At 46.0% G+C, this 51,437-nt stretch carries 46 protein-coding genes, 1 pseudogene and 1 CRISPR repeat array (1 of these 48 cut by a window edge); of the genes and pseudogenes, 12 read left to right on the forward strand and 35 right to left on the reverse strand.

Annotation, left to right across the window (positions count from 1 at the left end):
- The 10 genes from QZ176_RS01890 to recA all read right to left on the reverse strand — a co-directional run.
- Positions 1 to 285, reverse strand: the start of a protein-coding gene (locus tag QZ176_RS01890; protein ID WP_295150816.1) for an LPS-assembly protein LptD. It extends 1,974 nt beyond the left edge of the window; the window shows 285 of its 2,259 coding nt (coding positions 1-285); it begins with the start codon at positions 283 to 285; its stop codon lies off the left edge, out of view.
- Positions 272 to 709, reverse strand: a complete 438-nt coding sequence (locus tag QZ176_RS01895; RefSeq protein WP_295150818.1) for an RDD family protein — start codon at positions 707 to 709, stop codon at positions 272 to 274. Before QZ176_RS01895 ends, QZ176_RS01890 begins: the two co-directional genes overlap by 14 nt.
- Positions 706 to 1,962: a phosphoribosylamine--glycine ligase gene (gene purD, locus QZ176_RS01900; protein WP_295150820.1), complete on the reverse strand. Its 1,257-nt coding sequence runs from the start codon at positions 1,960 to 1,962 to the stop codon at positions 706 to 708. Before purD ends, QZ176_RS01895 begins: the two co-directional genes overlap by 4 nt.
- Positions 1,963 to 2,205: 243 nt before the next feature.
- Entirely contained in the window at positions 2,206 to 2,838 is a 633-nt protein-coding gene (locus QZ176_RS01905; protein WP_295150822.1) for a uroporphyrinogen-III synthase, read from the reverse strand.
- Positions 2,839 to 3,608: 770 nt separating this feature from the next.
- Positions 3,609 to 4,982 carry an argininosuccinate lyase gene (argH, locus tag QZ176_RS01910; RefSeq protein ID WP_295150902.1) on the reverse strand — a complete coding sequence of 458 codons (1,374 nt, stop codon included), beginning with the start codon at positions 4,980 to 4,982 and terminating at the stop codon, positions 3,609 to 3,611.
- Between the two features lie 192 nt (positions 4,983 to 5,174).
- Positions 5,175 to 5,804, reverse strand: a complete 630-nt coding sequence (locus QZ176_RS01915) for an NAD(P)H-dependent oxidoreductase (protein WP_295150824.1) — start codon at positions 5,802 to 5,804, stop codon at positions 5,175 to 5,177.
- Between the two features lie 9 nt (positions 5,805 to 5,813).
- Positions 5,814 to 7,004, reverse strand: coding sequence for a hypothetical protein (locus QZ176_RS01920; RefSeq protein WP_295150826.1), 1,191 nt, complete (start codon positions 7,002 to 7,004; stop codon positions 5,814 to 5,816).
- Entirely contained in the window at positions 7,001 to 7,825 is an 825-nt protein-coding gene (locus QZ176_RS01925; protein ID WP_295150828.1) for a hypothetical protein, read from the reverse strand. Before QZ176_RS01925 ends, QZ176_RS01920 begins: the two co-directional genes overlap by 4 nt.
- Before the next feature lies 1 nt (position 7,826).
- Positions 7,827 to 9,077, reverse strand: a complete 1,251-nt coding sequence (gene eno / locus QZ176_RS01930) for a phosphopyruvate hydratase (RefSeq protein ID WP_295150830.1) — start codon at positions 9,075 to 9,077, stop codon at positions 7,827 to 7,829.
- The gene (recA, locus tag QZ176_RS01935) at positions 9,077 to 10,120 is read right to left on the reverse strand and encodes a recombinase RecA (RefSeq protein ID WP_295150832.1); all 1,044 of its coding nucleotides are present in this window, start codon (positions 10,118 to 10,120) and stop codon (positions 9,077 to 9,079) included. Before recA ends, eno begins: the two co-directional genes overlap by 1 nt.
- 290 nt (positions 10,121 to 10,410) lie before the next feature.
- Between recA and QZ176_RS01940 the strand changes: the two genes are divergently transcribed.
- The 3 genes from QZ176_RS01940 (at position 10,411) to QZ176_RS01950 (ending at position 13,750) form a co-directional block, all read left to right on the forward strand.
- Positions 10,411 to 11,307, forward strand: coding sequence for a menaquinone biosynthesis family protein (locus QZ176_RS01940; RefSeq protein WP_295150833.1), 897 nt, complete (start codon positions 10,411 to 10,413; stop codon positions 11,305 to 11,307).
- A gap of 596 nt (positions 11,308 to 11,903) precedes the next feature.
- Positions 11,904 to 12,695, forward strand: a complete 792-nt coding sequence (locus QZ176_RS01945; RefSeq protein WP_295150834.1) for a UDP-N-acetylmuramate dehydrogenase — start codon at positions 11,904 to 11,906, stop codon at positions 12,693 to 12,695.
- Between the two features lie 341 nt (positions 12,696 to 13,036).
- On the forward strand, positions 13,037 to 13,750 hold the full coding sequence (locus QZ176_RS01950; protein ID WP_295150836.1) for a rhodanese-like domain-containing protein: 714 nt from the start codon (positions 13,037 to 13,039) through the stop codon (positions 13,748 to 13,750).
- A 606-nt stretch (positions 13,751 to 14,356) separates the two neighbouring features.
- On the opposite strand, the gene QZ176_RS01955 is transcribed toward QZ176_RS01950, so the two are convergent.
- From QZ176_RS01955 to folE, 4 genes are all read right to left on the reverse strand, one after another.
- Positions 14,357 to 15,145 carry a transporter substrate-binding domain-containing protein gene (locus QZ176_RS01955; protein WP_295150838.1) on the reverse strand — a complete coding sequence of 263 codons (789 nt, stop codon included), beginning with the start codon at positions 15,143 to 15,145 and terminating at the stop codon, positions 14,357 to 14,359.
- Positions 15,146 to 15,555: 410 nt separating this feature from the next.
- The gene (locus tag QZ176_RS01960) at positions 15,556 to 16,557 is read right to left on the reverse strand and encodes an iron-sulfur cluster assembly scaffold protein (RefSeq protein WP_295150839.1); all 1,002 of its coding nucleotides are present in this window, start codon (positions 16,555 to 16,557) and stop codon (positions 15,556 to 15,558) included.
- Positions 16,558 to 16,560: 3 nt separating this feature from the next.
- Positions 16,561 to 17,760, reverse strand: coding sequence for a NifS family cysteine desulfurase (locus tag QZ176_RS01965; RefSeq protein WP_295150841.1), 1,200 nt, complete (start codon positions 17,758 to 17,760; stop codon positions 16,561 to 16,563).
- A gap of 112 nt (positions 17,761 to 17,872) precedes the next feature.
- The gene (gene folE, locus QZ176_RS01970) at positions 17,873 to 18,457 is read right to left on the reverse strand and encodes a GTP cyclohydrolase I FolE (protein ID WP_295150843.1); all 585 of its coding nucleotides are present in this window, start codon (positions 18,455 to 18,457) and stop codon (positions 17,873 to 17,875) included.
- A gap of 187 nt (positions 18,458 to 18,644) precedes the next feature.
- On the opposite strand from folE, the gene QZ176_RS01975 reads away from it, so the two are divergent.
- The 8 genes from QZ176_RS01975 to QZ176_RS02010 all read left to right on the forward strand — a co-directional run bounded on the left by QZ176_RS01975 (position 18,645) and on the right by QZ176_RS02010 (position 28,268).
- Positions 18,645 to 20,795: a TonB-dependent siderophore receptor gene (locus tag QZ176_RS01975; protein ID WP_295150845.1), complete on the forward strand. Its 2,151-nt coding sequence runs from the start codon at positions 18,645 to 18,647 to the stop codon at positions 20,793 to 20,795.
- A gap of 156 nt (positions 20,796 to 20,951) precedes the next feature.
- Positions 20,952 to 22,271, forward strand: a complete 1,320-nt coding sequence (gene tig, locus QZ176_RS01980; protein ID WP_295150847.1) for a trigger factor — start codon at positions 20,952 to 20,954, stop codon at positions 22,269 to 22,271.
- On the forward strand, positions 22,271 to 22,855 hold the full coding sequence (gene clpP / locus QZ176_RS01985) for an ATP-dependent Clp endopeptidase proteolytic subunit ClpP (RefSeq protein ID WP_295150849.1): 585 nt from the start codon (positions 22,271 to 22,273) through the stop codon (positions 22,853 to 22,855). The genes tig and clpP overlap by 1 nt, the downstream gene beginning before the upstream one ends.
- Positions 22,856 to 23,374: a peptide deformylase gene (def, locus tag QZ176_RS01990; RefSeq protein WP_295150851.1), complete on the forward strand. Its 519-nt coding sequence runs from the start codon at positions 22,856 to 22,858 to the stop codon at positions 23,372 to 23,374.
- Entirely contained in the window at positions 23,371 to 24,888 is a 1,518-nt protein-coding gene (locus tag QZ176_RS01995; RefSeq protein ID WP_295150853.1) for a YifB family Mg chelatase-like AAA ATPase, read from the forward strand. Before def ends, QZ176_RS01995 begins: the two co-directional genes overlap by 4 nt.
- Positions 24,885 to 26,525 (forward strand): NAD(P)H-hydrate dehydratase, encoded by a 1,641-nt coding sequence (locus tag QZ176_RS02000; RefSeq protein WP_295150855.1) that lies wholly within the window; start codon positions 24,885 to 24,887, stop codon positions 26,523 to 26,525. Before QZ176_RS01995 ends, QZ176_RS02000 begins: the two co-directional genes overlap by 4 nt.
- Positions 26,516 to 27,088 carry a phosphoribosylglycinamide formyltransferase gene (gene purN, locus QZ176_RS02005; RefSeq protein WP_295150856.1) on the forward strand — a complete coding sequence of 191 codons (573 nt, stop codon included), beginning with the start codon at positions 26,516 to 26,518 and terminating at the stop codon, positions 27,086 to 27,088. Before QZ176_RS02000 ends, purN begins: the two co-directional genes overlap by 10 nt.
- A 286-nt stretch (positions 27,089 to 27,374) precedes the next feature.
- Positions 27,375 to 28,268 carry a DUF3137 domain-containing protein gene (locus QZ176_RS02010; protein WP_295150858.1) on the forward strand — a complete coding sequence of 298 codons (894 nt, stop codon included), beginning with the start codon at positions 27,375 to 27,377 and terminating at the stop codon, positions 28,266 to 28,268.
- Positions 28,269 to 28,499: 231 nt separating this feature from the next.
- Here the strand turns inward: QZ176_RS02010 and QZ176_RS02015 are convergent, their stop codons facing one another.
- From QZ176_RS02015 to cas6, 15 genes are all read right to left on the reverse strand, one after another.
- A complete protein-coding gene (locus QZ176_RS02015) occupies positions 28,500 to 28,649 on the reverse strand; it encodes a hypothetical protein (protein ID WP_295150860.1) in 150 nt (49 codons plus the stop codon).
- Positions 28,650 to 28,945: 296 nt separating this feature from the next.
- Positions 28,946 to 29,953 (reverse strand): WYL domain-containing protein, encoded by a 1,008-nt coding sequence (locus tag QZ176_RS02020; RefSeq protein ID WP_295150861.1) that lies wholly within the window; start codon positions 29,951 to 29,953, stop codon positions 28,946 to 28,948.
- Entirely contained in the window at positions 29,953 to 30,333 is a 381-nt protein-coding gene (csx20, locus tag QZ176_RS02025) for a CRISPR-associated protein Csx20 (protein WP_295150863.1), read from the reverse strand. Before csx20 ends, QZ176_RS02020 begins: the two co-directional genes overlap by 1 nt.
- A complete protein-coding gene (locus QZ176_RS02030; RefSeq protein WP_295150865.1) occupies positions 30,330 to 31,574 on the reverse strand; it encodes a TM1812 family CRISPR-associated protein in 1,245 nt (414 codons plus the stop codon). Before QZ176_RS02030 ends, csx20 begins: the two co-directional genes overlap by 4 nt.
- Before the next feature lie 187 nt (positions 31,575 to 31,761).
- Positions 31,762 to 32,373 carry a hypothetical protein gene (locus QZ176_RS02035; protein ID WP_295150867.1) on the reverse strand — a complete coding sequence of 204 codons (612 nt, stop codon included), beginning with the start codon at positions 32,371 to 32,373 and terminating at the stop codon, positions 31,762 to 31,764.
- A 2-nt stretch (positions 32,374 to 32,375) separates the two neighbouring features.
- Positions 32,376 to 34,535 carry a TIGR03986 family CRISPR-associated RAMP protein gene (locus tag QZ176_RS02040; protein WP_295150869.1) on the reverse strand — a complete coding sequence of 720 codons (2,160 nt, stop codon included), beginning with the start codon at positions 34,533 to 34,535 and terminating at the stop codon, positions 32,376 to 32,378.
- The gene (locus tag QZ176_RS02045; RefSeq protein WP_295150870.1) at positions 34,532 to 35,017 is read right to left on the reverse strand and encodes a TIGR04423 family type III CRISPR-associated protein; all 486 of its coding nucleotides are present in this window, start codon (positions 35,015 to 35,017) and stop codon (positions 34,532 to 34,534) included. The genes QZ176_RS02040 and QZ176_RS02045 overlap by 4 nt, the downstream gene beginning before the upstream one ends.
- The gene (locus QZ176_RS02050) at positions 35,004 to 36,398 is read right to left on the reverse strand and encodes an RAMP superfamily CRISPR-associated protein (protein ID WP_295150872.1); all 1,395 of its coding nucleotides are present in this window, start codon (positions 36,396 to 36,398) and stop codon (positions 35,004 to 35,006) included. Before QZ176_RS02050 ends, QZ176_RS02045 begins: the two co-directional genes overlap by 14 nt.
- Complete coding sequence (locus QZ176_RS02055; protein ID WP_295150874.1) at positions 36,395 to 37,777, reverse strand: hypothetical protein; 1,383 nt, start codon at positions 37,775 to 37,777, stop codon at positions 36,395 to 36,397. The genes QZ176_RS02050 and QZ176_RS02055 overlap by 4 nt, the downstream gene beginning before the upstream one ends.
- Positions 37,774 to 38,346, reverse strand: coding sequence for an RAMP superfamily CRISPR-associated protein (locus QZ176_RS02060; protein WP_295150875.1), 573 nt, complete (start codon positions 38,344 to 38,346; stop codon positions 37,774 to 37,776). Before QZ176_RS02060 ends, QZ176_RS02055 begins: the two co-directional genes overlap by 4 nt.
- Positions 38,324 to 39,907, reverse strand: a complete 1,584-nt coding sequence (locus QZ176_RS02065) for a hypothetical protein (protein ID WP_295150877.1) — start codon at positions 39,905 to 39,907, stop codon at positions 38,324 to 38,326. Before QZ176_RS02065 ends, QZ176_RS02060 begins: the two co-directional genes overlap by 23 nt.
- A gap of 46 nt (positions 39,908 to 39,953) precedes the next feature.
- A complete protein-coding gene (locus QZ176_RS02070) occupies positions 39,954 to 40,205 on the reverse strand; it encodes a hypothetical protein (RefSeq protein ID WP_295150879.1) in 252 nt (83 codons plus the stop codon).
- A 164-nt stretch (positions 40,206 to 40,369) separates the two neighbouring features.
- Positions 40,370 to 40,854: a CRISPR direct-repeat array (repeat unit 37 nt; unit sequence GTTTCAATCCCCTAGATCAGGGAAATTCTAATCAAAT).
- Positions 40,855 to 41,284: 430 nt separating this feature from the next.
- A complete protein-coding gene (cas2, locus tag QZ176_RS02075) occupies positions 41,285 to 41,557 on the reverse strand; it encodes a CRISPR-associated endonuclease Cas2 (protein ID WP_295150881.1) in 273 nt (90 codons plus the stop codon).
- Positions 41,554 to 43,749 carry a CRISPR-associated endonuclease Cas1 gene (gene cas1 / locus QZ176_RS02080; RefSeq protein WP_295150883.1) on the reverse strand — a complete coding sequence of 732 codons (2,196 nt, stop codon included), beginning with the start codon at positions 43,747 to 43,749 and terminating at the stop codon, positions 41,554 to 41,556. The genes cas2 and cas1 overlap by 4 nt, the downstream gene beginning before the upstream one ends.
- Before the next feature lie 132 nt (positions 43,750 to 43,881).
- Positions 43,882 to 44,694: a CRISPR system precrRNA processing endoribonuclease RAMP protein Cas6 gene (cas6, locus tag QZ176_RS02085; RefSeq protein ID WP_295150884.1), complete on the reverse strand. Its 813-nt coding sequence runs from the start codon at positions 44,692 to 44,694 to the stop codon at positions 43,882 to 43,884.
- Between the two features lie 303 nt (positions 44,695 to 44,997).
- On the opposite strand from cas6, the pseudogene QZ176_RS02090 reads away from it, so the two are divergent.
- A pseudogene (locus tag QZ176_RS02090) lies at positions 44,998 to 45,074 on the forward strand (IS1595 family transposase); the annotation flags it as partial.
- A gap of 177 nt (positions 45,075 to 45,251) precedes the next feature.
- On the opposite strand, the gene nrfD reads toward QZ176_RS02090, so the two are convergent.
- Genes nrfD through QZ176_RS02120 form a run of 6 tightly spaced genes read right to left on the reverse strand, consistent with a single transcriptional unit; the run spans position 45,252 to position 51,288 of the window.
- On the reverse strand, positions 45,252 to 46,139 hold the full coding sequence (gene nrfD / locus QZ176_RS02095; RefSeq protein ID WP_295150885.1) for an NrfD/PsrC family molybdoenzyme membrane anchor subunit: 888 nt from the start codon (positions 46,137 to 46,139) through the stop codon (positions 45,252 to 45,254).
- 2 nt (positions 46,140 to 46,141) lie between these two features.
- Complete coding sequence (locus QZ176_RS02100) at positions 46,142 to 46,789, reverse strand: molecular chaperone TorD family protein (RefSeq protein ID WP_295150887.1); 648 nt, start codon at positions 46,787 to 46,789, stop codon at positions 46,142 to 46,144.
- Between the two features lie 10 nt (positions 46,790 to 46,799).
- Positions 46,800 to 47,351 carry a 4Fe-4S dicluster domain-containing protein gene (locus tag QZ176_RS02105; RefSeq protein ID WP_295150889.1) on the reverse strand — a complete coding sequence of 184 codons (552 nt, stop codon included), beginning with the start codon at positions 47,349 to 47,351 and terminating at the stop codon, positions 46,800 to 46,802.
- Between the two features lies 1 nt (position 47,352).
- Positions 47,353 to 49,644, reverse strand: a complete 2,292-nt coding sequence (locus QZ176_RS02110) for a molybdopterin-dependent oxidoreductase (RefSeq protein WP_295150890.1) — start codon at positions 49,642 to 49,644, stop codon at positions 47,353 to 47,355.
- A gap of 22 nt (positions 49,645 to 49,666) precedes the next feature.
- Positions 49,667 to 50,563: a hypothetical protein gene (locus tag QZ176_RS02115; RefSeq protein WP_295150892.1), complete on the reverse strand. Its 897-nt coding sequence runs from the start codon at positions 50,561 to 50,563 to the stop codon at positions 49,667 to 49,669.
- 11 nt (positions 50,564 to 50,574) lie between these two features.
- Positions 50,575 to 51,288: a disulfide bond formation protein B gene (locus tag QZ176_RS02120; protein ID WP_295150894.1), complete on the reverse strand. Its 714-nt coding sequence runs from the start codon at positions 51,286 to 51,288 to the stop codon at positions 50,575 to 50,577.
- Between the last annotated feature and the right edge of the window lie 149 nt (positions 51,289 to 51,437).

The following is a 51,437-nucleotide window of genomic DNA, read 5'->3' on the forward strand; positions in this document are numbered from 1 at the left end:
GATTTTGACATGCTGCGCGCGCGTAGTTTCGCTGCTGCCGCGCATCGCATTGACGTTACCAAAAAGCTCGATGATGCCGTTTTGCTCGTCGTATGTAGCGCGATCGGCGGTGATAAAGTAGTCCTGTGAATACACCGTTACGTTGCCACTAGCCTCCGTCAAAAAGCCGTTTTTCTCGACATTATCTGCTATAAGCTCGACGTCTTGGACCTTTGCGCTCGCACTGCTTGCTAAAAGAGCGCTAAAACTAAGCGCTAGAATTTTAAATTTTTTACTCTTTTTCAATCTCTACCACCAATGTTTTCGCAGCCATATCATGCAGGCTCTGACGCGAGTTCGTAAAAAGCGCCACCAAAAATCCCATATAAAAGATCATCTCGCTTATCAACCTAACCGCCGCACGGATCGCTGCCGTAGCGATATCCATAGCGCTGCCGTCGGCGCGGACGCAATAAATTTTAACCGCAAGCTTGCCTAGCGTCGCGCCGTATAGATAGACAAAAATAGCTTGATATAAAAATTTTATTATCGCGTAATGCAAAATGAATTTTGAAGCGATCTTTTGTACCTCAAGATTGCTTCCGCTCTGCGCCGCTGCAACAAGCTCTGGCTCGTCGATAGCAAATAGCACGACCACAAAAAGCGTTACGCTCACAGCTTCGTCGATACTAAACGCGATTACGCGCTTGCTAAGCGGAGCGATGATCAAATTTTATCTCTTAAGGCTTGGTGCGCGATATCGCGCCTATACTGCGCGCCGCTAAATTTTATATTTTCGCACAGCGCGTAAGCCGCATCGCGCGCCTGCTTTAAGCTCTGTGCGACGCCCACGCTTACCAAAACGCGCCCGCCGCTAGCGTAAATCCGCCCCTCTCGCTCACTCACGCCTGCGTAGCAGATATGTGCGCCCGCGGGAATTTCGCCCGTCTTGATCGGCTCAGGCTGCGAAGAGCCGTAAGGGTAGCGCTCGCTAGCCATCACGACGCCCACCGCGAATCGCTCTTTTAAGCTTATGCTACTTAGCTTGCCTACGGCGGCGTTGTATAAAATTTCGCTCAAATTTCCGTCGATTAGCGGCATTAAAACCTCGCACTCCGGATCGCCGAAACGGACGTTGTACTCCAGCACGTAAGGCTCGCCGCCTACGATCATAAGCCCTACGAATAGCACGCCGCAAAATGGCGCGCCCTGCTGCCGCATCCCTTTTAGCGTAGGTGCTACGATCTCGCTCTGTACTCTTTTTATCAGCGCGGCATCCGCTAGCGGGCTTGGCGCATAAGCTCCCATGCCGCCGGTGTTCGGGCCCAGATCGCCGTCAAGCAGCTTTTTGTGATCCTGCGCCACGGGCAAGCTTACGAAATTCTCCCCGTCGCAGATCGCAAAAAAGCTCAGCTCGAAGCCCTCTAAAAACTCCTCCACGACGACGCGCTTGCCCGCTTCACCGAAGCTTTCGCCGCTTAGCATATCTGCGGCGGCTTTTTTAGCTTCATCTTTAGAGCTTGCGATTATGACGCCCTTGCCTGCGCACAAGCCGTCCGCTTTGACCACTACGCGGCCGTTTAGAGTATCGATAAATTTTGAAATTTCGGATAGATCGTCGCTGCTTAGAAATTTTGCGGTTTTGATATGATTTCGCGCCAGAAAGTCCTTCATATAGGCTTTAGAGCCCTCAAGCTTCGCCGCAGCAGCGCTGGGGCCGAATATCGCGAGGCCTTGCGCTTTAAAAATATCCACGATACCTTTTGTAAGAGGCTCTTCGGCGCCCACGACGGTAAGGGCTACGTCGTTGTTTTTGGCAAAGAGCGCGAGCTCATTAAAATCTTTTAAATCTAAATTTTTACCGAGCGCCTTTGTAGCGCCGTTTCCCGGAGCAAAATACAGATTTAAAACGTTTTTATCCTCGCGAAGTCTTAGCCCGATCGCGTATTCTCTACCGCCGCCGCCGATTATTAGGATATTCAATGAAGCCTCCGTAACGTAAAAAACCCAAGTGAGCGTTGCGTAAAAAGAATCGGCTCAAACAAAGCCAATCTTGCAACTAGGAAAAATCTCTAGGTCGCAACCCGTAACTTTAAAAAAAGCTCGAGCCGAGCCGCGTCACACGGACCTCTCACGTCGTCGCTTATACAAATATGTTGAACCCTCATATAAAACGCTCTCGCTTCACCCAGGCTTGGGCAAAATTATAGTCAAAATTTGCTTAAACTATGGCAAAAGCGCCAGATCGACGCAGGATTTTATCGACCTTCTTTCGCAGATTATCGGCTCGCAAAACTCGCTCAAAACGCTCGCCGTCGTCCTACCGATACAAATCGCCCTATAGCCCCCGTCCCAGCCGAAATTTGCGGTAAAGCCGCGCACGTTTTTAGGAGAGGTAAAAATCAGCGTACTGCCTTGCGGCGGCTTTGCGGCGGCGGGAAGGCTGAGGATGGAATTTTCGTAGGCGATCACGCTTTGCAGCCGCACGTCGGCGCTAGATAGAATTTGCTCCAGCTTCGATACCGTCTGCCTCGCGCGCAGATACAGCGCGTCTCTGCCCTGCAAGAGCGGCGCGATCTCTGCGGCAAACTCATTTCCGTGCCCGTGCCGCGCCACAAAAATATCGCGAAATCCAAACTCCCGCGCAGCCGCCGCGCACGGCTCGCCGATAGCGTAAACGGGTGTATCTAAATCAGGCGAAATTTCATTAAATTTTATCGCCGCTACCGCATTTTTGGAGGTAAAAATTAGCGCGCCGATCTGCGCAGGCAGGCTAAATTTGAGAAATTTTATCTCGCAAACCGCAAGCTGCCTCACCTGCGGATGATCAAATCTCGTATTAGACACCAAATATATCAAAACGCCCTCCATGTTTAAATTTGCTTGAGCCTCGCCCCTGCCTTCACGACGCGTAGAAACGAAGAAAATGCCGCTTCATTTGCTTTGATTAAATTCCGTTCGCGCCTTATCAATTACGTGCACGCCGCTTAACGCTTAAATTTACTTCGATTAAATTCTGCTCCCGAAAAAAATCCGAGCCACCGTTATTAATGTTTGAGTTCAAATTCAATTCTACTCCGCGCCGCCCTCGACGCCGATTAAAAACTCGCCGCAAAGCCTACTCGCACCTTTTCATCCGCACTTAAGCAACCTAGCGGCGGCACGCTTTTTTAAAATTTTATCTCGCAGGCAAAATGCCGAATTCAAATACATCGCCTTATGCAAGCCAACCTTTTAATTTAACTTTATAACCTCAAGCGCCCTCTCTAAAGCAAGTTTAGGGCGCGCTGTCGTTTTAAATTTGCGCAGTAATTACCCGCGGCGGGTGCTTAAAACACTACCACCTAGCCCGTTCCGCACGCAGCAGACGTATTACATAGCTCGCCAGCCCCGTCCAGCCCGTATATGTGTCCGCACAGGTCGTAGAGCTCGCCAAATTTTAAAATTTAAAGCTGCGACTACGAAATTTTAAAATCACAACTATGAATTTTAAAATTTTGCCGATCTAACCCTTAAATCTCGGTATCAGATTGTATCCGTTTATCTCGCGCGCTTCAAGCGGTATGCTCTCGCCCAAACTTAGCACTAAATTTCGCCCGAGCATCCGTGCGGTACTTAGCTCCTTAAATTTAGCCTTTCAGCCACTCGTTTAAAATTTCAATCTGCGTCGCCACGCTCTCATTTGCCGTGCCTCCTTGCGACTTGCGCGCCTCTTTGGATGCATTTAGGTCAAGAAATTTAACCGCATCGCCGCCCAAGCTTTCATCCACGCTTGCAAGCTGCTGTGCGTTTAGTTCGCTCAAATCTAGGCCCAAATTCTCCGCATACGCCACCGCCTTGCCCGTGATGAAGTGCGCCTGCCTAAACGGCACGTTTTTCTCCCGCACGAGATAATCAGCCAGATCGGTCGCCGTGAGGTGCCCGCGGCGCGTCATCGCTAGCATATTTTGCTCGTTAAATTTAGCCGTTTTTAGCATCTGTTTTAAAATTTCAAGGCTCGCAAGCGCGGTGGCGACGCTATCAAAAACGCCCTCCTTGTCCTCTTGCATGTCCTTGTTGTAGGCTAGCGGCAAGCCCTTCATCACCGTTAGCAGCGCGACGAGATTGCCGTTTACGCGCCCCGTTTTGCCGCGGATTAGCTCGGCGACGTCGGGGTTTTTTTTCTGCGGCATGATCGAGCTGCCCGTGCTGTAGGCGTCGCTGATCGTGACAAATCCGAACTCTTGCGAGCTCCACAAGATGAGCTCCTCGCACAGGCGCGACGCATGCGTCATCAGCACGCTTACGTTAAACAAAATCTCCAGCGCGAAATCGCGGTCGCTGACGCTATCCATCGCGTTTGGCGTCACTCCCGCAAAACCCAGCTGCTGCGCGACCAGCTCGCGGTTTATAGGATGCGGCGTGCCGGCAAGCGCGGCGGAGCCCAGCGGACAGAGGTTGTTTCGCTCGCGCAGGCTTGCGAAGCGCTCGTAGTCACGGCGAAACATAAACGCGTAAGCCAGCAAGTGATAGGCAAGGCTCACTGGCTGAGCGTGCTGAAGGTGCGTGTAGCCTGGCATCAGCGTGTCCACGTGCTCGCTAGCTATATCTCGTAGCGCGGCGACTAGTTCGCGGATCTTTTCGGCGATCGCAGCCCCGCTTTTAAGCACGTAGAGGCGAAAATCAAGCGCGACCTGATCGTTTCTGCTGCGCGCCGTGTGCAGCCTGCCGCCAAGATCGCTTCCGATGAGCTCGCTTAGGCGCTTTTCGATCGCCATGTGGATATCCTCGTCGGCGGTTTTAAACTCAAATTTTCCGCTTTTTATCTCTTCAAACACCACGTCAAGCCCAGCGATGATATTTTCGCTCTCGTCAGCCTTTAAAATCCCGCAAGCGCCTAGCATTCTTGCGTGCGCCTTGCTGCCCGCGATGTCTTCCTGCCAAAGCGCCCTATCAAAGCCGATCGAGGCGTTAAACTCCTCCAAAAGCGCCGAACTCGCCTCGCTAAAGCGCCCTTCCCACATTTTTTTCACGCTCGCTCCTTCGTTTAAATTTTCGGTGATTTTATAAAATTTTAAATCTCGCTGCACAAGATTTGCGGGCGAGAAAAAAGGCTAAAGCGCGGTAAATTTCTAAAAAATGCGCGTACCGCTTCGCGCACTAGACTTTGGAATTTATTGCGCCTCAAACTTAGCGATTCAAAAGCGCTTACTAGTCTATTCAATCCACTTTACTACGTCATCCATGCTGCGACGGATCTTTTGCGGCTGTGGATTTACGCGGTAGCCGAAAGGCACGAGTAGCACCACGCGACGCTCATTCCAATCAATGCCTAAAATTTTATTTAGCGCTGCGCGATCAAACCCCTCCATCGGGCAGCTGTCGATGCCGCGACTTGCGGCCTCGTTCATCATCGCAAGTGCTGGGAACATGCACTGTGCGTGCGACCAATTAAATAACTCCTCATCGTCGTTGTGAAAATAACCGCTTAAAAAATCTTGATAAAATTTATGCCTGTCGCCGATATATTTAGGCGCTTCATCTTTTTTACGTGTAATCATTCGCTCGATATAATCACTCCCTAGCTTTATGTCCTTGATCTTTGCTAAAATCACGACCAGATGTGAGCAAGAGGTGATCTGCGGCTGATTCCACGATTTTTCGCGGATTTGCTCGCGCAGTGCCTTGTTTTGCACAACCAAAAAGTCCCATTGCTCTAGTCCCGTAGAACTAGGTGCTAAAATGCCTGCCTGCAAAATGGCGTCGAAATTGGCTTTACCGATCTTTTTATTCTCGTCAAAAATTTTGCATGCGTGGCGAAATTTCATAATCTCTAAATGCGTCATAGCCTCTCCTTAATTAGAATTTTTGTAGATCAAATACCCGCCATCTTTGCGTCTGATGCTAAGGTTGCCCTCATGCGAGCGCACGCCGATGCGGTAGTAGCCGTCCTCTTTGGTGACATTGATGTCGCTAAAGCCGCCGATATTTACAGCAAAGCTCGCGCCGCTAAGCGGGATCTCTTGGCGCCAAAACTCCGCTTCAAGCGTGCCAGAAGCATTTGCGTCGGAGCTTTTGAAATCGTCTGCGGTGATGAGCTGCACGCTGTCTTTGCGGATGACAAATTTCAATCCGTCGTCAAATTTAAGCGTCTCTAACGGCAGCTCCAGGCGCGGCGCGAAGCTAGGTGTGATACCACTTTGCGAGACCTGCTTTTGTAAATTTGGATCAGTCGAAGTAACCGAGACGTCCAGTGCCCTATGTAGCGCAGGTTTGGCGCTCGCGCTTAGCACGAAATCATCGTGCCAATCAATTGAGCGATTGATATCAACGATCTTTTCGTGCAGAGCCCCGTCGTCGTCCCTATATCGCACGATCAGGCTTTCGATCGTAAGAGCGTCTGAAGGAAGCGCAAAGGTTTGCTGCGTAAAATTTTTAGGCGCAGGAGTATTTTGTGGCGTGGCGGCGGAGCTTTGCGCCGGATTGGAATTTTGCGGAGCAGATTGCGCGTTTTGTTGCGCAGTAGAGTTTTGCGCCGTAGAATTTTGAGCTGTAGAATTCTGTGCCGCCTTGAAATTTTGCGCTACCGTAGAATTTAACTCGCTTACTTCCGGCACGATCGGTAACTCATCAGGAGGCGGAAGCGTCGCAGCTGAAGGCTGCGCAGAAGAGTTCAGTTCCGTTTTCATGGCTTGCGAAGGAGCACCGATGCCCGCTTTGGGCGCAGGGGCTTTTTTTTCGGTCTGCGAGAGCTGTGCGCTCACGGCTTTTTTGGTGACGCTTGCTTTGACGCTGGAATTCGCTTCTGCGGCGTTTTTTTGCATTGCTGCAGTATGGCTTTTAGATGTTTCAGGTTTCATTACAGCTTGCTTTTTAGCGTTTGGGCTTTGCGCACCTTTTTTTGGCTCTTTAATCACCAAATCGGTAGAATTTTGCTCTTTTACCACAACGATGTTTGGTTTCGTAGCGTTTGAATTTGCGCTATTTAAATTCTCTGCGTTTAAAAAAGCGCAAAGACCTAAAATTAGCAAAGAAATTTTTTTCATTTTTTAAGGTCCGGATCGAGCGAGCGACGCTCTAAATAAAGCTTTTGTAACTCGGCGTTTTCCTCTTTCAGCCGCTCAACGTCGGTGAATAAAAACGCCTTTTCTTTTTGCAGCTGGCGCAGCACTTCAAACGATCGTTTGCCAAATAGCACGTCACCCACAAAGATGCCCGCAAAAACGACGCAGACGATCAGCGCAAGAGCTGCAAAAATCTGCTTAAGCGGCGAAAACGGATTGATAAAATTCAGCCGTTCTTTTAAATTTTTACGCTTTTTTAAAGCTTTTTTAGCGGCGGGGGCTGCATTTTGCGGCGCAAAAGAAAATCCTTGCGTGGCAGAATTTATGTCTTGCGCCACAAAGCCCGTGCCTTGAGAGCTGTAGTCTACGCTCTGAGCCACAAAATCCGCGTCGTTTGGGAAGTGGTTTTCTTTCGCGTATAATTCTGCATTCTTTAAATCACCACTCCCAATAAATTCTGCGCCGTAAAAGCCCGCATCTGCTTGCACGCTGCCTTCGTAGTTTCCGCTTGTAGTAGAGCTTTTGCTGCTTAAATTAGAGCTGCTGCTTGTGGCTTCAGAGGTAGAGCCTGCTTCATCTATACCACGCGAAGCACCGCTACGATTTTGGCGGAAGCCAGCCCCTACCTCGCTAAAGCCTCCGCCAAAATTTTCATCGCTATAAAATTCATCATCGTCAAAAAAATCGTCCTCGTCAAGGTCTGCGTCTGAATATCTGCCTTGCGTATCCGCGTAATCCACTCCGTCCGTATAGGTGCGCTGAACCCCTTTTAAGCCCCGCTTGGACTTTTTTTTAAAAAACATTTTAAATTCGGCTTCCTAAAAACTCGTCCGTCTCGCGCTCGATCTCGAGCAGGCGGTTGTATTTGGCGTTGCGTTCGCTTCTTGAGGTTGCGCCCGTTTTGATCTGGCCCGTATTCATCGCGACGGCGAAGTCCGCGATAAAGCTATCCTCGCTCTCGCCGCTTCTGTGGCTCATCACGCAGCGGTAGCCTTTGCGCTGGGCTAGGCGGATCGTCTGCATCGTTTGGCTAACGGTGCCGATTTGATTTGGCTTGATCAAAATCGCGTTACCTACGCCTTTTTGGGTGCCTTCGCGTAAAATTTTCTCGTTCGTTACAAATAAATCGTCGCCCACAAGCTGTACTTTAGAGCCTAGTTTGCTCGTTAGCTTCGCCCAGCCCGCCCAGTCGTCCTCGCTTAGGCCGTCTTCGATCGAAAATATCGGATATTTCTCGCAAAGTCGCGCGTATCGCTCGATCAGCTCTTCGCTTGAAAATTCCTTGCCTTCTAGCTTGTACTTGCCGTTTTCGTACAGCTCGCTAGCTGCGACGTCAAGGGCTAGCTTGATCTGCTCGCCTGCTTTGTAGCCCGCTTTTTCGATGGCTTGCATGATTAGCTTGATCGGCTCTTCGTTATCGTTTAAATTCGGCGCAAATCCGCCCTCGTCGCCCACCGCCGTGCTGTGACCGGCTGCGTTTAAAAGGCCTTTTAGCGTGTGATAAATTTCGCTCGCCGCTCGCAGCGCGTCGCTAAATTTATCAAAGCCAAACGGCATAATCATAAATTCTTGAAAATCCACGCTGTTGTTCGCGTGCGCGCCACCGTTGATGATATTAAACATCGGCACCGGCAGTACGCTAGCGTTTGCGCCGCCAAGGTAGCGATACAAAGGCACGTCAAGGCTTTTGGCAGCCGCGCGCGCTACCGCCATAGATACGCCAAGCACCGCATTTGCGCCCAAATTTGAATAGTTATCGGTGCCGTCAAGCTCGCGCATCTCATCATCAAGCGCCTTTTGATCAAAGGCATCCAGCCCGATCACGGCTTCGGCGATCTGAGAATTTACGTTTTCAACAGCCTTTAGCACGCCCTTGCCGCAGTATCTATCGCCCCCGTCGCGAAGCTCCAGCGCCTCGCGTTTGCCAGTACTTGCGCCGCTTGGCACTATCGCGCTTGCTACGGTGCCATCGCTTAGGGCCACGGTCGCTTTCACGGTCGGGTTGCCGCGGCTGTCAAGTACTTCTATCGCATAAACATCTTCGATATAAATCATTATTCATCTCCACTTTGTAAATTTTCTTCATCGTCCGCGTCTGTGCTGAAATTTACGCTACCCATCTGCTCGCGGATCTTTGCAGTGATCTCTTCAGCGACAGCAGGGTTATTCTCTAGATAAATTTTAGCATTTTCGCGCCCTTGACCCAGCTTCGTGTCGCCATAGCTGAACCATGCGCCGCTTTTATCGACAATGTCGAGCTTTACGCCGTAATCGATCAGCTCGCCTACCTTGCTGATGCCCTTGCCGAACATTATGTCAAATTCCGCGATCTTAAACGGAGGCGCCACCTTGTTTTTCACGACTTTGACCTTGGCGCGGTTGCCGATGCTCTCTTCGTTTTGTTTCAAAGTAGCGATCTTGCGTATGTCGATGCGCACCGAAGCGTAAAATTTAAGCGCATTGCCGCCGGTCGTCGTCTCTGGCGTGCCGTAGCCCATCGCGCCGATCTTCATACGGATTTGGTTGATAAAGATCACCGTCGTATTCATCTTATGCACGACGCCGGCGAGCTTGCGCAGCGCTTGGCTCATAAGTCGCGCCTGAAGCCCCACGTGCTGATCGCCCATGTCGCCCTCGATCTCGTTTTTCGGCGTGAGCGCGGCGACGCTATCTACGACGATAAGATCGATCGCGCCGCTTTTTGCCAGGGTTTCTACGATATCGAGCGCCTGCTCGCCGAAGTCGGGCTGAGAGACGTAGAGATTGTCAGTATCGACGCCTAAATTTGAAGCGTATTTGACGTCCAGCGCGTGCTCGGCGTCCACGAATGCGCAAATTCCGCCCGCCTTTTGGCACTCTGCGATGATATGAAGCGTAAGCGTCGTCTTTCCCGAGCTCTCCGGCCCGTAAACCTCGATGATACGCCCTTTCGGCACGCCACCGATGCCAAGCGCGATGTCAAGCCCCACAGAGCCCGTAGAGATGGCGTCTATCGGCTCGACCTGCTTGTCGCCCAGCCGCACGAGCGTGCCCTTGCCGAAAGCTTTGTCGATCGATTTTAGCGCCGCATCCAGCGTCTTTTTCTTTCCCTCGTCCATGTTTTTCCTTAAAAATAAATTCACTTGATTTTACCAAATTTGAAATGAATTTTTGATTATTCGCCCAAATTCGGCGCGGCGTCGGAATTTGAAATTTTTAAGAAGCGCAAAAAGTTCTGCAGGGCGAGCGGAGAGCTTTAAATTTACACTTCTAAGCACGCCTGGTTTTCACGTTTTTCTTTAGAAATTCCGCATTTTTATGAGGGCTGTAGCAAAATTTCACTATAATTTCGCAACATTTTAGAATCACGCCGCGCGCGAAATTTAAAGCGGAGCAAAAAGGATAAAATTTGAAGATTTTTAAGCATATAAACGTCGCCCACTCGCCCGACGCCGACGATATTTTTATGTATAAGGCGATTGATTTTGGCTGGGTGAGCTCCAAAAATCTAAAGCTTAGCGCAACGGCGCTTGATATCCAGACGCTAAACGACGAGGCGCTAAAGGGCACTTACGAGGCCACGGCGATTAGCTTCGCGCTATATCCTCTTATCTGCGACGAATACGCGCTTTTGCGTACGGCGGTGAGCTTCGGCGAGGGCTACGGCCCAAAGCTGGTTAAGAAAAAGGGCGCGGTTTTAAAGCGAAATTTCAAGGTCGCGCTCAGCGGCAAACACACGACAAACGCCCTGCTTTTTCGCATGGCATACCCGCAGGCGCGCATAGTTTATAAAAATTTCCTAGACATCGAGTGCGCGGTTTTAAGCGGAGAGGTGGACGCGGGTGTGCTGATACATGAGAGTATTTTGGACTTTTCGGACGAGCTTTGCGTGGAGCGCGAGATATGGGACATCTGGAGCGAGCTAGCGGGCGAAAATCTACCGCTGCCGCTAGGAGGTATGGCGGTTCGCCGCAGCCTACCGATAACGGACGCTATCGAGTGCGAGCGCGTGCTAACGGAGGGCGTACGTATCGCCACCGCGCATAAGCCGTTTTTGTCGCACATGCTCATGGAGCGAAATCTCATCCGCGTGGACGATGCAAAGCTCGAAAAATATCTGAGCCTTTATGCTAACGAGGCCTCGATCGAGCTTTCGGGGGTGCAGATAAAGGCGGTAGATAGGCTGTTTGAGCTTGGCTACGAGCGCGGATTTTACCCTGCGCCGATTAGCGCGCAGGAGAATTTTATCCCGCGCGAATATAACGAGATCCGTTTTGCGGACTGCGGCGGGCAAAACCCGATGTAAAGGCGGACGAGGTTAAAATTTAGCTGAAATTTAGCCTTGCTTCGGCTGATTTTGCTCGGAACACTACCCCTTCGTTTCGGCTAAATTTCTAGGCGTTAAGGGGTTTTGTACCTCGGCTAAAATTTTACTTCGGCGTAAAAGCAGACGCGCGGTAGAATTTTATCTCGTTTTTGCCGTGCGGTAATCCGCTTTTGGATTTAGCCGCGGAGTGCAATGTGGATTTAAAATTTGCGCGCAAATTTAACGCCGAGCCTGCCGCGGATCGTCGCCGAGCTAGGCCGATCGACCGCGTGCCGTGGCGCCATTGTCGCGGTGCGATGTTCTGCCTCAAATTACGGCTACGCGGCGATGAAATTTTATACGCGGAGGTACATTGTGCGGCTGTATTTTGTGCCGCAGGGTGCGAGCTGCGCGTGCGACGTAGCGCGCCGCTGAAAAAGTATCGAAAGCGAGCTAAATTTAATCGTAGCAACACTAAATTTTAAGATAGCGTTCGCGTTTTGCACCGTGCGGCGCGGCGGTATCGCTAAATTTTAAAACGATACGGGGCGAGCGGCAAGCGCGAAATTTAGAAATGAAATTTAAAAGGCAAAATTTTGAAAACAAAGCAGATAGATTTTAGCAAATACACCTCCGTGCGCATCGGCGGGAGTTTCGCGGTGCAAATTTTAAAGGACGAGGCTGATTTTGCGGAGTTTGAGAGCACCTGCGAGCGCGCGATCATCGGCGGCGGCAATAATCTGCTCATCTCGCCCGCACCGCCGCACCTTGCGATGCTAAGCGAGGAGTTCGATCGCATAAGCTTAAGCGGCGATGTCCTTAGCATCGGAGCTGCGACGAAGTCGGGTAAAATTTACAACTTCGCCAAAAAGCAAAACATCGGCGGCTTTGAGTTTTTGCGCAACATCCCGGGCCAGCTCGGCGGGCTAATCAAAATGAACGCAGGGCTCGCCGGCGCGAGCATTAGCGATAGCCTGCTTGCCGTGCGCCTGGCTCGCGGCTGGGTGGAGCGCGAGCGGATAAGCTTCGGCTACCGAAGAAGCGGGATCGAGGAGCCGATTTTAGGCGCCGAGTTTAAAATTTCGCGCGGCTTTGACGCCGAACTCGCCGCGGATTTCGCCGCCAAGCGCGCCAACCAGCCAAAGGGAGCTAGCTTTGGAAGCTGCTTTAAAAACCCGCCGAATGACGCTGCGGGCAGGCTGATCGAAGCGGCGGGGCTTAAAGGCCACGCGATCGGCGGAGCGAAATTTAGCGAGCAGCACGCCAATTTCATCATAAATTTCGGCAGCGCGAGCTTTGAGGATGTGATGAGCCTGATAGAGCTCGCTCGCGAGCGGGTTTTGCAGCGCTTCGGCATCGCGCTCGAGCTAGAGGTTAAAATTTTATAGTTCAAGCGTGGACTTCACAAGCTAAAGCGGAGAGGAAGCGTAACAAGCGAGCGCCACGCGCACGACGGCGAGGAGATAAAAAGCTGTGTTTATAGCGAATACGGCGTGCTTATAGGCGGTTTTGCCTAAGAGCATGTATCGTGGCGGTCTATATATTTTAACCCCTATCTTTTGGTATTGCTCGGGCGCTTGACCGAGCTTTTAAATTTTATCACTCTTTTGCTTTTGCAAGCAAATCGCCTACTTGATCGCTCGCATCTGCTAACGGCGCAAATTCACACTATTTAGATAAAATTTTGATATAATCTCCCGCTTTAAAAGCTAAAATTCAAAGGAAACATATGAAATTTATTTCTCACAAAATTTTAAAAAGCGCGGTTTTACTGGCGGCATTGGGATCTTTTGCGACTTGCGGCGCCGAGACGCAGCAACCTAGCGGCTACGCTATAAGCGGCGCGGCGCTATCGGCGATAGAGGAGGATAATAGGGCGAAAGAAAATTATCTAGTCATTGATGTCAGAGGCGCGGATGAGTACGCCGCAGGTCATGTGAAGCACGCGATCAACATCCCGCTTGGAGAGCTTGAAAGCAGACTGGATGAGATAAGCGCCTACAAGGATAAAAACGTCGTGCTTTATTGCAATACGGGCAATCGCAGCGGAAAGGCGCTTGATCTGCTTAAACAAAAGGGCTTCAATGTGCTTATGAACGCACCCGGCGTGAAGCAGTACGACTATGAGCTGTATAAGGTCGGCAGCATAAACGCGGAGGGATTTTTGAAAATAGCAAATGATCCGAACGTGCTGATTATCGATGCTAGGCAGAAACAGGACTACGATGCGGGGCATATGAAGGGTGCGATGAATATCCCATACGGCGAGCCTTTAGAAAACTACAAGGACGTGCTTGAGGCCAACAAAGACAAAAAGATAATCACGCACTGTTATAGCGGCAACCGCAGCGCCAAGCTCGCCAAGGCCTTAAATGAGCTAGGCTACAACGTCACAAATCTACTCGACGGAACGAAAGAGTATAATTACGAGCTGGTGAAATAAATCGAGATTGGCTCTTGGGGTAAAATTTTACGATTGCTTTTTGCATTTGCCAGGTCTTTGTAATATGCAGCTTCGCGGCATCCGATAAGACAGGTAGGCTAAATTTGAAATTATTTGCTCCGCCTGCTCATTTGGCGCTTACTTTGCATAAAATTTGCCTTTGATACAAAGCGTAATTTCGACTCCTCCATACCGAGGCGGCAATAGCGCTTGGAGGTTTAACTCCTTTTAGAGGATTTTTGAAATTTAAATCATAAAGTTGTAGCGACGGAGCAGGTATTTGGAGCTGAAAAATAGAAATTTACAAGCTAGCGCGGGTTTTGTGAAACGCAAAATTGAAACAGACTCTATAAAAGTTGCGTAAATTTTAAATGCAGCCGAATCGCTTAAAAATTTTACTTCCGAAAATGGAATTTCGCGCTAGTGGTGCGCGCGTTTTAAACAGCCTCACCAATTTCGATAAATTTGTGCTTTAGGAGAGGTAAGCAAAATCAAGACCGAATTCTAAAAGCAAATTAAGCCCGCAACGTATTTCTCGCTCCATCATTACAATGAACTGAATTTTACGCGGGAATCAAGCGCACGAATTAAATTCTGCACGAAATTTTATTCAACCAAGAATTCCTTCTTATCGATCGTGCCGTGATAGAAAATCCCGAGCGTATCATCAAAGGTCTTATCCAAAAATCCGTCTTTTTTTAGTCCCGCTAAAGATGTATTGATTAGCTCTAGCAGCGCATTATTACCCTTCTGTACGGCGATTGCATTGTAAGTTTGTTTGCCTAGACCATCCAAAGCAACCTGCGTTTTATTATCGATGATCGCGTATGCGTGCAGGATTAGATTATCATCGACATGCACAGCATTTTTCGCCCTTTTGAAAGCGCGGTAGCATTTAGCCGAGCTGGCGCAAAAGTTTAAATTCTTTCTAAAGCCCGCTTTGCGTAAGAAATTGTGAATAGGAGAGTGTTTGATGACGAAAATCCTCTTTTTGCGGAGTTGATCGAAGCTCGTGACATTTTCGTCTTTTTTGGCTAGCACACCTACCTGCACCTTAAAATAAGGCTCCGAAAAATCTACTTTTTTCGCTCGCGTGGGCGTAGGAGTAAAGGTCGCAATCACCATATCCGCTTCATTGCGCTGTAAAGCGCTAATGCGCCTTGAAGCCGTGATTGGGATAAATTTTACCTTGCCGGGATTATCGCCGAAAATCTCCTTACCGAGCTTTTCGCCAAGAGCAATCTCAAATCCCCTGTATTTGCCGTCTACGAGCGCACTAAACGGCGGCTGATCGTTATATACACCGATGCGAACGAGCCTATCTTTTTTGATCTGATCCAAAGAATTTGCAGATAGAAAACCAAGTAGCAGAGCCGCCAAAACAAATACTTTCATTTGCTCCCCTTTTAGTTGGAATAAGGCGCAATTATAATAAAAAGAAATTATAGCCAGCTAAAATTCTGCGATTTATGGCGCATTTTCATCTAAATTTATGAAAAAATGAAATTTGCGGAGAAATTCTATGTCCAATTTACAAACGAAATCTCATAAAAAACTTACACGAGCGAAATAAGAAGCTCTTTTAATTAAATTTTATAGACAAAATCCACGGATGAATTTCACGCTAGAAAACCTTAGCGAAATTTGCGATATTCTTAAAAGTAAACGGCGAAATTCTACGCAGATTTAGCGTCTAATTGCGAATTTAGCTAAGGGGCGAAATTTAGCTCCGCTGTTGCGCAGAAGCTCAAGCTCTTAAAACTTCGTAAAGACCAAGCTAAGATGAAACGTAGCGACCGATAAGCTTAGATCGGCATTACGCGGATGTTCGGACTAAGGTTTTCTTGCAAAACATTTTCGATCGCGTATAATGTACCGCTCGCACCACTGGCGCAGCCGCTACAAGCGCCTAGGTAGCGGATATATATGTCCGTTTTGCCGTCGTCTGCAGGTCTGATGTCGATGACGTCGAGATTGCCGCCGTCCATCTGGAGCATCGGGCGGATATCCTCGTCAAGCACTCCTTCGACCGCTTTAAATTTACCGATCAAATTTAGCTGCTCAAAGCTCATCTCAGCCCCTGCTTTCGCGCTAGTAGCGGCACTCGCCTCGGCTTGAACTTGAAGCCTCTCTCTCTCCATCTCTTCTCTAGTTTGCTTTAAAATATCGACCAGATAATAATCCTTCTCCTCGTGTCCGCCCGGGCGCACGCAGGATTTACAAAACGCGCCCGCTTTAGTGTATTGCGTGATCTCTTCAACCGTATGAAGATCGTTTAATCGGATCACCTCTTTGATCGTGCCGAGGCTCACGCGCGCGCAGTCGCACACGATGATTTCATCCTCAAAATGCGCGGGATCGACCCCCTTATAATTCGCAGCGGCCTGCTTGATGACATCGTATGCCATTACCGAGCAGTGCATCTTTTGCGGTGGCACGGCGGGCTCATCTGGAGTATCGCGCATCGCGTGCTCTACGTCTAAATTTGTAATCTTCACCGCTTGATCGACGGTCTTTCCGATACAAAGCTCAGCCATCGTGTCCGAACTCGCAATCGCCGTGCCGCAGCCGAAGCTTTTAAATTTAGCGTCTAAAATTCTATCGGTTTTAGGATCAATCAGCCAATACAGCCGCACCGCATCGCCGCAGCTCTCGGCGCCGAAGTCTGCGACTACTAGCTTACCGTCTCTAGCCTTCGCCTCCTCTTCGGTGATCTCGCCCATATAGCGAGGATTATTCATACGGTCCTGCACTTTTTGCGAGTACTGCTCCCAGATCGAGCCGTTTATCAAACTATTTTTTGCCATTTTTTATCCTTTATTTTTCTCATAACCTTGCGGTGCGTAAGCAAATGTGCTTGAAATCCCGCGCAGACGGGCGATAGCTTTACCAATATGTTCGATCGCATAATCGATCTCCGCCTCCGTCGTAAAGCGCGATAGCGAAAGCCTTAGCGCCGTATGCGCCAGCTCCTTATCCGCGCCGATCGCTTCCATTATCGGATTATTCTCGAGCGCCTCGCTCGCACACGCAGAGCCGGTAGAAGCGGCGATACCCGCTTTATTCAGATCCCACAGCATCGCCTCTCCCTCGACGCCTTGGATCGAGGCGAGAATGGTGTTTGGCACGCGAATGCTGCGGTCGCCCACGACGCTTACGTTTGAAATTTGTAAAAGCGCATCTTCCAGCTTATCGCGCAGTCTGCTTACCTGAGTGCGCTCAAAATCCATAAATTTATTCGCTAGCTCCAAAGCCTTACCGAGCCCCACGATGCCCGCTACGTTTAGCGTGCCGCTACGGCGCCCACCCATCTGCTCGCCGCCGTGAAGCAGGCTCGTAAGCGGCTTGCTATCTTTGATATAGAGTGCGCCGACGCCCTTTGGAGCGTGAAATTTATGCCCGGAAAGGCTTAAAAAATCCACGTCCGCATCGCGCACGTTTACCTTTATCTTGCCTACGGCCTGCACTGCGTCGGCATGGTACAGCGCGCCATGCTCGTGTGCGATTTGTGCGATCTGCCTAACGGGGAAGATCGTGCCGGTTTCGTTATTTGCCCACATCACGCTAACGAGCGCGGTTTTGTTGTTGATCTTTTCGCTAAGCTCATCAAGATCGATTAGTCCGTCTTTATCGACGCCCAGGCGGGTGATCTTTACGCCGCAAATTTTTTCTAAAAAAGCACAGGTCGCGCTGATTGCGGGGTGCTCGACGGAGCTTATGATGATATTATCCTTCTCGCCGGTTAGAATTTTATCGTAGTAAATTCCTTTTAAAACCCAGTTATTGCTCTCGGTCGCGCAGCTCGTAATGACGATATCGTCCGCATCCGCAGCTCCGAGTCCCGCATAGAGCCTATCCATAGCAGTTCTTAGCGCGGGGTGAGTCTCGCTGCCGAAGCTGTGAAGGGAATTTGGGTTGCCGTATTTATCGCAAAAAAATGGCTTCATTTCCTCAAAAACTTCGGGATCAACCATCGTAGTGGCGTTATTATCCAAATAAACGCGCTGCATAAAATTCCTTTCTAAAAATTTGTCTGAAATTTAATCAGACAATTTCGCTCTTTTATCAATTTCGCACGATAATATAACATAATTGCTAAATTTTTCTTTAACGCTTGCCGTTTTAAAAACCAAAAGTTTTCGGAGAATTTATTAGATCAAAAAATTCCTTGCGCGTGTCGTTTCGGCTGATAAAAAGCCCTCGCAGCGCCGACGTAGTCGTGGTCGAGTTGATCTTTTGCACGCCGCGCATCTCCATGCACATGTGCCGCGCTTGAAGCACCACGCCCACGCCGAGCGGATGGATCACCTCCTCGATGGCGCCTGCGATCTGCTCGGTAAGCTGCTCTTGAATCTGCAGCCTGCGCGCAAAAATATTTACCATACGCGGAATTTTGCTAAGCCCTACGACCTTTTTATTCGGGACATACGCGACGTGCGCGCGCCCGATGATAGGTAGCAGATGGTGCTCGCAGAGGCTATAAAATTCTATATCTTTTATCAGAACCATCTCGTTGTTGCTACTCTCAAACAGCGCGTCGTTTAAAATTTCTTTTGGGTCCAGCTCGTAGCCGCCAGTTAGAAACTCATAGGCTTTAGCCACGCGCTCGGGCGTCTTCGCAAGCCCGTCGCGCTTCGGATCCTCGCCTAAAATTTCAAGCATCTGCGACACGCAGTTTTCAAATTTCGCTCGGCTTTTTTCGTCCATTTTTAGCAATTCCTTAAAAATCGATGCGCGATATTACTCAAAAACGCCTTTTATAACGCTGATAAATTTTAAAATTCCGCGCGAAATTTTATCAATCTCATTATGTTAATGATAATATATTTAAATTTAAGAAATTTTTGTTTAAAATCCGCCGTTTCGATAAGCTTTATCTATAAGGAGTTCGGTAATGAAATTTAAGATGAGTTTTGGCGCGGCTTTGGCGCTTTTTTCCTTTGCTTGCGCCGAACAAAACGCCGCAGCAAACTCCGCCTCGGGCGAAAACCTAGGCGATATCGAGGTCGTAGAATGGGCGAATAACGACGACGGCTACCGCGCCGTACGCAGCGAAATCGGCAAGACGACTAAGAGAATTTTAGAAATTCCGCAAACCGTAAATGTCGTAACGCAGCAGCATCTAAAGGACAAAAAGCCAGAAACCTTAGCGGAATCGCTGCAAAACGTAAGCGGCATAAGCTATGCAAATACGACGGGAAATATTTTTGATGCGATCATCAAGCGCGGCTTCGGCGAGGGTCGCGACGGCTCGATTATGCGCAACGGCGTACCGGGCGCCGTGATGCACAACTACAATAAAACCATTCAATCCGTCGAGGTTCTAAAAGGGCCCGCGAGCATGCTCTACGGCGCGCAGCAACCGGGCGGCGTCATAAACATGGTAACTAAAAAGCCGCAGTATGAGTTTATAAATGAGCTTTGGGGCGGGCTAGGCAATCGCAACTATTGGGACGCGGGATTTGATACTACGGGACCGATTGCAGATAGCGGCTTTGCGTATAGATTTATATTCGATTACTACGCGAAGGATTATTGGCGAAGCTTCGGCGGTATAAAAAACACGCTCTTTGCGCCGTCGCTTGCGTATCAAGGAGACGATTATTCGATAAGTTTAGGCTACACCCATAGCCACTCTACCGATCCAGTGGATCGCGGCGCATTTTTGGTGCCGAGTACGGGTAAAATTTACGGTAGTGGCAAAGTCCGCTTCGACGAGCCGGTAAATAAACTACAAAGCAAGCTCGATACGGTTGATTTCGGCTTTGAGAAGGAATTTAACGAGGATTGGATATTAAAAGGCGCCTATGCTTTCTCGCGCAGCAAGCACGAATACGGCTACGTCCGTCCGAACAATCCATTCACGCCCCAAGGCCTTACCGGCACGACGCGATCGTATAACTACTACGATAATTTCATACACCGCACGCACGCAGCAAGCATCACGCTAAACGGCAAATTTGAAACGGGTCCGCTTAAGCACGACGTCCTTTTCGGCACAGATTACAAAAACTACTACAGATACCGCCCGGGCGCGCTAAAAGGCACCGCAGGACGCATCAATATGCTTACCGGACAGACCGCTTCGGGCGCCGTCCTAACGAACGATAGAGAGCCAAAAATACAATATCAAAAACTAAGAACGATCGGGCTTTACACCCAAGATAATATAAATTTAACCGACGAGTTAATACTTTCTTTGGGCGTGCGTAGGGAATTTTACGATCAAGTAGCCAAACAAAGCTGGCAAGGACCGAACAACACCGATCAGAAAAAGGCCGCTACGACCTATCAGGGCGGGCTTTTGTACCTGTTAAGCCCGCAGTGGTCGGTATATACTAACTACGCGCAAAGCTTCACGCCGCAGATGTCCATAGGCGAGGCGATAGGCGGCGATCTAAAGCCGGAGGAAGGCAAATCCGTGGAGCTCGGCACTAAATTTCAAAACGATCGCGTCACTGCAGGCGCGGCGGTGTTTAATATCGATAAAAGAAACATCCTGCGGACGGTAAATAATATAAGCGAGACGATCGGTAAGGCTCGCTCGAGAGGATTTGAACTCGATATAAACGGACGCGTGACGCAGGGGCTTAGCATGTCGGCAAGCTACGCATACACCAAAACGAGGGTGCGCGAGGACGACGGCGCTTTTGCAGTGCTAATCGGCAAACCGCTGGAAGCGACGCCGAAGCACCAAGCAAGCCTATTTGCCAACTACGATTTTGCGCATCTAGGCGCAAAGGGGCTTAGGCTGGGCGGCGGCGCACGATACTTCGGCTCGTGGTACACCTACTATATGCGCACGAATCTACCGAGCGTGCCCGCAGGAACGGCGTTTAAGCTGCCTCACGCCGTAGTTTATGACGCCTTCGTGAGCTACGATACTAAAATTTCGGGCTATGATACGAATTTTTCGTTCAACGTCAAAAATTTGACCGACAAAAAATACTATACCTCATCCTCGACCGGCACGACTACGAGCGTGATACCTATTCAAATGGGCTACGCGCGGCAGTTTATGTTTAACGTATCGGTAAAATTTTAGCCTCAGCCCGCTTTAAATTTCAAGGCGAGCTCTTAAAAATTTTAAAATTTAAAAGCTGCGAGCCGCTTAGGCTCGGCAAATTTTAGGAATTTATACTTTAAATAAGAAATTTTTTGATATATTACGAGCTATTTTTAAATTTTCTAAAGGAATTTTATGGAAGTAAAAGCAAAAATGAAAGACGCCGCGAATGCGGTAGCTGCGAGCAAGATCGAAGCAAAGCAGATCGCAGCCAAAGTAGAAGAGCTAGCCAAAAAGGCCTCCAAGCAGCTAAGAATCGACGGATTTAGACAGGGCAAAGTGCCTACCGCGGTGGTTTTGAAGCGATACGGCAAGCAGCTTGAGGGCGATGCAAAACAGGAACTTCTTAAAGATATGATCGATGAGTCTCTTAAAATTTTAAAGAAAAAACAAGAAGAAATTTTATCCGAGCCGGTCTTTTCTAAATTTGATGAAAAAGAAGGCGATATCGACGTCGAGATCGAAATTTCTTTCAGGCCCGAGGTTAGCGTAGAAGGGTACGAGGAGCTGATTCCTAAGTTTAGTAGCCCGCGCGTTACTCAAAAAGAGATCGACGAGAAAGTGGCGGAATTTTTGCAGATGATCGCTCCGCTTTCTAAAACCAACAAAAAAATTCTAGCCAAAGACGATTTTGCGAAATTCGACTTCGAAGGCTTCGTGGACGGCAAGCCATTCGACGGCGGCAAGGCCGAAGACTACGTCCTTCAGATAGGCTCAAATCAATTTATCCCGGGCTTTGAAGACGGTATGATCGGACTTAGAGTGGGCGAGGAGCGCGACGTAGCGGTTAAATTCCCCGAGAATTACGGCGCGAAAAGCTTAGCCGGCAAGGACGCGATTTTTAAAGTCAAGCTTCACGAAATTCAGGCCAAAAAACCTGCCAAAGAGCTCGGCGAGGAGGAGCTAAAGCAAGCGCTTCCGGGCGAGAAAGAGCCGAGCAAGGAGAAATTTGAAGCACGCATCAAAGAGCGCATCAAAAACGATAAGCTTCAAAAACTGATAAACGAGGATCTAAAGCCTAAATTTGCCGACGCGCTCGCCGAGAAATTTAACTTCGCGCTTCCAAAAGCGATCGTCGAGCAGGAGATTAATTTGCAATTTAACAACGCCTGGAGTGGCTTTTCAAAGGAGCAGATCGAGGAATTTAAAAACAACAAAGACGCCCTGGATAAAAAGCGCGAAGAGTTTAGAAAGGCTGCCGAAAACAGCGTCAAACTGACATTCCTAATCGACGAGCTAGCCAAAAAACGCAATATCGATGTGAGCGATCAGGAGCTCGTCCAAGCGGTCTATATGGAGGCCTACACCTACGGCGCCGATCCGAAGGAGCATCTAAATAGATACCGCAACAACGGCATGCTGCCGGCCGTTAAGATGGCACTTATAGAGGAGAAGCTATTTAACGACATCTTCACGAAGCAAGGCAAAAAGAGTGGTGAAGAGAAAGGCGAATGATGGTGATTCCTTACGTTATCGAACAAACTAGTCGCGGAGAGCGCAGCTACGACATCTACTCGAGGCTGCTAAAAGACCGTATCGTAATGCTTAGCGGCGAGATCGACGACGCGGTAGCAAGCTCGATCGTCGCGCAGCTTCTGTTTTTGGAGGCGGAGGATCCGGATAAGGATATCTATCTATACATCAACTCCCCTGGCGGCGTGGTTACGAGCGGATTTAGCATTTATGACACGATGAATTACATCAAACCCGACGTAAGCACGATCTGCATCGGTCAAGCGGCGTCGATGGGAGCGTTTTTGCTAAGCTGCGGAGCCAAAGGCAAACGTTACGCGCTTCCAAACTCGCGCATAATGATCCACCAGCCACTCGGCGGCGCGCAAGGCCAGGCTACCGACATCGAGATTCAAGCCAAAGAAATTTTACGAATGAAAGAAATTCTAAACAACATCCTTTCGCAAAATTCCGGCAAAGATCTTGCGCAGGTCGAAAAGGACACCGATCGCGACTTTTTTATGAGCGCCGAGGATGCCGTGCAATACGGACTGATCGATCAAGTACTTCAAAAGAGCTTTAAATAGATGATCCTGGACGTCCTTACCTATCCGAATAAAAAGCTTTATCAAAGATCGACCGAGGTCGTGAAATTCGACGCGGCGCTGGGCGAGCTTTTGGATGATATGTATGAGACGATGATCGCAAAAAACGGCATAGGCCTTGCCGCCATCCAGATAGGCAGGCCCGTGCGCGCTTTGATCATAAATTTAGCCAATGAGGAAAAAATCCAAGACAAAAAAGACCTCATCGAGATCATCAATCCGCAAATTTTAAAAAAGGAGGGCGAGGTCGTATTTCAGGAGGGCTGCCTGTCGGTGCCCGGCTTTTATGAGGACGTCACGCGCGCCGAATTTATCACGGTGCAGTTTCAAGACCGCGCCGGCAATACCCGCCAAATGGACGCCAGCGAGCTGCTAGCCGTCTGTATCCAGCACGAGATGGACCACCTCGACGGACATCTTTTCATCGAGCGCATCGGATACAATAAACGCAAAAAATTTGATAAAGAATTCAAAAAAAGTCTAAAAGAAAAATCGAAATGAAATCCCTAAAATGCGCTGCCTTCACGGATGCACTGATCCCCGTAGAGGTCGAGTCGACATTCGTGCGGGGGCTGCCGGGATTTAATATCGTCGGTCTTGCGGGCGCTACGATAAAAGAGAGTGAAAGCCGCGTAAAAGCGGCGCTTGTGAGCCTAAATTTTAAATTTCCCGCATCCAAAATCATCATAAATCTCTCCCCCTCCGACACGCCCAAAAACGGCTCGCACTTCGATCTTGCGATCGCGCTTCTAATCGCGCTGCAAAAAGAGCGCATCGACGGCGATTTCTTTGTCTTCGGCGAGCTCGGTTTAGACGGCAGCTTAAAGAGCACGGCGAGCCTCTTTTCGATCCTACTTTTTTTAAGCACGAAGGTGAAGCGCGCTAAAATTTTAGTGCCGCAAAGTATTGCTCTAAAGGCCTGCACGATCCTAAACTACGACGTGTATGCGGTGGATAGCCTAAGCGATGCGGTCAGATTTTTTTTAGACGAGGAGTTCGCCGCAAGCAGGCTCATGCGAGAAACCCATCCGCTTTTTAAAAACGTCGTGGAAATTGACGGGCAAGCTTACGTCCCCAACCGCGATTTTTCGCTTGATTTCAAAGACGTAAAAGGGCAAAAGCGTGCCAAGCGCGCGAGCCTGATCGCCGCGTGCGGCATGCACAACATCCTCTTTGAGGGCAGCCCGGGTTGCGGCAAAAGCATGTGCGCCAAGCGGATAGCCAGAATTCTGCCTCCGCAGAGCCTAGGCGAAGTGCTGCTCTCGTGCGCCTACGAGTCGCTAAATAACAAAGACGTTGATTTCAGCGCGCTGCGCCCCTTCCGCTCGCCGCACCACACCAGCACGCGCAGCTCCATTTTCGGCGGCGGCAGTAGCGGCGCAAAGATCGGCGAGGTCGCGCTCGCAAACGGCGGCGAACTGTTTTTCGACGAGCTGCCGCACTTCGGCAAGCAAATTTTAGAAAGCCTGCGCGAGCCGTTAGAAGATAATAGAATTTTGATTTCGCGCGTAAATTCCAAGGTCGAATACCAAACAAAATTTATCTTCGTCGCGGCGCAAAACCCCTGCCCGTGCGGAAATCTATTCTCTAAAAACCTAACCTGCACCTGCTCGCTAAACGACATCAGGCGTTACAAAAACACGATCTCCGCGCCGCTGCTTGATCGCATCGACATATACGTCGCGATGGACGAGACCGGTGCGGACGACAGAAGCGACGTTTGCAGCGAAGAGATGGCGGATGCGGTGCTACTGGCGTTTCGCGCACAAAAGGGTCGAGGGCAGAGCGAGCTAAACGCAAAGCTGCGCGACGAGGAGACTGAAAAATTTTGTATCTGCGAAAGCGCTGCGCGGGATATTTTGCAAACGGCGATCACCCGCTACGACCTTTCGCAGCGCGGCGTGAATAAGACGCTAAAGCTTGCGCGCACTATCGCCGATCTAGCAGGCGCTGAGATCATCGCCAAGGCGCATATTTTGGAGGCTCTTAGCTTTCGCATAAGGAGCGAAATTTGAAAAAAATTTTCTTTAGCACCGAGGAGCTCGATGCGCGAGCAAGTGCGAAATTTGGACTTGGCGAGCAAATTTTAATGGAAAACGCCGCGGGCAAGATCGAGGGCGAGATCAGAAAGCGGCTCAAAAAGGGCTCGCGCGTTTTGGCGCTTTGCGGCGGCGGAAATAACGGCGCCGACGCGATGGCGGCGCTGCGAAAATTAAGCGGGGATTTTAGCTGCACGGTGCTTTGCGTGCTGGAAAATAGAAGCGCGGCGGGCAAATTTCAAGCGGATGCGGCGCAGGCTGCAGGCGTTAAGTTTATCGATATCGCGAGCGCAAAAGACGATTGCGGGCACGTAGAGGGTGCGTCTAGCAAGGATACTTGCGCGCATGAAGGCGTAGGCGGCTCCTCTTTAAAGGGCGCGAGCGAGCCACGGGGCGAGCTCGAAAGCCTAAGCGGCGCGGACATTTCAGGTGACGGCGATAAATTAAGCGCGAAATTTACGAGCACTAAATTTGAGATCGCGGGGCGCGGCGACGAATGCGGCAATCTAGGCGGCGAGTGCGGCGAGCCGAGCGTCCTGCACGATGAGATTACAAGCGCAGACTGCATAATCGACGGGATTTTCGGCAGCGGTTTGAATAAACCGATAAGCTCTGAAATTTGTGAAATTTTATCTCTCGCAAATAGCTCAAAATCCCTAAAAATCGCAGTCGATATCCCAAGCGGCATCGATGGGAGCGGGCGCATTTTAGGCGGTGCATTTTGCGCGGATTTGACGATCGCGATGGGAGCACTCAAACTCGCGCTGTTTTCGGACGGCGCGAAGGATCAGGTAGGACGGATCAAGGTCGCAAATCTTGGAATTTCGCGCTCAAATTTCGAAGGACGGAGCGAATATTTTCTGCTTCAAAAAAGCGATCTGAAGCTGCCGCTACGCAGGAAGCAAAACACCAATAAGGGCGATTTCGGGCACACCTACGTCGTAAGCGGGCAGATGAGCGGAGCGGCGCAGATGGCGGCTCTGGCAGCTCATGCGATCGGCAGCGGGCTCGTTAGCGTCGTTAGTGAGAAGCCATTAAATTTAAGCCCGATTTTGATGCAAAAAAGCTCATTCGATGCCGCGCGGGTCGTAGTCTGCGGCTGCGGGCTGGGGAAGCGAAAGATCGATCTTGCCGCGCTACGAGACAAAAGCTGCGTCATCGACGCCGATCTGTGCTACGAGAGCGAAATTTTAAGTCTGCTAAATGCCAATTCAAATTTAATCCTAACGCCCCATCCGAAGGAGTTCTGCTCGCTTTTAAAGATCGCGGGCATCGCAGATCTTAGCGTGAGCGAGCTGCAAGAGCGCCGCTTCGAGTTTGCGCGGGCGTGGAGCGAAAAATTTAGCGGCGTGCTCGTGCTAAAGGGCGCAAATACGCTCATCGCGCAGGCAGGCATCATCTACGTCTGCGACAAGGGCAGTGCCGCGCTCGCAAAGGGCGGCAGCGGCGACGTACTCGCAGGGCTCATCGGCGGGCTGCTCGCGCAAAACTACTCGCCTCTGCAAGCCTCAATCTGCGGCGTCCTAGCCCACGCACTCGCTGCGCGAGCCTTCGCCAAAAACTCCTACGCGCTAAATCCGCTCGATCTCATCGAGGAGGTAAAATGGTTGTGAAAAAGCTCGCCGTGCTTTTTAGCGGCGGCGGCTCGAATTTAGAGGCGATCTTGCAGAAGCTGCACGGCAAAACTTTTGGGGGCACCAAGATCGAAGTCGCGCTAACGCTAAGCAACAAAGCTAACGCCGGCGGTATCGCAAAGGCCGCGAAATTTGGACTTCAAAGCGTGATCCTAAATCACAAAGATTTTGCTAGCCGCGAGGAATTCGACGCCGCCCTCGTGCGCGAGATCGAAAAAAGCGGCGCGGAGCTTACGGTGCTTGCGGGCTTTATGCGCATTCTCACGCCTGTTTTTACGAGCAGGGTCCGTGCGATAAATTTACACCCGTCGCTGCTACCGCTTTTTAAGGGCGCAAACGCGATAAAAGAAAGTTTTGAAAGCGATATGAAGGTGGGCGGCGTGAGCGTGCACTGGGTCAGCGAGGAGCTTGACGGCGGCGCGATCATCGCCCAGCGCGCGTTTGAAAAGAGCGCGGGAATGAGCTTTGAAGCTTACGAAGCCAAAATCCACGAGATCGAGCATGAGCTATTGCCGCAGGTGATTGTAGAAATTTTGTGCTAAAGCTAAATTTAGCGCAGAAATTCGCGCTAAATTTAAAGAGCGAATTCCGCGGATTTTGTAAATTTTAAAGCTTAGTCTTTTAAATTTAGGGGCGAATTCGAAGCTAAATTTTAAAATTTGCTTCGATAAATTTAAAAAGAGAAAGATAACCGCAAACGAACTGGAAAAACTAAGGCTTGGTATCCTGGATGAGGCGGAGCAGTACAAGGATACGGCGTTTTCGATAATAGCGGTGCTAGCCTCAGCGCTGTGGCTATTTTTCAATTTTAGAGATCAAAATGCAGCAATGGTTCTCTGCTGGATCATAGTGGCATTTAGCTGCGGCAGTATCTCTTATAGAGTAGTGAATAAAGATGCAAATATAGTGCACGTATTTATCTTTTGCATCTTGCTGGGTATACTTGCCAAAGGCGTAGAAATATGCAAGAATGATACCTTGCGCTTCGTCATCGCACTCGTAACCATCTGCCTTTCTTTGTTTAATATCGCGGGCGCCGCGCTGGAGCGGATCAAACACAACAGATCCAAAAAATTCGTCCGCGCCTTTAAACAACAATATATCGCGCCTTATATGGCAAGCCTAGGCTACCGCTATGAAATTTCAGGCTCGTTTCGACCGGCGTATCTACGCGCTAGCGGTCTATTTGTGGACGGCATAAGCTATTTTGATTGCGAAGATAAAATTTCCGGCGTTTATGACGGAGTATTTTTCAACTTTGCGGATGTTTGTGTGACTCATACTGACGAACGACGTAGCAGCAGGGGGATCTTTTTCTACGCGGAATTTAAAAAGCGCGTAAACTCGATGGCGGTGATTCTGCCTTCGCTCAGCGCGAGGCCAACACTCGGCGGACTTAAGAAGATCGCGATGGACGATAGCGAGTTTAGCTCCGCATTTAGCGTATATAGCGCCGATGCGGTGTCTGCAATGTATGCCCTCACACCCGCCTTTATGCGGCGCTTGCTTCGCTTTAGAAGCGGTGCCGACGGACCGATCAGTTTAAGCTTTTCGGGCAGAAACGTCTATATTTTCATCCGCACGGGATACGATAGTTTCGAGCCTAGCGTGGATCGCAGCGTATTTGGCTTTGATCCCGCCGCGTCTATCAAGCACGAGCTTCTATTCTTTCTCTCCATCGTAAAAAGTCTAAAATTAAACGAAAATATCTGGCAAGATTAAATTAAAGCTCCGATTTAAGGTATAGATCGCCGCGAAATTTTGAAATTTTGCTTTAAATTTACGCGCTACTACACCGTAACCGCTGCAACAAAATTCCGCCTGAAATTCCACGGCGCATTTAAGCCATGGAATTTATAAGATTGTTGTAGCGACGCAAATTTTGCAACATAGGATTTTTGCGGCTTTTGGCTATTTCGCCCTAGCATATTGTGACAAAATCAGCGATCTAAATTATTTCAGCTCTAAAAGCCGTTTAATATCGCCCTTGCTTAAATACGGCGCAAATATATGCTGCGGCTGCGAACTACTTAGTTTTACTAGCATATCGCCTGCGCCTAGAAGTTTTTCAGCTCCGCTTTCGTCCAAGATAATACTAAGCATTAATGATGACACGTTATTTGCAAAAATCTGCCGAATGAAATTTTTATGAGATTTTGCGTTAAATTTTAATTAGATTTTATCACTCGCCTATAAATTTATGCTCGTGCAAATCCGCTCTGTATAGCATTATGATCTTGCCACTGCCGCTTGCGATGCGCGATATTTATATGAGATTGCGACGAGGCTTTATGCGCCTCAATTTTCATCAAACACTCTAAAATTTTACCGCTTCGTAGCACGTGAATAGACTCGGAGTAAATTTCGTTTCGCTATTAGCGCGGCAATACGTGTCTTTTCTACCAGCTTAATATATCAAGAGCCGCTTTTAATTGCTCTTTAAATGTTTCTCTTAGATCTTTTGGCTCTAGTATCTCGATATCTGGAAGCCACTTTTTTATAAATGGCAATATCTCCATATCCTGAGTAAAATCTATGCTAAAAATAATGCTGCCATCATCTAGCTTCTTTTTAAATTTTTGAGTTGGGAAAAACAGCTTCATACCCTCCTTAAAATATATAGCCACTTTCGGGGAGGCTTTTAATAGCGCCCTTCGCAATGGCTCGGAGGGCAAGCTCATAGCATTTTGTATTTTATTAAAATACGTTTCGTATTCCTTCAAGATCTTTCCTTCGTATTTTTTTGAGCTTTTGCTAAGCGATACGATAAAAGCCACTCTTAAAAGCCTAAAATTTCCCTTAACATCCTCGATAGCCAGATACCAATTACTATCTGTAAAAACTATTTTTAGGCATTTTGCATCGATTAAATTCTCCATTTCACCGATATATTTATACTTGATATTTCGGCATTCTTTATTTTTAACGGCATTGCGAAGCTCGCTCAAATATCTTCTACTTAGCTCGTCTTGCAAAACCTCCAAAGGATTGGTTCTAAATAAAAATACGTCCGAATCCTCTTTTAATTGTTCAGATACCTTCTCTTTTTCATGTTTATCTAAATCGCTAAATAAGCTAGGATCATTTTCGTTTAATAAACTAATTAACCAGCCTAGATCGTTGCCATATTCTAAAAGACATTTTAAAACGCCGATTATATCTTTGTTTTTATCATATACTCTTAATACTTTTACCGGTCTCTTGCCATGGCCTATAAGCTTGCTTTCTATCCTAAAAGCGTCTGGAAATAGCTTGTCGATTTCGCCCATATACCTTCTAAGCGTTCTTTCCTTAATCCTTAGCTCATCCAAAAGCTCTGTATCGGTAAGATAAATTTCTTGCTTTGCAACTAACTTTTTTAAAATTTCAAAGATAACTATCGTTTTATTGTCTGCATCTGATGACATTATAACTCCTCGTATTCTCTAAATCTTGCGTGTTTAAATTCTCGTTTAATCACGACTTTGCCGTTTTCTACCTGCTCGCTTACGATGCGGTTGGTGGTCGCATACACGGCTATCAGACCCATATTTTTAGCAAACCTTATCATATTATAAGTCGCTCCGAAATCGCCCTGCACCAGTAACACGTCGCCCGCTTTTGCTTGCTTTTTAAGTTTATCCTTATACACTTCAACGAATTTTATTGTGCTTTTTTCAGACGGGTCAATATCGCTCCACCTCGCATCGGTTATATTTACGAATTTATCGACATTTAAATTCCTCCTCGCGTCCTCTTCTTGCTCCGACGTCAAGGTGTGGTTTATCAACGTAAAGAAGGTTTTCATATTTTATTTCCCAATATATTTTGCTGTATACAAAATGAATTATATTTATCTAATAATCTTGATAACTCTTGCTTTGAGTCTTCTATCCTTTCGTTGGCATTACCATGAGCTAGATTATTTCTTAATTTTTCGGCATCTTTTATAAAATCCCTAAAGGCACCAAGAGTTTTTATGCTTTCTAACTTCTTTTGTATATTATCATGCACTGCAATGCTTGTTAAATAGGCTCCATTCCTCAATCCCATTTTTTTTACAATAGTCCTAGACTCATGTGTCAAATCATAAGCATTAAATTTTCTACTGTTTTTAAAGTTATTTATATGCGCTTTTATATCGTCGCCAAAGCACTCAAAGCTTTCCGCGCAGTAATATCCTATGGCCTCAAATAGCAAAGTTATAGCGTTTAATAAATAACCTTTGGAGTTTAGAATTCTAGACATTCTATAAAATTTTATGGAATCTTTTTCTTTACCTATTTCTTGAAGCTCCCTTATGTGTCGTTGTATATCTTCAAGACTGCCTTTAAAAGTTTCTATTTGCTCATTCTTTAAAATAAAATCTATATCGCTTAGAATTTTATCGACATCTTTATTAAGAGCTTTTAGCGAATTCGATAGTATATGATTAGAGATGGTTGATAACCGACTTACAAGGTTGCAAAAATTCTTATTTTTAAATTTAGAAACCAATGAAACCGTGTAATTATGATTAAAAGTTTCTAGTACATACGACATATTTGCAAGCTCTAGATATTCCTTTAGGTCAATTATTTCATACTCCTTTTTCGGTTCTATCTCTTTCGCAAAAAATATATGTTTGATTTTTTCTGTATTGCTTAGGCTTTTTGATATTAATGATATAGTCGCTAATATAGGTATATGCCTAAAACCATGGGTCAGATCAATTATATATTTGTCATCATCGCTAGTAGCATCGTTTATGATGCGTAAAATTTTATAGAAGTCCTTCTCACCGTCAATAAAATTTCTATCGTTAAAGATTTCATTATACTCATTTTGAAACTCTTCTTTCAAAACACCGATTTGAATTTTTTTAGCCAATTGCGTAAAAATAGGAACAATATCTTGAGCTCCAAAATTATCTATTAAGAGCGAAAACATATTTATATATCGTTCTCTTTTTAAAGAAAATGAGCCTTTAAGCTTATCGTCATATCTATAAATAGGAATTCCGATTTCTTCATTTTTTGAAATTAAGCCTAAAATCGTTATAATTTTCATATTTTACTCCTCATTTTGCATATAAGTTAAATCATAGTGCTTGACAATATAATCGCTAGTGGAGACGTACTGCAAATGCCTGTCGTTGGGTATCGCAAACATCGCTCCGGCTATACTTATCGCCTTTTGTCCTCCCGTGACATCAAATACGATGTCGTCCTCTATAAAACCCTCTTACTTAAGCTGGCTATATACGCTTTCTAAAAAATTTATAGACGCTTTTTGCGTCTTCGAAATTCTTTATACATCGTACATTTGTCATATCCGCAAGCTCCTTACTAAAGAGATTTTGCACGCATTTTAAAAATTTCTCTCTATCTCCGTGAGATTTTTCGGAACAAGCGACTATAATCTTTTTAAGTCTTTGTTTGTGATAATCTATCGCTTTTAGCGGCATTCTATAATTATTTCTTCCATACTCATCGATAGTTTTAAATTTCAAAATTTCTTCTATTCCGCTATTATTTTCGCTTAAAAATAGCACTAGAACTTTAGCCCTTTTGGGTCTATCATTTATATCTATATCGACATTAGGGATGCCTTTGGGAATTATTCGTTTGATTACCCCAAAAATCACTATAGAGCCTAAAATTTGAACCAGCATAGTGCCGTCTTTGGCGCTCCATTTTAAAATTTCGCCGCCGAAAATTTTATCTAGTAGCGACGACATTCCGTCCGGCAACCAAGCGAAAAACAGCAATACTCCCGCGATGATAAAAAACGCCCTATACCCTAAAAGAGAACTTCCCAAAAGCGAAACGATTATTTTTTGAAAATTTCTTTTTTCGTAATGCGTCATTTTTAAAATTCCTTTAGCATCTCCATTATCTTTAACGTATCTTGATAGTCTCTGTCTTTTTCCGGCCTTTTTTGCTTGGTCTGTTCTTTCCATCTTCCAATCTTTTTAAACATGTCTCTTAACCCACAAAGCGCTTCAAATTTCATATCGTCAAATTTATCGGTTTGACTTATCGCTTTAAATAAGACTGTCGCTTCGGGCATATTTTTGTAAATGGGATCGTTTTTGAGCTTATAAATTCTTTTATCCAGTTCGCTCATATTGCTTGTAGCTTCTTGTAGCTCTTTTTCTTTCCTTCGAAGTTCTATTTCCTCTTTTAAGGCCTTCTCTTTTTCTATTAGATCGTTTGCAAATTTTTGATATGACGATATACTTTGTTGATCGGATAATGGAACTGCCTGTACCGTATTTACATTTGTAAGTTTAATATACCTATCCAAATAATAGCGACGATCGCTATTTTTACTTTTTGCAAAATCTTCAAGATTCATATATACCAATTCAGAATTACCTTCGTTGTCTTGCTCGCTAGCCATTGAAAATAAATTTTTTATCTGCTCGCTTTCGTGCCATTTTATCTTGCCGTCGAAAATTTCACCGTTCATAGCCGACTCAAAATCCTTTAAATACTCCTTAACTTCTTTGCTAAATCCATTGAGGTCTAAGACGCTGAGTTTAATTTTGCCGTATCCTAAAGGCTTCGCCATACCGATAGAATGATAGCAAAGATCGTTTTGATGAAATGTAATAGCTGATAGCAATGCTCCAATCTCAATAGGCAAGAGATTATGGGCTAATATTTTGCATCTAAATTTTGCTCCCGACTGAAGTGGCGTGATAGCTGTTTCTATATTTGCTGTTTTATCACCAGTATCACTTGTAGCGACGCTTTGACCTTTATGCGTCGGGTATCGCTTAAAACCAGATAGTGTGGCATTTCTATCATTATAAGTAGCGTATTTTTCGCCATTTTGCTTTATGTAAATCGGATAATAAGATGCTTTTGGGGAACCCAAGACTACTTTTACCTCATTGCCTAAATTTACATTTTGGATAGCTTTGGCGTGAGATACAAAAACCCTTCCTTTTAAGGACTCTTGTTTATTTTTAATTTTTCTACTATATCCAAATATAATTTCTGATAAATCGGGCTTACTCTCTTTTATTTGTGTATGAGCCAAGACCTCTTTTACGGATTTATCAAAAGGTAATTTATAAAGATATGAAAGTCCAAAATGAATGACCTCATTACCGTTAGCATGAAAAAATACGGGGATTTCTTTGCCACTTTTTAGTTTTTCTTTCCAGAAAGTCCAGTCGGCAGACTGCGCGGGCTGCTTTTTCCTGCCGTCAAAATAAGCAAATTTAAACACTTCAAACACACGCTCACTTACATTAAAAATTTTCGCATCTTGTTTTTGTATAAAGACAAAATCATAATTTTTTCCACTGGGGTTTACCTTATCGTCTTTTCTAGCCGACGGATGTCCTGTTAACACAACTTTACCTAATAACGAGCCTCTGTCGTCAAATTTTACTATATTTCTACCGTTTTTAGACCCTTCTTTTGAAAACTTATAAATTTTATCTACATTTTCGAATTTGACTAAATCATATTTGGCACAAGCGTTTTTAAGCGGATCATTTTTATCATCAAAGTTGCCCCACAAAAAGCGATTTCTATAACCTTGTTTCTTAAATTTATATTCTATCTCTTGATACTTTATGCGATAAATTCCGTCGCATTCTCTTATCTTTATCGCACCATTTTCTTTATAAAGCCAACCGCATTTAATATCTTTTAGGACTTTATTTTTGTATTCGTCCGTAAAATCCCGCATAGAATACTTTTTATCATCTATAAAGTTCATAGCTGAAAAGCTCATTATCTCAAGCACGTTTCTTATCATGCCCTTGATGCTAGTTGCGGGGATATAATATTCTTTGCCGCCGTTTTCGTTTATATAATGGCAAAACTCGCTCGGGTTTTTGCCATCCTTTATAAAAATAGGACTTTTGGCGGTTACCTCAAGCTCGATTACGCCGCTTTCGCCGTCTTCAAACGGCACGTCATGGATATTTTTAAGAATGTTCTCACTAGCCCAAGGCGGGTAGAAAATTTTATCGTTTAGTGGCACGAAATTATATGGAGCGGTTATCATTTTTTATCCTTTTCATCTTTTACAAAGCCTGCAAATACTATCTTTTGAAGTTTCAATACTGGCAAACCCTCAAGAGTTCCATTACCTTGAGGCACTTCGCAAAACTCGTCTTTTTCATCTTGCCAAATTTGAGCCATTTTTATTTTGACTTCTTTGAATTTGGCAGAAAACTCGGGTTTAAATTTAGAGTGAAATTCTTTTATGTCGGGGTTTTTCTTCGGATCTAAATTTGCGCCCCCCAACTCCGTCTCATCGACAAACCAAGCGTCGTTTATCTGGCGGATAGAAACACTCTTTTTGGACTTCTCATCAAAAAAATGCGCCTCATAAATTAGCTCGTCTTCGCCTAGACCAGGAGTTCGCTCGCCCGCTAAAAACAAGTGCTTCTCGTCGATTTTTTCACCCATTAGCTGGATGTAGCCCTCGTAGCCTTTTAAATTTTCATTCACGTATTTTAAAATTTCGTCTTTATTCTTTTTCATTTTCGATCCGTCCTTCGTTGTATTTTAAGACCTTGCCTTTGAAAAATCCATACCCTTTTGTGGTTGCTCCACCAAGCGACAAACGCCCCTGAACTACGTCATCTAAAGCCGCTTCAAAGGCGCCTAAGGCGTTATCAAAAGCTTCATTCTCTTTGTCACCGCACACGTAGTTTTTAAGCAAAATTTCTATTATAAATTCGTCTCTTTTTGCGACCGCCTTTTCTTGAAATAAGGCGCTGTCTATCGCGCCGCCCGTGAAGCGGTCGATGCTAACGTGTTCGAAAACCTTCGTATCTTTTGCTTCGTCGTAATCCAAAAAGCAATCGCTGATTAAAATTCTACCTTTGGCGCCTTTATAGTTTTTATTCTTTTCGTAGCCAAAAATTTCTCTTACGGCTTCGTTTTCACTGCCGACCTTGGCTTTTTCGCCGAATTGTTTATTAATTTTATTAAAATGAAACGCCGTTCGGTGCGATAATGCGCCTTTTACCGAACTTGCCGGGATTAGAATTTTACGTTTGCCAAGGCATTTGTTTTCATAGTCGATCACACTCTCAAGCACCGGCGTTTGATCCGCATCCTTATCGCCAAATCCGCTTCCGAACATAAAGAAATCATCGGGCGAAATTTTAAGTTCGTATCTGATAAATTTTTGTCTTGCCGAATTACCGTCCGCTGCGCTATCGGGCATAAATTTTACAAACTCATCGGAGCTAAAATTTAAACTGCTCGAGTATCTGTCCGGCTCAAACTCGCCCCATTTTATCTCTAAAATTCTAAGCGAGCCAAAGCCTTTCGAGCTTCCGCCGCCAAGCCTTAGCGTAGGATCGCAAAGCAAATTTAAAATTTCCTCAAACTCCTCTTTGCTCCCGTCAAGCTCAAGTGAAAATTTAAATCTAGTGCCTTTAAATACGACTTCCTCGTCAAATTTACCGGCATCTTTTGCCGCGCCGTTCGCGCCTATGGCGACATGATCTCTAATCGGTAAATTATCAAAAAGTCGCAAAAACTCGCTCTTTTCTAAAAGCAACTCTTCGCAAACCTTGTTATTCTTATCGACGAGCAACAGAGCGTTTGAGATAATTAGTCTTGAGCCGAGTAAATCTTCGTCTTCTTGTTTATTTTCGTCTTTGCTTTCCTTTCCATTTTCGCCCTGATCCTTTTTCTCGCGCTTGGTTCCAAAAATTTTATTCGCGGCATCCTTACCGGCATTATCTTCAAATGCCCTACGCAAAATCCCTGCAACCGAAGTGCCTAAGATCATCGGCAAGCCGTTCCAATCTCTTTGCACCGGTGCATCCAAAAATAGATCATTTTTGCCGCCGCCGACTTTTAACGGAGTTTTGGCTTCTATGATGACGTGCGCTAAAAATCTTTTCATTGCTTTTCTCCTGTGATTTTTGGCATTTGCATTGATAAAAGTAGAGCAAATTTAAGCGGGTCTCTACTTTTTTCAATAGCTTCTAGGAGCGTTTCTTTTGTGTCGCTCCATTTATCTTTTTCAACACCTTCGCCTATAAATTTACTCACATCTTTTTGAATATCTGCGCTTGATTTACAAAGTGCCCTTATCGCGCCCCATTGTGATTTTGAAATTTTGCTAAATTTATCTTTATAGCTTTCTATAAAATCAGCCACCCTCTCGGCTATTTCAAGAGCTTGATCTTTCGTAGTCTGTTTTTGTTTTAAAAATTTAGCCAAATCACTTTGTATCGGTATTTTTCCGGTTGAGCGCTCAGTCTGCGCTTCTTTTTGGAATTCTATCGGGTTATTCTCCGCGTCGCCGCCGTCTAAGAACCACGGATTTATCAGCACTTCGCCAAAGCCTTCGCTCAAATACGCTCCGACGCCGTTTTTTAGCGCGGCTATCTGCTCGGCATTTAAATTTTTCAAAGCGATTACGCTACCTTTATTTATGCAGGCTCGCTCGTAGTCTTTTGTACTACGGGCGCCGTTATAAGGGGTGAAATTTGAAATTCTAATCTGCGTCTTTTTATAATCGACACTATTCGCGCTCAAATTTGGCAAAATGTATTTTACGTCGTAGCTCGGATTGCCGTTTTCGTCAATAAGCGCAAGGCGGGATTTAGCATAAACGAAAGTATATCGCTCAGGCGGCGTAAAGCTTTGGATTTCATCCGTATTTTCGCCTATAAATTTAATCTCTACTGCCCCATACTCAGCGCTTTTTGATTTGCCGAGCCTAGTTGAGCGCTCTAGCGTTTCTTTTGCGCGGTTTATGTCGTCTTCGCTCACGTTAGCGTCAAATTTAACGCTAAATCGCCATTTCATTCCGGCCATAAACGCCTCGTAGCCATACATCTGACTATCCATAGAACGTCTTCTTTCTTTATCGTAGGCACTTTTTTGAGAATATTCATATTTTAGGCTAAGTTTTTCTTTTTCGTCATTTATATAGCCGCTTCGCATCTGTTTTAGCTGGGTAAATTTTTCAGATTCTTCGCGGCTTAGCAAGTGATGATTGTAAATTTTGCTGCCATCAAGCTTTTCGTGAAAATAGGAAAGCGGAATTTTAAAAAATTCTTTACCATCTTTGATCGGCGCAGCATCGCAGAATTTCACAGCACCGCTATGAAAAATTTTAAAAGGATCACTAAAGTCGCTATATCTACTAGCTACCATACCCAAAAATGCACTTCCTGGGATAAAATCAAGCGAGCTCATCTTGCCCTGCGTGTTAGAACTTGCCTGCAAAATAACGGGACTTTTAAAAATTATCTCAAATCTAAGCTCTCTCATCGTAGCTCCTTAACTTTAAATTCGCATCTGCCGAGGCCTCGATTACGGTTTAATCCTATCCGCTTTATCATCTCTAGCGCACGTTTTAAATTTTGAGCGATCTCACCGCTTACATTTTGGATCTCGCCTTTTAAACTTATAGGCAAAACGACCTCTATATCCCTTAGCGAATTATCTGCCGCGATACCGTTATCGTCGATTTTAGTAGCCGAAATGATTTCAAAAAGATTGCGCTGCAAGTTATTTGACGTAATTTCAGTAGCGATTTTTTCATCTATCGTAGCGCTACTAAAATAGCACTGTGCCTGCGTAGTATCGTCGTTCTCGTTTTGCTCATTGCCATTATTTTGCTTATTTTTGCCGCCTCGTGAGCCGAAGCACTCGCTTATATCGCTTGGATCCCAAAACAGCCCCGCCGCCTCACGCACAAGTCCTTTTATCGTTTTGCCCGGCACATACGGAAGCCCTGCGGAGTTTTTTACCACATAGCTATCAAGCGCCGCTCCACCGCTAAGGCCGCTACTAACATGCCAATAGTCGAAAAATTTAAGCTCGTAATTTATCGTCATTTTTGCCCTCCACTTTTTTATCTTCTGTGCCCGAAGTAACGGAGAGAAATTGCAACACGTCATAAACTGGCGTCTTCTGCGCTCCGCCCTTTTCTAAAATCAAATTTCCGCACGATAGCCCGCCGTAAAGAGCATTCAGAGCGCCATCGAATTCACTTTTGTTTTCTAGAATTTCATTTATTCTATCAAGCATAACTTTGGCTAATCTATCGTTTATGCCAAGCTCCTTTATCCACTCTCGCAGTTTGCCCTTGGGGCTGTTTTCACTGCGATACATTTCGGCTAAATTTATAAAATTTTCTACCTTTGGCTCGTTTTCCGATTTGGTAGTATCGCCTAAATAATAAGGTCCGAAATCACATCTGATTTCGCTAGCGTTTTTGCCATCGGCCGCGCACTCTTCTTTTTTACTCCCGATTGTCAGTTCATCTTTTATAAATTTATTCCAGCTTTGGAAATTCGAGCTTTGGACGTTATGAAACATTAAGCAGCTTGGCGCTATGTCCTTTTCGGTATCGTTTACGTAGCGATCCTTACTGTGCTTTTTTGCCGCGCCGCAAAGCTCCTCGGCTAGAGCTGCCGCATAATGAAACGGGAATTTTTCGTTACAATAAGCAATCCCCGCGCACATCGTGAACTTTTCCTTTATATCGGGCTTTTTCTTGTCCGTTTCCTTTTCAAATTCCTCGATAAAATTTTTAGTAAATTCTAACGCTATGTCCGCATCGCAAACCGCCGTCATATCGTCGCCGCTTAAAATTAGCGCTTTTATCTTTAAATTTTCTTTGCCGAAAACTTCCTCAGTTTTTGTTATGGCATTTTCGTAAGCATCTCTCGTAGCATTGTCAAGCGCTTTTGAAAAATTAGCTATCACGTCTAATTTGCCCGTATTTTTTACTTCGTCCGTTAGATTTTTAACCAGTACGCCAAGCCCATTGCCGTCTGCGTGGATAACGGCTAGTTTATTTTTCTTATTTGAAATTTGGCTAAATTCTTTTAATTCTTTAGCTCCCGGGTGGCTCTTAAACCATCTCCCGTGTGCCTCTCTCTTTTGAACCGACGAAATATCTAATGCATCATCGTCATCAAATTTTATGATAGGTCGCGCCGTCTTAGGCGCAAGAGCCATAAAATTTATACTCATATCAAGCGGCAAGCTCGGGCGGTTGCGCTGAGTTTTTAGCTTTCGTTCGAGCTCTTTCGATGCCGTTCCGTAGTTGTTGCCGTTATAAGGAGCGGTAGCCTGAGAGATGGTAATGCCGTAAGCATTTTGCATTATCTTTTTAGGCAGATCCCTGACGATCTTTTTTAAATTTTCCTCGCCATCTACGATCGCTCTAAAATTTCCCGCCGCGTTAAGCAAAATTTGCTCCACTAAGCCGTTCGCCCTTAGTTCGTCGAAGACGCCAAATATCGCGCCCTTGCTCTCTTGCTTGTTATCAAATTTTTGTCCGAGCGAGTCTATTATTTCGCTGGCACCGATGATCTCTTGCAACTTGTTCGTGGCGTAAATATACTCTTGTATACCCTGGATACTTGCACCGTATAGGTATTTAGCCATCTTGCCTCCTTCGTGTTATATTTTTGAAATTTTATCGCAACTAGACTTAAATTATTTTTTGAAAAATTACGCAAAATGAACTAGCCGAAGCGACGCCTCGAGCTAGACCGAATTTATTGTCTAGTCCTGCCGCAAAAGACACACTGTCCGTTATATCCTTGCCTTTGATGTAAAAATCAAGCGTAGGGACATACGAGCCGTAATTGCTCGGAGCGATATTGGCTAAATTCGGTACCTCTTGCGCCAAAGCGCCACTCATAACTCCAGCCGCTGCTAGCGACAACACAATCTTTTTCATTACAACTCCTTTAATTGATCTCGTCGGCGTTTTACCTCCGACTTTGAACGCAATTATAGTGAGTCGTAGTGTCAAATTCTGTCAATCAAAAAGGGAATTTAAAAAATGAGGGGGAAATTTTAATTAAACCAGGAGAATAGATTGAAAATTTTAGGAGTAAAGAGGAACCGATTCCCTAGATCGGGGAAATTCTAATCAAATTATGCTAACAAAATCAATGTAGTGGACGGAGAGGGTTTCAATCCCCTAGATCGGGGAAATTCTAATCAAATATGTGAGTCTAGAGTTAGCTGATATTCTAGACATAACAGTTTCAATCCCCTAGATCAGGGAAATTCTAATCAAATCTATGCTTAGAGAGAGGAACATAGTAGTTAGTCCTATCGTTTCAATCCCCTAGATCAGGGAAATTCTAATCAAATAGGACTAAGTGTTGATATAAAAGGTGCAGCTGCTGAGTTTCAATCCCCTAGATCAGGGAGATTCTAATCAAATACGAGAGTTTTCTCAGAAAGTCTGGTATACGTTTAAGCCGTTTCAATCCCCTAGATCAGGGAAATTCTAATCAAATGTATTTGTGTATTCTTGTTTCTAGCCAAGAAAGGGCTAGCTGTTTCAATCCCCTAGATCAGGGAAATTCTAATCAAATAGCCCAAAAACCGCATTAAAATTGACAATGAGTTTTTAAAGAACTATTTGCGAGCGCCATTATATCACAAAACGCGAAAAAGTCCGAGAAAGGGGCGAAAAATTAATTTCAAATTTCGAGGTTTTTGCTTATAGCGGGCTTAAAAGTGTGGATTTAAGCGTCTTTACGCAAGCGAAAAAGTCCGAAAATCTAAACGCAAAAATTAAAATGTTAGGCTTTTTCGAATTTCTGCTAAATTCCGCAAACGTAAAAAGCCCTAAAAATTGGACTTTTAAAATAGGCTAAATAGCGGAAGTCCGAGAAGCTGTTTTTGGTGCGAGCAAAATTTGAGGTTTGCGGACATTTTGAAACTTATGAAAATATAAAAGCGCGCTAAATCGGGAGGTTCAAATTTCCAAAAAGTCCGAAAATCAAATCCCTAAAATGAGACTTAGACGTAGGTGCCAGGGGAACGAAAGATCTCGCCTTCGCCTAGGCTCTCGCTCTTAGCCATACAGGTTTTGCAGATGCGGTAGAAAAGGACTTTGTCGGTTTTGAGCTCAATGATGCGGGCGATACGGTCTTTTATGAGGACGTATTCGCGCTCGGAAACGTCTAGCTCAAATACCGAGTAGTTCGCCCGCAGCCCGTAGCTTTCTAATAAGGCGGCGAGTTTGTTGCGGCGCTTAGTTTTGCAAACGTCGTAGCAGATGATCAAATTCATTGAAATCTCCCGATGAAAGGCTTATATTTTTCGTTTTGGGTTACGGCGCGTTTTAGGGCGTAGACCTGCCTATCTATGATATCCTGCGCTTTTAGCTGTTCGCCTCTGTACTGCGTGCAAGCGAAGAGCTTTTCATTTACGTTTTTGGCGATATTTTGCCTAGTTGCGACAGATAGGAGCCCGTCTTTTACCTCAAAGGGCTCGTTTTTATTGACCATCGATATTACAGCTCGATCGACGATGAAGGCTCGAAATTCCTCGATGAGATCGAAGGCGAGAGTGGGCTTTTGCTCATCAAGCGCGTGCAGATAGGATACGTGCGGCGACAGACCCGCGGCGGCAATGGATTTTAAAATTTTTGAATAAAGGATCGCGTAGCCGTAGTTTAGAGCGGAATTTACGATGTCGGTAGCACCCTGCGTCACTCGAGCGCTAAAGCCAAATTTATAATCTATCGCCTTTGCGATGGCTTGCCAGTAGGAGTTTGCGGCGCTTCCTTCAAAGCCCATAAGCTCGCTTACGCTTGCGGCGCCAGGGACGCGGAGCTTTAAAATTTCTTGCATCGCTTTAATTTCGGCGCCTAGATTTTTATGGTATTTGCCTAGATATTTTAGATAGTTGATCTGATTTTTCAGCTTGCCGATGATGAACTGCTGGGCGATGCGGAGCGATTTTTTGGTCGTTAGCAGCGAAATTTGCGAAGCGGCGGTTTTGGGTATAGCGGAATTTGCGCTAATGAGCGTGGCGTAGCTGAGATTTGTCTTTTCGTCGATGAAATTTATGGAAATTTTCTTTTTGGCGCACTCTTTGATGACGGCGGAGCTAAGCGAAATTTGAGCGTTTATGATGATCTGGCTGATTTGATTTATGGGGAATTTGTGCTTGATGATGCCCTTGCTTTTTAGCACGAGCTTTCCTTGCGACAGAGCGAGGAAGTAAAAAGGCGTCGTAATGTGGATAACGGAGCTTTGCGAGAAGGTTTTTAGGTATTCACGCTTTTTAGCCTCAAGGGCGTTTTGGATGGATTTGACGGCGGGACGCTTGGCGTTTTTAAAATAGGTTAGAATTTTAGCCTTTTTAGCCGTTTTGCCTAGCTCGTAAGGGAAGTTTAGGTTGATTAAGGCTTCTGCTAGCGTCCGCTTGTCTGCGGTTTTTAGAAATCTGCGTATTAGGCTCGTTACGACCTCACCAAAATGCAAGCAAAACCTATCCTTTTGCGAAGGCGAGAAAAGCTTGAGCGAAATGGCTTTTAGATGATACACGTAGACGTTTAAATTTTCTACGCTTTGGCTTATCGCCTGCTTTTTGGCAGAGCTTGCGAGTTTGGTTAGAATGCGCTTAAATTTTTCCTCACCGATACTTAAATTTGCGCCCTTAAAGCTTACGCCCAAAAAGACAAATTCGCTATCTTTGCCGTGGATGGAGGTTTTGGCTTCGTTTAATGACAGGCTTATCGTTTTTAAAAAATCTTTCAGGCGCGCGAGCCCTCTCTCGGCGGCTTCATATGAAACAAAAAACATAACGAAATCATCGGCATATCGGACAAACTCGGTGCCGCTTTGCTCTAAAAATTTATCCATTTGATTTAGGTAGATATTTGAGAGCAGCGGGCTTAGGACGTCACCTTGATGAACGCCTTTTGCGTGAGCGCGGTAATCAAAGCGCTCAAAAATTCCGTTTTTGATCCAAAGCTCGATGAGCCTAATGATACGGGAGTCGCGGATATTTGCGCGTAAAATTTCAAGCAATTTTTCGTGATCGATATTTTCAAAGAAATCTTTGATGTCGGTTTTGACGGCGAAGTCGTAAATTTTAAAAAAGTCGCGGGCACGATATACGGCGTTAGCGTAGGATTTACCGTTTCGATAAGCATAAGAGCGGTTTGAAAAGCTTTTATCAAAATAGCCTGAAAGCTCGCGAGTGAGGATATTTTGCGCAAATTTATCTTTTAGCGAGGGCACGGCGAGCTTACGCAACTCGTCTTTGGCTTCTTTTGGGATAAAGGTTCGTTTTAAGGGCTGCGGCGGATAAGAAAGGCTAAAAATTTCGCTCTTTAGCTTAGCGTAAAATTCGCCCGAACAAATATCCTCAACGCTAAGTCCATCAAGCCCCAAAGCCGTGCGCTTTAGCCTTTTTAGCGCGTATTCAAAGGCGCCTGCGGTAAAAATATCCTCTAAACTTAGATCAAACATAACGCCTCCCCGTCATTGCATTTAGCTAGTAGATATCGCGCAAAATGCGCCGATACCGTAATCCACGGCAAATTTATCCGCTCCGCGACTCGCGGTGCAATTTAAATTCCATATCGCAACCTACGGCGAAATTTAAATCCGCGCCACCCATATTTTGCCTAGTCCGAAAACCGTGCTTTTGCCGACCCCGGTAATTTGAGCGAGTTGCAAAAACTTCGCCGAGCGCTCATCAAGCCTGAAAACTCGCATCTGTCCGATCACGCCGCCAAATTGCATTTTAGTGCGTTGGCGGTTTGAGTAGCGATTGATGTCGTAAAAGCGCAAATCCTGCTCGAAGCGGCGGAATTTTACCTCGAATTTATCTATAGCCTCGCCCGTTATGTTCTCAAATCTCATAGCGATTTGGCGAATAAAGGACTTAAAGTCGATCTCGCGGCGGACGAGGACGTTTTTTTGCTTCATACGAAGCGGGGTAAGAAGCGAAATTTCATAATCGCCCGCAGCAAAATCGGGCGTGAAATTTAGCAGCTCAGGCTCATTTGAAAGCAGAAATTTAGGCTCTACGATTTCGCCGTTTAGAGTAAAATTTGAAAATTTAAACTTGCGCTTACTTACCTCAAGCCCGATTTCTTGCATATTTGCAATAGCGATAGCGACGTGAGGCAGGTAGCGCACGGCATGCTCAAAAAGTAAAATTTTAAAATCAAAGCTCTTTTGATTAAGATTAATATCCAACCTAAAATTTGGCGTATCCGATACATTTTCAAAAAATTCATTATACACGCATTTGTCGGAGATGTCGCATTTCTCGCAGTTTGCACTTACGAAAGGACAGCTCGCCTTTCTAAGAGCGTATCCAAAAGCACCCCTGATCGCCGAGCCAATAAAAGGATGCGAGGGCTTTAAATCCGTGCCGCAAACGCCTAGCTCTAAATATTTAAGCATGAATGACCTTTTGTATTTTTGAGAAAATTATACTATAAAATGAGCTTTTACATTTTAAGGCGGACGAAATATGCTTGCAATTGTAAGTTTGATAAGAAATTTTACACAGTAAAAGCATTTAAAATTTGATCGTTTCGGGGATTTTGCTTGCAAAATAAATTTTATACTTTTGCTAATTTTCATTAGGCTCTCTTTAACTTAAACCCATATAAAGAAAGAAGCGGTAAGTTACGATGAAGAACTATGTTTCTAAAAAGTAACAAGCGTAGTGAAGTTAAAAAATAAGCATATAGTCGTTCCCGAATTTCAGAGAAGAATTTAGAGAAATTCTAAAGTACTTCACGGAGGATATAGAAGCATCAAAGATATCAAATTTGACTAAGCGTAAATTTAATGGTGTGCTTGTCAAATTTGGGTTAGTTTCTAACCCAAATTTTAAAGTCAAGAGTTGTGTAGTGCTGCGTCGCTTTTTGGTGGTCTATCGAAAAATCACAATTTAAGGTTAAAATTTAAAGGTCGGACTTTCATCCGACCCAAGTATTAGGAAAAGGGAGAAACTAAAATATATAGACCGCGCCCAGCACGATAAATGCTCTTAAGCAAAAGCCGCCCACAAGCACGCCGTATTCGTTATAAACACAGCTTTTTACCTCCTCGCCGCTGTGCGCGCAGACGCTGCCGTCCGCATTCACGCTGCAGCTGCGAAGCATAAATTTGCTTCCGCCTAGCAGCGGCAGAGCAAGCCCAAACACAACAAAGCCTATCCAAAACATCGGTGCAAGCGAGCCGCTGACTATCTTAGTTACGCTAGCCATACCCGCAGCCTCGCTTCTTACGCTAGCAAATAGCGCTAGTACCGCAACGATCTCAAGCGCGACTAACACGACGTGAAATTTATGCGCGCAGTGGCTTAGCCCGTGCCCGGCATTTAGCGTAGCGGCAGCATTTGCACTAAGCCCCGTAGAGATCGCGGAGATCGTAAATAAAATCGGTAGCCACACGCTAGCCCAAAGCGGGATCGCCTTTACGACGTAAAGCAGCAGCCCCGTATATCCCATCACTCCAAGCGCCAAAATAGCTCCGAGCGTGAGCATCATATCGCAAATTTTACCGCTCTTTTTGATCTGCAAAAGTACCAAAACGCTGACTACGATAAAAAACGTAAGCAAGTATGTACCTATGCTCATCATCGAAACCGGGCGCGTGTAGAGCTGTAAAATTTTAAGAGGATTTATCGCAGCGCTCGGCGCCAAGTCAAACAGCAAAAGCGCGGTTCCTATTATCACCGCAACGGGTGCTAACAGAAAGCCGAATTTATAAAACCTCTCGTTTAAAGAGCCCAAAAAGCCCTTGTAAGCCAAAGCCGAGCACAAAAACGCCCCGGCGCCTAAACCGCCTAAAAACAAATAGATGACTATGAGCCATCCCCAAGTCGTCTGTACCATCGTCATTCCTTTAAATTTTTAAAAATTTCAGGATCTTTTAGTGCCCTTTTCAGCGCATCAATCTCACTATTTAGGTAGAGATTTAAAAAGCTTCCGAAACTTTTCCAAAGGTCTAAATTTGCATGCTCGTCGCAGCGAGCGGCAAATTTGCAAAACCACTGTGACGGATGCGCGGCGATAAATTCCGCCTTTTTACGCAGAATTTCGTTAAATTTAGCCTCATCCTCCGCCTTTAGCGCGCTAAAACTTAAAAAGTAAAGATATTGCAGCTCGTACCCGATGAAATCGTCGGGAAATTTATCAAGCTGCGCATTCTCTAGTTTTAAGCCCGAGCTCTCGTAAAAGCTTCGCACCTGCATCGTTTTAGCCCCAAACATCGTCTGATAGTCAAAATACACCGACTCGTAAGGCTCGGCTTTTGGGCGCTTTGGGCCGACGAAAAGCCGATTAAATTCGTAGCGAATTTCATCGATTAAGCTCGGCTCGCTTTTGCATTTGGCAAATTCGAGGATAAGCTTATGCTCTTTAAGCTTAGGCGTAAAATCCTGCGTCAAATTTAAAAGCTCGTTCAAATTTTCACCGGTAAGAGGCACCAAAAATACCTGCCTCAAAAAGTCCTCGACGCAAAGACTCTGCTTTAAATTACGCATCTTTTTATCCTTAGTGGATAAACTCGTTGCGCTTCATGCGAGGATAGAAGCGGATGTTCGGCTTCGTAAAAAAGCGCTTAAAGCCTGGCATCTCCTTCTCCATCCCCGCGCTATCGCTCACGTCGCTATCGACTAGCTTTAGCACGTCGCAAGGACAGCCCGCTACGCACGCAGGCTCCTCGCCGCGCTCGAGCTTCTCGGCGCAGAGGTTACACTTTTGCGCTTTGCCGTCTTTGCCTTTGGTTATCGATCCGTAAGGACAGGCTACGATGCAGTATCCGCAACCGATGCATTTATCGTGTAGCGGCTGAACTATGCCGTTTTCGAGCTTAATGTAAGCTCCCACGGGGCAGACGTCCATACATGCAGGCTCATCGCAGTGATGGCATGAGTGCGTGATGAAAATTTCCTTTTCGATCTCGTCTTCATGGATTAGCATCATATCGACGTGGCGCCAGTTGATATCGGGGTCTTGGTTGTGATAGACCTGACATGAAATTTCACACGCCTTACAACCTATGCAAAAGTTGTAATCAAATAAAAATCCTTGTTTTCGTTTCATTTTATGCCTCCTGTTTTGCGGCTTTTTTTACTTCACAAAAGCTTGCGGTATAGGTCGATCCGTTGCCCAAATCGCTCACTCCGTCCGAGCAAAGGATGTTTGCTCCAGTGCGAGATTTGGTTACTTTAACCCAGATATTATTCCATGCGTAGACGATACCCGGCTGCATCTGATTAGTCTCGACCGCCGTAAATATCGCCGTACCCTTTTCATTCGTAGCCTCGACCGTATCGCCCTCTTTGATACCGCGCGCCAGCATATCCTCGCGCGTCATAAATAGCTCGGCGTTGCCCTTTACGATGACGCGTTTTAGGATGTAAGGCATATTGCCCCAGTTTGAGTTATCCTGAAGCTGCGTACCCGGCGTCATGAAATAAAGCGGATACTTTTTCAAATAATCTTTGCCGAAATTTTTATGTTTTTCGTAGTAATCCCAATCGTCGTCAAGATCGATCACCGGATGATAACCAGCCTCTTTGAATGTCTCGGAATAAAGCTCGCACTTGCCGCTTTTAGTGCCGAATACAAGCTTGTCCTTCGGCGCATAAGGGTAGTAAGGAAACTGATCTTTCATCGTCTCAGGCGTCCTAAACGGTTTGATCCAGCCTACGCTCTTTAGCTTTTCGTAGGTGATATTTTGCTTTTTGGCAAATTCCGTATCCAAAAACCTCCTGCAAACCGTCTCGCTATCCCAATCAAAGCACTCCTCTTTATATCCCATCGCCTTGGCTAGAGCGTTAAAAAATTCCAAATTTGTCTTGGCTTCGCCCAGCGGCTTGACGCTTTGGGCGTTGTAGCAGACGTAGCCTGAAATTTGATCGTTTTGAATATCCTCGCTCTCCATAAAGGTAACGCCCGGCAATACGTAGTCCGCGTAATCGCAGGTGTCGGTATCGTAAGGATCGATGACTACCAAGAAAAAATCGTCGTCCATCACGCGTTTTTTGATTAAATTCGTATTGGGCGCCGTTACCATCAAATTCGAGTTGTAGTTGATACAGGCTCGAATTACCGTATTTATCGGCTTACCTAGATAGGTCGGATTTTCCTTTTGAATGCCTTTGCCAAATTCTATATAGCTTATTTGCTGGCGCTCTATCTTTTTGCCTTCCGCGTCTTTCGGCGAAAGATCTGGCATGCAGTTATCGAAGTTAAAGCAGCCCTTTACGTGCACGTAAGCCCAGAATAATCCGCCGCCAAGTTTTGTAAGGCAACCCGTAAGTACCGGCAAGAAAGTAACCGCGCGAACAAGTCTTGCGCCGTTAAAGTGTCTTTGCCCGCCGTCGCCGTGCATAATGGCAGGCGCTTTGGCGTGAGCGTATTCTCTAGCAAAGACTTTGATCTGATCGACGCTTGCTCCGCACATTTCAGATAGTTCGCCGTAAGTGTAGAGCGAGCACTCATGAACTAGATCTTCAAAACCGGTTGTATATTTTTCTACGAATTCGTGATCATATAGATCTTCTTCTATCAAAAATTTGCAGACCGCTAGACAAAATGCCGGATCGCTTGAAGGCTTTAGCTGGATAAACATATCGGCTTGGTTTGCGAGCGGAATTCTGATCGTATTTATGACGATGATCTTGCCGCCTCGTTTTTTGACGCGGTGGGCAAATCTAATCCAGTGCACCGCCGTATAGGCTTCGTTTGAGCCCCAGCTGATATACATATCGCTCTCATCGACTTCCAGCGCGTCTTTTGAAAAATCCGTGCCGATGACGCTCGGCGTGCCCGCATAGCGCGGCCAGTCGCATGGATTGCGCACAAGCCTCGTAGCGCCGTATTTTTCAAAGAAATTTCCCGGCGCGATCGTCTTTGAGATATGCCCTTCGTTGCCCGAATAAACAAATTCCGTCAGCGCCTCGCCGCCGTATTTTGCTTTGATCTCAGTAAGCTTCGCGGCTATCTCTTTTAGCGCTTGATCCCAACTGATGCGCTCCCATTTACCCTCGCATTTTTTACCGACGCGCTTCATCGGATACATTATGCGATCGGCGTTGTATAGATGCATCGCGTAGGTATGCCCCTTGACGCAGACCGTGCCTTGCGTTAGAGGGTGTTTCGGATCGCCCTTGATGCTGACCATCTTACCGTCTTTGATCTCTGCGATCATCGAACAGGCGTCGCGGCAGTTTCTAGGACAGGTGAGATAGTGATACTCTACGCCCTGCTCGTTTTTATAGGATTTCGGTTTAAAATCCACCTCAAACTGCTCCATACCGAATAGGCTTGGAGAGGCTCCCGCCGTAGCCAGAGCCGCTCCCGCGCCTTTTAAGAAAGAACGTCTTTGCATCTCTTCTCCTTAAATGTGAGCTTTATTTCATATCGTATATGAAAACCTTATTCTCTTTGCCTTCGCGCGAAAAAACATAAAATTTGCCGTCCTTCACCGCAAGCGCTCTTGCGTTTGCCGCTCCGCTAAAGCTATATGCATCCTCAATCTTATGAGTTTGCAAATTTAGCTTTAAAATGGTCGAGAAATTTTTACTCAAAAGATAAACGGCGTCAGGCTGAGCGTCGATGCCCGTGACGTAGTATTCGCCTAGGCTCCTGCTCTCTTTTAGCTTTAAATTTGATCCAATTTGCGGAATAAATTCCTCTAAAATCATCTTATCGTCGCCGTCAAACACCGCTACGCTCCAATAGTCCCTCACGTCGTTAGGCACGGACGCAACGATAAATTTATTCGCAGCCGCGTCGTAATCCCAGCCGAGGATATACTGTTGCTTCGCTCGAAGCGTGGAGAAGCGGCTTTTGTCGCCTAGATCGTTTAGCTTCCACTTATCCCAACCTTCCTCCAAATGCCTCCACTGGCTGTTTTGCTCCTCTGCGCTAAGCCCGTCCGCAGGCTCATAAAATACGAAGGTTTTATTAAAGCTTATTATGCCGAGCTCGTTTTTGTACCACGTCGCACCTACGGTCGCCTCCATCTCCATTATAAAGTGGCGATCGTGCTTGCCGTATCTAAGCGGCTTTAAATTTTCGTCCGCAACGTAAAATTCGTTATTTTTAGAAACCAGCGCAAACTGCTTTTTATCTGCATCGTAGTCCGCTCCCGTAATCGGCGCGTCGTTTTGTAAGCTTAAGCTCACTTCCGCACTCGGCGCACCGAGCTCCTTCACGCCCTCAAGCGCGCCTGCTTTGCTATCAAGATTAAACTCAAACCCAAACGCCAGAGCCGCTAGCGCCGTAAAAATCATCAGCTTTTTCATCTTTTTGCTCCTTAGTTTGGCAGATCCGGAAGCTCCGGATTCCAATCAAATCTAAAATCAAGCGCGCTTTGCCAGTGATCTTTCTCCCAAAACCATTTTGCGGGATCAAGACTCAGCCTAGCCGGCGTACTAGAGCCCAGATACGGCGGCGGACCTGAGACGATGAAAGCCTGCGCGCAGTTTGCGGCTATGATGACGATGAAGATTAAATTTGCAATCTTGCCCAGAGGCAGATAGCGCAAAAACTCGCCGTATTCGCCGCTCGCGCTCTTTTTCATTATCTCGCCCAAATTTTTGCTACATAAAAATATAACCGCCAAAAATGCGATCACGCAAAAATCTACGACGATGACCCAAAGCTGCGTGTGTGCGCCTAAAATTTCAAGTCCGAAGCCCTGCTTTATGTCGAGGTAGCCGCCGAACGTACCGTCAAGGCTATAATGGATAAAGCCGTTGAACATCCCCCAGCAAGCCATCAGTAAAAGCGCTGCGACGTAGCTGGGTCTTAGGCCGTACCTAAGGATAAAAAGCGCGATAAGGCTGATGGCTATCATCGTGATCCTCTCCGACCAGCACATCACGCACGGGCTATCTCCCATGCCAAAGCCCAGTATCAAACAGGCTATACCGACAGGAAGCGCCACAAGGGCGATGATGGCTAGCGACATTAGGTTAAAAAACCCTCGCTCGGCGGCGGGAATTTGATTTTGTTCTAAATTTTGCATATTGCCCTCCTAAAAGTTGCCTACCGGCACGACGACCCATAAATTTACGTAAAATTCCAGTGCGATCAATATTACGCAGCCGACTGCCACACAGCCCGTAGCTAAATTTTTCCTCTGCGGCTTAAAATATAATATAAGCCCGCTGATTA

The sequence above is a fragment of the uncultured Campylobacter sp. genome, from assembly GCF_905373215.1.
Classification (GTDB): Bacteria; Campylobacterota; Campylobacteria; order Campylobacterales; family Campylobacteraceae; genus Campylobacter_B.

Excerpts from the sequence above, each read along its gene's own strand:
- QZ176_RS02035 (WP_295150867.1), bottom strand. The coding sequence starts at position 32,373 with ATGACGCATTACGAAAAAAGAAATTTTCAAAAAATAATCGTTTCGCTT.
- argH (WP_295150902.1), bottom strand. The coding sequence starts at position 4,982 with ATGTGGGAAGGGCGCTTTAGCGAGGCGAGTTCGGCGCTTTTGGAGGAG.
- csx20 (WP_295150863.1), bottom strand. The coding sequence starts at position 30,333 with ATGAAAACCTTCTTTACGTTGATAAACCACACCTTGACGTCGGAGCAA.
- QZ176_RS02030 (WP_295150865.1), bottom strand. The coding sequence starts at position 31,574 with ATGAAAATTATAACGATTTTAGGCTTAATTTCAAAAAATGAAGAAATC.
- QZ176_RS02050 (WP_295150872.1), bottom strand. The coding sequence starts at position 36,398 with ATGAAAAGATTTTTAGCGCACGTCATCATAGAAGCCAAAACTCCGTTA.
- QZ176_RS02045 (WP_295150870.1), bottom strand. The coding sequence starts at position 35,017 with ATGAAAAAGAATAAAGACGAAATTTTAAAATACGTGAATGAAAATTTA.
- QZ176_RS02105 (WP_295150889.1), bottom strand. The coding sequence starts at position 47,351 with ATGAAACGAAAACAAGGATTTTTATTTGATTACAACTTTTGCATAGGT.
- def (WP_295150851.1), top strand. The coding sequence starts at position 22,856 with ATGATCCTGGACGTCCTTACCTATCCGAATAAAAAGCTTTATCAAAGA.
- QZ176_RS02060 (WP_295150875.1), bottom strand. The coding sequence starts at position 38,346 with ATGACGATAAATTACGAGCTTAAATTTTTCGACTATTGGCATGTTAGT.
- QZ176_RS01995 (WP_295150853.1), top strand. The coding sequence starts at position 23,371 with ATGAAATCCCTAAAATGCGCTGCCTTCACGGATGCACTGATCCCCGTA.
- cas2 (WP_295150881.1), bottom strand. The coding sequence starts at position 41,557 with ATGAATTTGATCATCTGCTACGACGTTTGCAAAACTAAGCGCCGCAAC.
- QZ176_RS02070 (WP_295150879.1), bottom strand. The coding sequence starts at position 40,205 with ATGAAAAAGATTGTGTTGTCGCTAGCAGCGGCTGGAGTTATGAGTGGC.
- QZ176_RS02015 (WP_295150860.1), bottom strand. The coding sequence starts at position 28,649 with ATGCTTAGTATTATCTTGGACGAAAGCGGAGCTGAAAAACTTCTAGGC.
- QZ176_RS02055 (WP_295150874.1), bottom strand. The coding sequence starts at position 37,777 with ATGAGAGAGCTTAGATTTGAGATAATTTTTAAAAGTCCCGTTATTTTG.
- QZ176_RS02010 (WP_295150858.1), top strand. The coding sequence starts at position 27,375 with ATGGTTCTCTGCTGGATCATAGTGGCATTTAGCTGCGGCAGTATCTCT.
- clpP (WP_295150849.1), top strand. The coding sequence starts at position 22,271 with ATGGTGATTCCTTACGTTATCGAACAAACTAGTCGCGGAGAGCGCAGC.
- purN (WP_295150856.1), top strand. The coding sequence starts at position 26,516 with ATGGTTGTGAAAAAGCTCGCCGTGCTTTTTAGCGGCGGCGGCTCGAAT.
- QZ176_RS02040 (WP_295150869.1), bottom strand. The coding sequence starts at position 34,535 with ATGATAACCGCTCCATATAATTTCGTGCCACTAAACGATAAAATTTTC.
- eno (WP_295150830.1), bottom strand. The coding sequence starts at position 9,077 with ATGATTTATATCGAAGATGTTTATGCGATAGAAGTACTTGACAGCCGC.
- QZ176_RS02120 (WP_295150894.1), bottom strand. The coding sequence starts at position 51,288 with ATGCAAAATTTAGAACAAAATCAAATTCCCGCCGCCGAGCGAGGGTTT.
- QZ176_RS01960 (WP_295150839.1), bottom strand. The coding sequence starts at position 16,557 with ATGGCAAAAAATAGTTTGATAAACGGCTCGATCTGGGAGCAGTACTCG.
- QZ176_RS02110 (WP_295150890.1), bottom strand. The coding sequence starts at position 49,644 with ATGCAAAGACGTTCTTTCTTAAAAGGCGCGGGAGCGGCTCTGGCTACG.
- folE (WP_295150843.1), bottom strand. The coding sequence starts at position 18,457 with ATGGACGAAAAAAGCCGAGCGAAATTTGAAAACTGCGTGTCGCAGATG.
- QZ176_RS01925 (WP_295150828.1), bottom strand. The coding sequence starts at position 7,825 with ATGTTTTTTAAAAAAAAGTCCAAGCGGGGCTTAAAAGGGGTTCAGCGC.
- QZ176_RS01955 (WP_295150838.1), bottom strand. The coding sequence starts at position 15,145 with ATGAAAGTATTTGTTTTGGCGGCTCTGCTACTTGGTTTTCTATCTGCA.
- cas6 (WP_295150884.1), bottom strand. The coding sequence starts at position 44,694 with ATGCTTAAATATTTAGAGCTAGGCGTTTGCGGCACGGATTTAAAGCCC.
- QZ176_RS02100 (WP_295150887.1), bottom strand. The coding sequence starts at position 46,789 with ATGCGTAATTTAAAGCAGAGTCTTTGCGTCGAGGACTTTTTGAGGCAG.
- QZ176_RS01950 (WP_295150836.1), top strand. The coding sequence starts at position 13,037 with ATGAAATTTATTTCTCACAAAATTTTAAAAAGCGCGGTTTTACTGGCG.
- recA (WP_295150832.1), bottom strand. The coding sequence starts at position 10,120 with ATGGACGAGGGAAAGAAAAAGACGCTGGATGCGGCGCTAAAATCGATC.
- tig (WP_295150847.1), top strand. The coding sequence starts at position 20,952 with ATGGAAGTAAAAGCAAAAATGAAAGACGCCGCGAATGCGGTAGCTGCG.
- QZ176_RS02020 (WP_295150861.1), bottom strand. The coding sequence starts at position 29,953 with ATGTCATCAGATGCAGACAATAAAACGATAGTTATCTTTGAAATTTTA.
- QZ176_RS01915 (WP_295150824.1), bottom strand. The coding sequence starts at position 5,804 with ATGACGCATTTAGAGATTATGAAATTTCGCCACGCATGCAAAATTTTT.
- nrfD (WP_295150885.1), bottom strand. The coding sequence starts at position 46,139 with ATGGTACAGACGACTTGGGGATGGCTCATAGTCATCTATTTGTTTTTA.
- QZ176_RS01965 (WP_295150841.1), bottom strand. The coding sequence starts at position 17,760 with ATGCAGCGCGTTTATTTGGATAATAACGCCACTACGATGGTTGATCCC.
- cas1 (WP_295150883.1), bottom strand. The coding sequence starts at position 43,749 with ATGTTTGATCTAAGTTTAGAGGATATTTTTACCGCAGGCGCCTTTGAA.
- QZ176_RS01920 (WP_295150826.1), bottom strand. The coding sequence starts at position 7,004 with ATGAAAAAAATTTCTTTGCTAATTTTAGGTCTTTGCGCTTTTTTAAAC.
- QZ176_RS02065 (WP_295150877.1), bottom strand. The coding sequence starts at position 39,907 with ATGGCTAAATACCTATACGGTGCAAGTATCCAGGGTATACAAGAGTAT.
- QZ176_RS01975 (WP_295150845.1), top strand. The coding sequence starts at position 18,645 with ATGAAATTTAAGATGAGTTTTGGCGCGGCTTTGGCGCTTTTTTCCTTT.
- QZ176_RS02115 (WP_295150892.1), bottom strand. The coding sequence starts at position 50,563 with ATGAAAAAGCTGATGATTTTTACGGCGCTAGCGGCTCTGGCGTTTGGG.